This is a genomic window from [Lactobacillus] rogosae (assembly GCA_900112995.1).
In the GTDB taxonomy this organism is placed as follows: domain Bacteria; phylum Bacillota; class Clostridia; order Lachnospirales; family Lachnospiraceae; genus Lachnospira; species Lachnospira rogosae.
Genome location: FONU01000008.1, coordinates 57,672 through 115,342, shown reverse-complemented (window position 1 = coordinate 115,342; position 57,671 = coordinate 57,672). Strand labels below are relative to the sequence as shown.

Here is a 57,671-nt window from a genome sequence, read left to right as displayed (position 1 = left end):
AAGAATAATTACCTTGGACTTGGTGACAAGGGACTTGCGGCTGTTGGAACAGATATGAATACAACACTTATAGATATGCTTGATACATTTGTGAATGATGACTCAGAACTTATAAGCGTATACTATGGACAGGATATTAAGGAAGATGATGCCAACGAACTTGTATCACAGATAGAAGAGAAGTTTGACGGTGTTGATGTGGAACTTCAGTATGGTGGCCAGCCAGTATACTATTATATAGTATCTGTTGAATAATAATTAAAGATATTAGCCCTTTATTTAATTGATGATGACACGCATATAAGCTGTCAGATATGGAGTAGATGTATGGATATTACTCAATTAAAAGGAGTAGGGGCTGTAACTGCTAACAATCTAAACAGGCTTTCTGTATACACAGTAGAAGATCTCGTAAAGCTGTATCCGAGAGATTACGATGTATATGAAGAGCCTGTTTTTATTAGTTCAATTGATGATGATACAGAGATTGCTGCTATAGAGGGAACGGTAGTTGGAAGCCCTGATATATATGGTAATGGAAGGCTTAAAATGCTGTCTGTTATCATTAAGGATTCAGAAGGCGGTGCGATAAAATGTGTATGGTATAATATGCTATTTTTGAAAGCATCATTAAGAATAGGAACACACTATGTATTCAGGGGAAAAGTGAACCATAAGAAAGACAGTTATATATTAGAACAGCCGCAGATGTATACAATGGCTCAGTACAATGAGGTTAAAGGTCAGCTTATGCCTATATATCCTCTGACGAAAGGATTATCTAACAAGACTGTTGTAAAAGCAGTAACACAGGCACTTGATAAATATAAAATCGGGTTGGAAAAGGAATATATACCTGAATATATAAGGGAAAAGTATAATCTTGCAGAGCATAATTATGCGATGGTTAATATACATTTTCCGCAGAGTATGGATGATTATATTATTGCAAGGCATAGGCTTGCATTTGAGGAATTTTTTCTGTTCGTGCTTGCAACTCTTAATATGAAAGCTTCTAACGAAAGAATACCTAATAGCTATGTTATCCCTGATAATGTAAAGACAAGAGAGTTCATTAACCAGCTTCCGTTTAAGCTTACTCATGCACAGCTAAGAACATGGGAAGAGGTTAAGAATAATATGAGTGGAAAGCATCTTACAAGTCGTCTTATACAGGGAGATGTTGGTTCTGGTAAGACGATTGTCGCTGTGCTTGCGCTTATGAATACAGCATTTGCAGGGTATCAGGGGGCAATGATGGTTCCTACAGAGGTACTTGCCAGGCAGCAGTATGAGTCTATAAGAAATATGTTCGCCAATGCCGGTATAGATATTAATGTTGGACTTCTTACAGGTTCTATGACACAATCTGCCAGGAGAAAAGTGTATGATGATATAAAAAATGGTACTATTGATATAGTAGTTGGTACTCACGCACTTATTCAGGAGAAGGTTGAATATAATAATCTGGCACTTGTAATAACAGATGAACAGCACAGATTTGGTGTCAACCAGAGAAAACAGTTGTCAGATAAGGGGAACAATCCGCATATAATTGTAATGAGTGCAACACCAATTCCAAGAACTCTTGCGATTATATTATATGGCGATTTGGATATATCTATTATAGATGAAATGCCATCAGACCGACTTGCAATAAAGAATTGTGTTGTGGATGATTCATACAGGCCAAAGGCATACGCATTTATTAAAAAGCAGGTCAGCGAGGGCAGACAGTGCTATGTAATATGTCCTATGGTTGAGGATAGCGAGAATATTGAAGCGGAAAATGTAATAGATTACACGGATAAGTTAAGAGCTGAACTTAAAGGCGTGCGAATTGAGTATCTTCACGGTAAAATGCGTCCAGTCGATAAGAATGAGATTATGGAAAGATTTGCCAGCGGAATGATAGATGTGCTTGTATCTACGACAGTTATTGAGGTTGGGGTAAATGTTCCTAACAGCACGGTTATGATGGTTGAAAATGCTGAAAGATTCGGACTTGCACAGCTTCATCAGTTAAGAGGACGTGTCGGAAGAGGAAAGTACCAGTCGTATTGTATATTTGTTACTGGCAATAAATCCAAGAAGATAAAGGACAGGCTGGATATACTGCAATATTCCAATGATGGTTTTAAGATAGCAGAGGAAGATTTGAAACAGCGTGGTCCGGGAGATTTCTTTGGGGTACGACAGAGTGGTGATTTTGATTTCGGAATAGCAGACGTATTCACAGATGCCAAGACTTTAAAAGAAGCATCAGATGCGGCTAAAGAGATGATGGATAGCGGCTTTGACATAGAGGATGGTGCTAACACATATCTTAAGGAAAAGGTTGATGACTATACGAGAAAATGTCTGGAGAAAATCAATTTATAAAGGAGACTGGTTATGAGACAGATGGAATTTACAATGAGCAGGCCTAATCTTGTTAAGCAGGGTGATGAGGTTGAGATAACTGAGGGAAAGCTTCCAAGCAGTTATTATTATACTATTGAGCCAGCAGTTGCTATGTCAGGCAATTACTCAACTCCTGACAGGCTTAAGTCAAGACATGGAGTTGTTAAAGAAGTCGGAGAGACAAGCAGAGGATATTATGTGCTTGCGGAATTTGAAGATTGAAAATATATTAATAATATGTATAATTAAATATTGAATATTAAACATTAAATGATTTATAAGGAAAGGTTTGGAATAACTAATGGAAAAGAAGAAAAGGGGCAGTTTCACGGGAGAAATAGGATTTGTACTTGCGGCTGCGGGAAGTGCTGTTGGACTGGGTAATCTGTGGAGATTTCCGTATCTTGCGGCACAATATGGCGGAGGAATATTTATTCTTGTATACATTATACTTGCACTTACATTTGGCTTTACTCTTATGACAACAGAGATTGCTATAGGAAGAAAGACAAAGTTAAGTCCGACAAGGGCGTATAAAGAGGTTGATTCTAAGTTTGGATTTATTGGGCCGATTGCATTTATAATACCGGTTATCATTCTGCCATATTACTGTGTAATAGGAGGATGGGTTACAAAATATGTCACAGTATTTGCGGCAGGACAGAATATAGCTGCTGCCGAAGACTCATTTTTTGGTAACTTTATTGGAAGGGAATATGCACCACTTATATTCTTTATTATATTCCTTGGGCTTACATCACTTATTGTAATATCAGGTGTAGAAAAAGGAATTGAGAAGGTGAGCAGTTATCTTATGCCAGCACTAATTGTGCTTGCGGTTATAATATGCATATATGTAATTACAATTCCAGGTTCATCAGCAGGAATTAAATATTACCTTCTGCCGGATTTCTCTAAATTCTCATTTAAGACGGTGTGTGCAGCTATGGGACAGATGTTCTATTCAATGAGTCTTGCAATGGGAATTATGATAACTTATGGTTCATATACTAAAGATGAGGTGAGCATTGTAAAATCTGTCAACCAGATAGAGATATTTGATACAGGAATTGCCATTCTTGCAGGAATGATGGTTGTTCCGGCAGTGTATATATTCAGCGGTGAAGCTGGAACATCACAGAGTGGTGCAGGACTTATGTTTGTAACGCTTCCTAAGGTATTCACACAGATGACTGCTGGAAGATTTATAGGCGGATTGTTTTTTGTGCTTGTGTTTTTTGCGGCACTTACAAGTTCGGTATCCGTTATGGAAGCAATAGTTTCAATGCTTATAGACAGATTTCATATAAGCAGAATTAAAGCGTGCCTTGGTGTTATTATATTCTCGGTTGCCCTTGGAATACCTTGTTCACTTGGTAATGGGGTATGGTCACACATTACAATACTTGGAATGGATTTTCTTACATTCTTCGATTTTATAAGCAACAGTCTTCTGCTTCCTATAGTAGCCTTCTTTACCTGCCTTATGATAGGCTGGTCAACGGGTGCTGACTATATTATTGGAGAAGCTACCAAGAATGGAGAAGCTTTTAAGCGTGAGAAAATATACCGCGTTATGATTAAGTATATAGCACCGGTATTATTGCTTATTATTCTTGTGTTCTACACATTGGCACAGTTTAATATAATTAAATTCTAATTCGTCACAGAATATGTATTTTTAATTCGTTACAGGTTATGCGATGAATATAATTACAGGGTTATGTGATTAATATGTATGTCAGATGAAAGCTGTACATTTTCTGCCACACAGGCAGGAATGGAGGTGTTCGTCTGGCATATTTTTTTATTGAAGGGAATATACATTTATATGCGTATATATGGAGGTTAGATATATGGATGGAAAAGAGCTTGTATCAGGTGCGGCGTATGATGTATATATGGATATTAAGAAAAGAACCAATGGAGAAATATATTTTGGTGTTGTAGGACCTGTAAGAACCGGTAAGTCAACTTTTATCAAAAGATTTATGGAATTGTGTGTCCTTCCTTCTATGAAAGATGATAATAAAAGAAAGAGGGCACAGGACGAACTCCCACAGTCGTCAGGTGGAACTACAGTTATGACAGTTGAGCCTAAATTTATTCCGAGTGAAGCAGCACTTATAAGTCCATTTGAGGGAATTAATATGAAGGTAAGGCTTGTTGACTGTGTCGGTTTTATGGTTGAAGGGGCTAATGGGCATCTTGATAATGGAAAAGAGAGAATGGTTAAGACACCGTGGGATACTAAGGAAATAGCATTTTCCAAGGCGGCAGAGATAGGTACTAAGAAAGTGATAAATGACCATTCAACAATAGGTATTGTTGTGACTACAGATGGTTCTTTTACAGAAATTGACAGAACGAATTATATAGTGGCAGAGAAAAAGACTATTAACGAGTTGAAAAAAATAAATAAGCCGTTCGTTGTAATATTAAACAGTGATAAACCTTATGCCACAAAGACCAGGGAGCTTGCCGTTAGCCTGTCGGCTGATTATGAAGTTCCTGTTATTCCTGTTAATTGTGACCAGTTAAAGAATGAAGATGTTAATAATATTCTTAAAGAGGTGCTTAAGCAGTTTGCAGTGACACAGATTGACTTTTTTGCACCTGAATGGACACAGGTGCTTCCTGATGAGCATTGGCTAAAAAAAGAGCTTATGCAGGTGGCTGGAGAGGTGTTAGAAGGCATTAATACAATAAAAGATGCTGATAATTATAAATATAGTGCAGATAATGAATACATAAAGAAGCTTGATGTTACAGATGTGTCACTTTCGGAGGGAAGGGTGAGTGTGAAGATGTCTGTAGATGCTAATATTTATTATGGCATTTTAAGCGAGCTTACCGGAACTAAGATATTAAATGAATATGAGCTTATAAGTACAATAAGAGATCTGGCGTTAAGAAAGAAGGAATATGAAAGTGTATCTGATGCGGTAACTGATGTTAATATGTCTGGCTTCGGTGTTGTAACGCCTGTAAGAAGTGCAATAGAATTAGAAGAACCAGTTGTTATAAAAAATGGTAACAAATATGGCGTTAAGATTAAGGCTAAAGTTCCGTCAGTGAATATGTTAAAGACACAGATTAATGTTGAGATTGCACCTATAGTCGGAACTAAAAACCAGGCAGAGGATTTGATTAATTATATTAAAGATAATACAAAGGATAATCCGGACGGCATATGGGATACTAATATATTTGGAAAGACGATAGAACAGATTGTTAATGATGGGATATACGAAAAGACACATAATATAACTAAAGATAATATGGATAAGATTGGGGAGACTATAGAAAAGGTTATGAATGAGAATTCGGGACTTGTCTGCCTGATTGTGTAGCTGAGTGCTTGATTGTAAGAGAGAATTCTGATAAAATTAGTTGTAATTAATGTACTTTGCACAATAAAAGGCAAATAGGAGGACAATATGAAAAAGGTTGAAGATTATGTAAGAAGTATTCCAGATTTTCCAGAGAAAGGAATTATATTCAGGGATATAACAACAGTAATCCAGAGTCCAGAGGGATTAAAGCTTGCTATAGATGGAATTAATGAAAAGCTTAAAGGCGTTGATTATGATGTTGTAGTTGGACCGGAATCAAGAGGATTTATATTCGGAGTTCCAGTTGCATATGCTAATGGCAAAGGCTTTGTTCCTGTAAGAAAGAAAGGTAAGCTTCCTTGTGAAACTATTTCACAGGATTATGAGCTTGAATATGGCACAGCAACTATCGAGATGCATAAGGATGCCATAGTACCGGGACAGAAGGTTGTTATTGTAGATGACTTAATCGCAACAGGTGGAACAACAGAAGCTATTATCAAGCTTATTGAACAGCTTGGTGGTGAAGTTGTAAAGATTATATTCCTTATTGAGCTTGAGGGGCTTAAGGGCAGGGAAAAGCTTAGCGGATATGATGTTGACGCAGTTATAAAGTACGCTGGAAAGTAAAATAATAATGAGGGCTGTATGTTTGCTTCAGAGTGCCTTAGTGGGATTTTCTGACAGGATGCAGCCTTTGTTTGGATATGGAAGGGGTGATGTTATGCCAACACCACATAACACAGCGAATACAGGTGATATAGCTAAGACAGTTATAATGCCGGGTGATCCTTTAAGGGCGAAGTATATAGCTGATACTTATCTTGATAATGTAGTCAGGTTTAACAATGTAAGAAATATATATGGTTATACAGGTGTATACAGGGATGTTGATATATCCGTTATGGCTAGTGGTATGGGTATGCCTTCTATGGGCATATACAGCTACGAGTTATTTAAGTACTATGATGTCGATAATATTATAAGAATAGGGTCGGCAGGAAGTATATCTGACAAGGTTGACTTAAGGGATATTGTGTTAGCTATCGGTACAAGTACTGACTCTAACTATGCTAAGCAGTATAATCTTCCTGGAACATATGCACCTGTGGCAGATTTCGGGCTTTTAAACTGTGCATATGAGCAGTCGAAGCTTTATGGTATTGCTGCTGAGGTTGGGAATGTCGTATCAACAGATGTTTTTTATAATGATAATCCAGAATATAATAAGGCGTGGAGTAATATGGGTGTGCTTGCTGTTGAAATGGAATCAGCGGCACTTTATATGAATGCCGCCCGTCTTTCAAAGAATGCTCTTGCTATGTTTACTATAAGTGATAATCTTATGAATGGACAGTCATTATCGGTTGAGGAAAGACAGGAGGGCTTTGATGATATGATAAAGCTTTCACTTGAAACTGCAAGATTGTATAATATCGGGGGAGGCATATAATGGACAAGTCGGGTTATACAGATATGACAAGTATACAGATACTTGTATTTTTTGCACTTGTTATTATTATTGCTGTATATGTCACAGTTACGAATAATAGAAGAAAGCAGAATTTAATTATTAAAAAGCTGAAAAATGGCTGGGGAAAACCGTCACAAAGAAAGTATTCCGGTGAAGATTATGAGTGCATATCACATTACTTTAAAAGAAATGAAGATGAGAACTCTATAGATGATATAACATGGAATGATCTTGGTATGGATGCGGTATTTTGTATGATGAATAATACGAATTCATCTGCAGGACAGGAATATCTATATAAGATGTTAAGATGTCCCAATGCGGATATCCAGTCGCTTAAAAAGCTTGATAAGCTTGCCTCTGACTTTGATAAAAATGCTGCTAAAAGACTTGACATACAGAAAATATTTGTATGGATAGGACGTGCAAAGCATATATCAATAAGTGATTACTGCGATGTTGTGGTAGGACTTGAGAAAAAAAGCAACGTTCTTCATTATGCTTCAATGCTTTTTATTCTTGTAGCAGTTATATTTACCTGCACCATAAGCCCGGTGCTTGGAATATGGCTTTGTATCGCAGCTATCGCATTTTCGATAATAACGTATTATAAATATAAGGCTGCTGTTGATAGGTACTTCATATGTGTTAATCATATTGTGAAACTGCTTATGGGTGCGAAAAAGATAACAGCACTTAATATTGATTTTCTTGGTGAGTATAACGATAAGTTAAAGAATATATCAGAGGAGCTTTCAGATATAACAAAGAGGTCATGGCTTCTTGAAACGGGTAATGTTGATGGTTCTATAGCCGAGATTTTGCTTGATTACCTAAGAATGTTGACACACGTTGACCTTATAAAGTTTAATAATCTTATAAAGCTTTTTAATGATAAAGAAGATTATATATATGAGCTTATAGATACACTTGGTTTTATAGAGGCATCCATATCAGTTGCTTCATTCAGATGTATGCTTGGCAGCTGGTGCGTTCCTGAGTTCAGGAAGGATAATGATATGCAGCTTGAAGTAAGAAATGTATATCATCCGCTTATAACAAAGCCTGTAGCCAACTCTATAAATACTAAGCATAATGTACTTCTGACAGGATCTAACGCTTCTGGAAAATCGACATTTCTTAAGACAATCGCGATTAATGCACTTTTGTCACAGACAATATATACGAGTGTGTCGGAATACTACAGAGCACCTGTATACAGAATATATTCGTCAATGGCATTAAGAGATGACCTTAGCAGCTCCAACAGCTATTATATAGTGGAAATTAAGTCACTTAAGAGGATGTTGGATGCGGCTTCTAAAGAGGGACATCCTGTTCTTATGTTTGTTGATGAGGTGCTTCGTGGAACTAACACGGTTGAGCGTATTGCGGCATCATCAGAGATACTAAAGAGCATAAGGACTGATAAAGCACTTGTGTTTGCGGCAACACACGATGTAGAGCTTACATCACTTCTTAGAGGAAAATATGATAATTATCATTTTCAGGAGGAGGTTACAGATGATGAGGTTGTATTTGATTTCAAGCTGTATACAGGACCTGCAACCACAAGAAATGCAATAAAGCTGTTAAAGACTATAGGTTATGACAGCACTATTATTAATGCGGCTGAGAGAAGTGCGGGCTATTTTCTTAATAATGGAAAGTGGAATGTTGAAAATTGATATGAGCTATGGTAAAATACTATGTTGTTTATAGCTGCTGCAAAGCCGGCAGTAGCAGAAAGGAAGGCTTATGGTAGGATTAACATTAGTTTCGGAATTAATATTTGAAGCGGTAAAGTTTGTAGTTATGCTTGGACTTTTAGTTCTTGCAGTATTTGCCGGTGGTAAGATTAGAAAAGGATTAGATGCTAAAAAGGCAGCTAAACAGGAGGAAGAATAAAGTGCAGTACAGAGGCGTTAACGAATTAAGAAGATTATATCTTGACTTTTTTGAGAGCAAGGGACATTTAAAGATGAAGAGTTTCTCACTTGTTCCACATAATGATAACAGTCTGCTTATCATTAATTCAGGTATGGCTCCATTAAAGCCATATTTTACAGGTCAGGAAATCCCACCAAGAAGAAGAGTGACTACTTGTCAGAAGTGTATCCGTACAGGTGATATTGAAAATGTTGGTAAGACAGCAAGACACGGTACATTCTTTGAAATGCTTGGTAACTTCTCTTTTGGCGATTATTTTAAGACAGAAGCTATTCATTGGTCTTGGGAGTTCCTTACAGAAGTTGTAGGACTTGATGCCAATAGATTATATCCATCAATATATGAGGAGGATGATGAAGCTTTTGAAATCTGGAATAAACAGATAGGTATTGCACCTGAGAGAATATTCAGATTTGGTAAGGAAGATAATTTCTGGGAACACGGTGCTGGACCTTGCGGTCCATGTTCTGAGATTTATTATGATCGTGGCGAAAAGTATGGCTGCGGAAAGCCAGGCTGTACGGTAGGCTGTGACTGTGACAGATATATGGAAGTATGGAATAACGTATTCTCACAGTTCAATAATGATGGTAAGGGTAACTATACAGACCTTATCCAGAAGAATATTGATACAGGTATGGGTCTCGAAAGACTTGCAGTTGTTGTTCAGGACGTTGACTCTATATTTGATGTTGATACATTACAGGCACTCCGTAATAAGGTATGCGAGATGGCTGGTGTTAAGTATAAGGAAGATGAGAAGCAGGATGTATCTATCCGTGTTATCACAGATCATATACGTTCAGTAACATTTATGGTAAGTGATGGTATTATGCCATCTAATGAAGGCAGAGGCTATGTACTTAGAAGACTTTTAAGAAGAGCGGCAAGACATGGAAGACTTTTAGGGATAGAAGGAAAGTTCTTATCAAAGCTCTGCGAAACAGTTATAGAAGGTTCTAAGGACGGATATCCAGAACTTGAAGAAAAGAAGGAATTCATTACTAAAGTTATATCTGAGGAAGAGGATAAGTTCAATAAGACTATTGACCAGGGATTAAGTATTCTTTCAGATATGGAAAAGGAACTTCAGGAGAAGAACCAGAGCGTTCTTTCTGGGGAAGATGCTTTCAAGCTTTATGATACTTATGGTTTCCCTATTGATCTTACTAAGGAAATCTTAGAAGAAAAGAACATAACTATTGATGAAGACGGCTTCATTAAATGTATGAATGAGCAGCGTGAGAAAGCACGTAAGGCTCGTAAGACAACTAACTATATGGGTGCTGATGCAACTGTATATGATAAGATTGATCCAGCTATCACAAGTGAATTCGTTGGATATGACAAGCTGTCTAATGATTCCAAGGTAACAGTTCTTACAACAGAAGAAGATGTTGTAGAAGCTCTTTCAGAAGGAGATAAGGGAACAGTTATCGTTGATCAGACAGTATTCTATGCAACAATGGGTGGTCAGGAAGGTGATAAAGGTTATATCACAACTTCTGAGGGCGAATTTAAGGTTGATACAACAATCAAGCTTAAAGGCGGCAAGATTGGCCACGTTGGAACTATGACAAAGGGTATGCTCAAAGCTGGCGATACAGTTACTCTTACTGTAGATTCAGAATACAGAGCAGATACATGCAAGAATCATAGTGCAACACACCTTTTACAGAAAGCATTAAGAACTGTACTTGGTAACCATGTTGAACAGAAGGGTTCTTATGTAGATCCTGAAAGATTAAGATTTGACTTTACACATTTCCAGAGTATGACAGAAGAGGAGATTAAGAAGGTCGAAGATATTGTCAATGAAAAGATTGCTGAGGCAATTCCAGTAGAGACAAAGATTATGACAATCGAAGAAGCTAAGAACACAGGTGCTATGGCACTTTTTGGTGAAAAGTATGGTGAGAAGGTAAGAGTTGTATGTATGGGTGACTTCTCTAAGGAGTTCTGTGGTGGTACACATGTTGCCAATACAGCTAACATCAGACTTTTTAAGATTGTATCTGAGTCAGGTGTTGCTGCAGGAGTAAGAAGAATAGAAGCTCTTACAGATAAGGGAGTTCTTAAGTTCTTTAATAACCTTGAAACTCTTGTAAAAGAAGCTTCAATAGCAGCTAAGGCAGAGAGCACACAGCTTGTAAGAAGAATTCATACAATGAATGATGAGATTAAGGCACTTATATCTGAGAATGATAAGCTTAAGGCAGAGCTTGCTAATAATGCTTTAGGTGATGTGACAGATAATGTTGTTGATGTTAAGGGTGTTAAGCTTCTTGCAACTAAGGTAGATAATGTTGATATGAATGAACTTAGAAACCTTGGCGATAAGTTAAAGGGAGAGATTGGTTCAGGTGTTGTGCTTGTTGTAAGTGCACTTGCGGCTGATAAGGTTAATATGATAGCGATGGCTACAGATGATGTTGTTGCAAAGGGTGCTCATGCTGGTAATCTTATTAAGTCTGTTGCTTCACTTGTTGGTGGCGGCGGTGGCGGACGTCCTAATATGGCTCAGGCTGGTGGTAAGAATGCTTCTGGTATTGATGAGCTATTAAAGAAGGCACCAGAAGTGCTTGCAGAACAGCTTTAATTATAATAGTAATAATAACCGCTATGATATTGGTTATAATATTAATTTAACAAATTGTGCTAAAATCGCAAAATTTCTGTTGACTTAGGTGATTTCTGTGATATAATATCTGTTGTGCGATTAGGTAAAACCCTATATGTATTGCCCAGCACAATTACGCAACAGAAGGGTGGTCAGGAAAAGGTATGTCAAATGTCATCGTTAAAGAAAACGAGTCTTTAGATAGCGCATTACGCAGATTCAAGAGAAACTGCGCAAAGGCAGGCATTCAGCAGGAAATTCGTAAAAGAGAACATTACGAAAAGCCAAGCGTAAGACGCAAGAAGAAGTCAGAAGCTGCTAGAAAACGTAAGTTCAATTAATTTGATAGCGAAATATTTAATCCCGGTGTATTTTAGAATACATCGGGATTTTTTTGCATATTTTATATATAAGCGTAAGTTGTTATGCTGGGGTAAGATATGGGAAAGTTTAGGTGTGCGAAAGATGTGCGTTCGGTTGTTATGCCGCAGTCTGTTACTATGCCGATTCTTACAGTTATTGGCAATAAGGAAATGTATATAGAGAATTTTAAATCAATAATGGAGTATGAATGTGATAGTGTCAAAGTCATTACAAGGCGTGGAATTGTACACGTTAAGGGAAGTGACCTTGATATAGGATATCTGGATATGGATGAAATATCCATAAAAGGGAGGATTAAAGAGATTACATTTGAGTAATATGGTTAATGGGGTGCTGTGTATAATATGAAACTGGGTATTAAAGATGGATTGAAGCATATTTTTTATATTGAACTGGAAATAAGCGGGGATGGTATAAATACATTTTTTAATATGTGCAGAAAAAAAGATATAATATTTTTTGATGTACAGCATATTAAAGCTGGCAATAATGCTGTGCGTGCCAGGATAGCAAGAAATGATTTCTTTATGATAAAAAATCTTGTTAAGGCGGCAAGGGTGCATATTAAAGTTATCAAAAAGGCTTATCCAAGATATTACATATTTAGATACAGACAGCATTATTCGTTTGCCTACGGGGTGCTTATTGCATTTGTTATAATAAAGCTTCTGGGAATGTTCGTATGGAAAGTGAATTTTAATGGTAATTATGTATACACAGATGAGTATTTGAAAAGTTATATAAAGGATATGAAAGTTTATAATGGAAATATGCTTAAAAATATTGACTGTGCGTATATTGAAGAGTGCATAAGAAATGATCTTGATGTTACATGGGCGAGTGTTGAGATAAAAGGCTCAATGGTTAATGTATACATAAAAGAAAATTATTCTATGAATAAAGAAGCAGTGAAGTCTGTGTATAGTGACGGTGAAGATATAGTAAGCAGTTGTCAGGGTGTTGTTAAGAAGATAATTACAAGAAGTGGTACACCACTAGTAGCCTGTGGTGATGAGGTTCAGGAGGGGCAGGTGTTAGTATCTGGCAGGGTGGCTGTTACTGATGACTCAGGAACGGAGCTGTATCAGGTAGATGTATGTCCTGATGCAGACATTTTAGTTCATACAGTAATTGCTTATGATGATATACTGGAAAGAGAATACGGATACAGACAGTATACCAAGAGGAGATATTCTTCGTTAATTATAGAAAATAACAGCGGCTTAATTAAGCTGACCAAGCCGCACAGGCGGATAGAGCAGTATGATATAATAACGCAGAAATATCCATTGATTGTTGCAGGAGGGATAGATACTGGAATTGTTATTGGGGTAGAGAACAGAAAAGAATATAAAGTTATGAATGACAGGTATAATGATGTCCAGTTAGAAGATATTCTTAATGAAAGATTACAGATGTATATTTCACATATGGAACAAAAAGGAGTGCAAATAATGGATTGTCGTGTTAATATAGATACAACTGATGACAGAGGAAGCTGTACTGGAGAATTGGAAGTACTTCTTCCGGTTACTAATTGATATACATATTAATAGAAAGAGGATTAATATTAATGAGTGAAGTAGAAGTTGTTATTGATATGCCAGCAGAATACAGCAGTATGGTGTTTGGACAGTTTGATGAATATGCCAAGGCAATAGAGAGTAATCTTAATATAGAATTAATAGCAAGGGACGGAGTTGTAAAGATAATAGGAGCAGAAGCTAATGTTATAAGGGCAAGAGGCGTGCTTGATAATCTTATAGAGCTTGCAAGAAGAGGTAACCAGATAAGTAGACAGAGTGTTGATTATGCAATATCGTTATCATTTGATGATAAGCAGGATACTATGTTAGAGATAGACTCCGATACAGTATGCAGGACTATAGCAGGAAAGCCAATTAAGCCAAAGACATTAGGCCAGAAGAATTATGTAGACCAGATAAGGGATAAAATGATTGTATTTGGAATAGGCCCTGCTGGTACAGGAAAGACATATCTTGCAATGGCAATGGCTATTCAGGCATTTAAGTCTAATGAGGTTAATAAGATAATTCTTACAAGACCAGCGATAGAGGCAGGAGAAAAGCTTGGATTTCTTCCGGGTGATTTACAGAGCAAGGTAGACCCATATCTTCGCCCTTTATATGATGCACTTTTTCAGATTATGGGTGCAGAAAGCTTTAATGCTAATATGGAAAAGGGACTTATAGAGGTAGCACCGCTTGCATATATGCGAGGAAGAACTCTTGATAATGCGTTTATAATATTAGATGAAGCACAGAATACAACGCCTGCACAGATGAAAATGTTCCTTACAAGAATAGGTTTCGGTTCTAAGGTAGTAGTTACTGGAGACCAGACACAAAAGGATCTTCCAAGAGATGTAACATCTGGTCTGGACGTTGCTATGAAGGTGCTTTCAAAGGTTGATGAGATAGGTTTTGTAAAGCTTACTAACCACGATGTAGTAAGACACCCTCTTGTACAGAAGATTGTAAAAGCTTATGAGGAATATGAGAACAGACAGAACAAGAAAGAATTTGACAGGCGGAATAGGAAAGAATCTGATGGCAGGTCAAAAAAGAATTACGACAGCAGACAGGGTAAGAAAGAGAAAGGAACAAGAAAGAATGACAATTAATATAGAATATGAAACAGATAAAAAGTTAGATTTAGATTATGAGAAGATAATTAATGAGGTTGTTAATGAGGCAGCTGCATATGAGAAATGTCCATATGAGATAGAGGTTAATGTCACATTGACGGATAATGAGGCGATACATCAGATTAACAAAGAGTTCAGGGAAGTTGATGCACCTACAGATGTTCTCTCATTTCCTATGATTAATTATGAAGCACCATCTGATTTTGAGTCACTTGAAGACGAATTTGAGAATAACACAGAGGACTATTTTAATCCGGATACAGGTGAACTTATGCTTGGTGATATAGTTGTATCAGTAGAGAAGGTGGCTGAACAGGCTGAAAAATATGGACACAGTGAAGTGAGAGAACTTGCATTCTTAGTTGCACATAGTATGATGCACCTTTTTGGATATGACCATATGACAGAAGAAGAAAGCAAGGTTATGGAAGCTAAGCAGAGAGAAGTCCTTGATAATATAGGAATTACAAGATAATTATATTGGATATATTACAATTATAAGAATGATAATATTGTAGTTAACTATAAAATGACAACATTGAGGTTATATATTGCAGTTATAAGAATATAGAAATCGCGGGTGAGAGGTATAGGTATAATGGAATACACAGATAGAGAGCTTTTAGATAAAGCAAAAGAGGCAATGGTTTATTCGTATTCACCTTATTCAAGGTTTAAGGTCGGGGCTTGCGTACTTACAAAGGACGGACATATTTATACAGGCTGTAATATAGAGAATTCAAGCTTTGGTGCGACTAACTGTGCAGAAAGGACAGCAATATTCAAGGCTGTAAGTGAGGGTAGAAAAGAATTCGCTAAGATTGCCATAGTGTCATCTTCAGGTTTAAAGACGTATCCGTGTGGAATATGCAGGCAGGTTATGAGTGAATTCTTTAAGGGTAATGAGCAGATAATTCTTGAAAATGCTGGAGAGATAATTAAATATACTATTGATTATTTACTGCCTGATAGTTTTAAATTGTAATAAATAGTAAAATGAAATGTATAAAATATAACATTTTGCAAATAATTACCATATAAATTCATATTGCAAGGAAGGTGCAAAAGAATGGAAAATGGTATATTTAATAGAAGAAATGTTATATCAATATGTGTTGTGGCGGCTGTAATTGTAATATTAACAATAGTATTTCTGTCACGCAGCAATACAGGCGATGAGCATATAGATGACATACAGAAGGACAGAGTTAAGTATGAAGATATGCAGAATAAAAGAGCTGGCACAGAACAGGTGACGTCCCAGCAGACAGCAGGGGTATCACAGCAGAATAAGACATATACGGATAATTATCTGTTGCAGTTACAGGACGGACAGGCTGTAATATACAGGGGCGTATTGAAGAATTCGGACATTGAATATGAATTCTACGATTATGCCCAGATTGATATTGAATTGCTGCCAGAAAGCATAAAGGAAGAATGTGCAGACGGGCTTGGTTTAAAGGGAGAACAGCAGCTGTATGATTTTATACAGGCATACAGCATAGAATAACAGTAATAAGGATAGTGATATATGAAAAGCAAATATGTGAAAAATCACGAATGTGTCATAATCGGCGGCGGTGCGGCTGGAATGATGGCGGCAGTACAGCTTGCAGGTTATGGAATAGATAACTGCATAATAGAACACACAGGAAAGATTGGAAGCAAGATATTACAGACAGGCAATGGCAAGTGTAATTTTACTAATCTTAATATGAGCAGTGAAATGTATCAGAATAAAGATAACAGACTTGTTATGGAAGTTATTGATAAGTTTGATGTACAGCATACGCTTAAATTCTTTAAAAGTATAGGCGTATATTATACACAAAAGGATGGTTATGTATATCCACATTCTAAGACAGCCGCTTCATTACAGAATGCATTAAGATTGGCAATAAAGAACGCTGGCATTAAGGTTAATATGGATACTGTCATTAATAAGATTTATAAGAAAGAAGCTGATGGAAAGGATGTGTTCGTTCTTGAATGTGACGGTATAGACTTTATAGCAGATACAGTAATTATTGCAACAGGTTCAAAGGCTTCGCCAAAGACAGGCTCAGATGGTTCGGGTTATGAGCTTGTAAGACAGCTTGGAATTGATATTGTAAAGCCACTTCCCGCACTTGTACAGCTTGTATGCGGTGACAAAGCTGTATGTAAGCTTGGTGCAGGTGTAAGAAGCTATGGAAGCATAGAGCTTTGGGTTGACGGACAGTGCGTAGCAAATGATACAGGAGAAATCCAGTATACAGATTATGGAATATCAGGAATACCGGTATTTCAGGTAAGCAGATTTGCAGTAAAAGCTATAGATGAGAACAGGGAAGTCAAGGCTGTTATTAATATGATACCTGATATAACAGATAGTGATATAGAAGATATTTTCAACAGGCGAATTATAGCAGAAGGTTATAAGACGTTAGAGCAGTTCTTTGAAGGGCTTATTAATAAAAAGCTTGTTGCTATGATAGCGGCAAGATGCAAAATAAGCGAAAGTAAGCACATAGCAGATATTGATATTGAAAAAATGCGACATATTATTGAAACTATGACACATTTTGGATTTGTTATAACAGGTGATAAAGGATTTGATTATGGTCAGGTGTGTCAGGGCGGAGTTGCTCTTGATGACATTGACATAAGTAATATGGAATGTAAAAAGGTAAAGGGTGTGTTCTTTGCTGGTGAGGTTGTTGATGTTGACGGCAAATGCGGTGGCTATAACCTGCAATGGACGTGGAGTTCGGCATACTTAGCGGCGGCAGGAGTAAAGGAAAGGATAAATAATTGAAACAGGAAAAAGTAATAAGAATTAATAATATAAAATTAAAACCAGACCACACAGAGGCTGAGCTTTTAAAGGCAGTTAAGAAAGCACTCAGGTTAAAGAATAACTGTGATATAAAGTCCGACATTATAAAGAGATCTATAGATGCAAGACATAAGCCTGACATTATGTATGTATACAGTGTTGATGTGAAGAAGCTTGTTATCAATAATAAAGATACGGATTTGAAAGCGTTTGCAAAGAAAACAGCCAATAATAATATTACATATAATGAGAAGGTTATATATGAGTTTCCATATGGCAGAATTAATAATTATGAGGGCGCAGGAATTAAGGAAGAAGACAGGCCTGTTATAATCGGCTTTGGACCAGCGGGAATGTTTGCGGCACTTAAGCTTAGCGAGGCTGGACTTATGCCTGTTGTATATGAGCGTGGGGACAGTATTGAAGAAAGACACAGAAAGGTTGATGAGTTCTGGAATACAGGAAAGCTTGATACACAGTCAAATGTGCAGTTCGGTGAAGGCGGAGCAGGAACATTTTCAGACGGAAAGCTTAATACAGTAATAAAAGATCCTACAGGACGAATAAGAAATGTTCTTGAAATGTTCGTAAGATTTGGCGCTTCATCAGAGATATTATATTCTAACAAGCCGCATATCGGTACAGATGTGCTGATGAATGTTGTATACAATATACGAAAGTATTGTGAGAGTCTTGGCGCGCAGATTAATTTTAATCATAGAATAGATGACATTAATATAAGTGATAAGAAAGTAAGCTCAATAAAAGTGTACGATATCAAGAATGATATATATTTTGAAAGACAGTGCAGACAAGTATGCCTGTCAATCGGACACAGTGCAAGAGATACATTTAAAATGCTTGATAGCAAAGATATAATGATGGAGCCGAAGTCATTTGCAGTAGGGTTAAGAATAATGCACCCACAGGAATTCATCAATGAAAATGCGTATGGAAAGTGTGAGTACAAGCTTCCAACAGCAGATTATAAGGTTACATACAAATCAGTAAGCACAGGAAAAGAACGTGGTGTGTATTCGTTCTGTATGTGTCCTGGCGGATATGTTGTTAATGCAAGCTCAGAGGAGAATATGCTTGCAGTTAATGGTATGAGCTATTCTGGGCGTGACTCAGCTAACGCTAACAGTGCAATGATAGTAACAGTTACACCAGATGATTTCGGAAATGGAGTGCTTGACGGCGTGGAATTCCAAAGAAAGCTTGAAAGGGCTGCGTATAAAGAAGGTGTTGGAAAGATACCTGTGCAGTTATTTGCTGATTTTAAGGAAAATGTTACATCAACAGGGTTAGGCAGGGTAACACCTTGCATTAAGGGACAGTACAAGCTTTCCAATATAAGAAATGTACTTCCTGAATATATATCAGAGGCTTTGTGTGAGGGAGTTACAGGCTGTTCTAGATACATAAAAGGCTTTGATATGGACGATGCTGTATTTGCAGGCGTTGAGAGCAGGACTTCAAGTCCTGTAAGAATAACACGTAATGATGAGCTGATGTCGGTTGGCTGTGCTGGTCTTTATCCTTGTGGAGAAGGCGCAGGATATGCTGGTGGAATAACTTCTGCGGCGGTTGACGGAATTAAGATTGCAGAGAAAATTGCGGCAAATATAGACTTTTTTAAAGAGGTATAGTACAATACCTTATTAGGTATTTAACCATATAGGAATGTCAGATAAGCTTATGCTAAGTCAGGCTGGCGGGAGTGAGGAATAATAATGAATATAAGAGAAGCAGTTAAGGATAAGAAGAGAATAGTAATTAAGATAGGTTCTTCTTCGCTTATGCACAATGAAACAGGCAGGCTTAATCTTGGAAAGATAGAAAAGCTGGTGCGTACAATAGTGGATATTAAGAATTCTGGCAAGGATGTTGTTCTTGTTTCATCAGGAGCTATCGCTGTTGGAAGAATGGCAATAGGGCTTAATGAGAAGCCTGATGAACTCCCTGTAAAGCAGGCGTGTGCGGCTATTGGACAGGCAAAGCTTATGATGGTATATCAGAAGATATTTGCTGAGTACAGTACTACAGCGGCACAGGTATTAATGACTAAGGCTACAGTTATGAATGATAAGAGCAGAAGAAATGCACAGAATACATTTAATGAGCTGTTAAATCTTGGTGCAGTTCCTATTGTTAATGAGAATGATACAGTATCTACATACGAGATTAAACAGGTTCAGACTTTTGGAGATAATGACAGGCTTTCAGCAATTGTTACTTCAATTATTGATGCAGACCTCCTTATATTGTTATCAGATATAGACGGATTGTATACAGACGACCCTAATTCTAATCCGGATGCAAGATTTATTAATCAGGTAGATGTCATAGATGACAAGCTTCTTAATATGGGCAAGAGTACATCAGGAAGCGGTGTTGGAACAGGTGGTATGGCAACTAAGCTTAAGGCAGCAGGAATAGCTGTAAGCTCAGGTGCAGATATGGTTATAGCAAATGGCAATGATATTGATAATATTGCTAAGATAATGTCAGGTGCAGATGTCGGTACACTTTTTGTAAGCTGTAAAGACGAGAATTTTGACCTTGTCAAATTCATAGGCTAAGGGGAGGTGCTGATGGACATAAAGCTTATAAGGAATACAGAAGATGCCGTGTTCAAACCAATCAATAACGGGCTTGTGTTACAGATGGTGGATGATAACTATAAGTTTCTTGATTTTATTGGTAAGAAATTGTATATCCTTAATTCTATTACGAATGAGAGGTATGAAATCTCACCAGAAATCAAGAAATATAATATAGCCAGTATTATTTATGCCCATAATACGCACGATTATGTGTTCTATGTATCTGCGGAACAGATTACAGACAGCAAGGCAGATATATTGCTGTACAGATATTCATTTGATGATAACGAGAGTACACTTGTGTATAGATATGAGATTGATGAACTTGAGAAAATCAGACAAAGTCATATACATATATATGTATTGGAATATGATTTTGCAATAATTGAAGAAATCGGACAAGATAATGAAGTAACTAATGTGGTGCTTCGGGATTTTAATTCTGACAGGGAAATATCAACAGAAGGGTCACTGCTTAAAAGACTTGGACTTTATAATATTATTCCGTTAGAGGGCAATAACAGTGTGTTAAAGCTCGGCAGTAGAAAAGACTTCGATGGCACAGATATTAATGAAGAAAAGCATAATCAGGAATATATAGGTATTGTTAATACCAAGCAGTTTGTATCTGAGATGATGTTAAATCCAGCAGAGATTACTATGGATATATTAGATACAGCGGATACGGACAAGACATTTGCATATATGAAGCGTTCTGAGAACCGGGTTATATATTCAAAGTTTAATATAAGTGCGATGTCAGAAGAAGTTGTGCTTTATGATTTTGAGAATAAAGTAAAGCAGATAAGAATTAATAATGATATTAAGGAAGCATCAGACCTTAGTTATACATATGTTATTGAGGGCAATCCCTACACAATAAAGAAGGACAAAGATGTGACATATCTTATTAATCTTAATACGCAGAAAGAGGAATATCAGATTCCTTCTAATATGCAGATACAATATGTATGTAATGATGTAATTCTTGTCACCCATATAAAGCACAGAATACCATTTATCAAAAAAGGTTCAGAGTATATTGAAGCCTACAAGTTTCCGGATATACACCACGCACTTCTTAAGAAGAAAGCACAATTTAATACCTGTATGGTAAATGGAGATGACCTGCTTGTATTTACATTGTAGGAAGTTGATATAATAAGAATGGAGAAGATATGGTAACAGAGAATACAATTAAAAGAATAAATGAACTCTATCATAAGTCTAAGGGTGAAGGTCTTACAAAGGAAGAAGCCGAAGAACAGATTAGATTAAGAAAAGAATATGTTGCGGCATTCCGTAATAATTTAAGAGGCACATTAGAGACAATAAAGATACAAAATCCAGATGGTTCTATTATAGATGTAAAGCAAAGACATGATGAGAAGATGAAGAATAATGACAGTAAAGCAGAATAAGAAAGAAATCAGAACATTAATAACTAATAAGAAAAAGGCTATGTCTGTTGAAGAAATAACTGCAGGAAGCAGAATAATTACAGACAGACTTGAGTTGTCAAAGGAATATCAGGACAATGATAATATACTTATATATGTAAGCTATAATCAGGAAGTCGAAACATCGGGTATTATTAATAAAAGCCTTGAACGTGGCAAAAAAGTGTATGTTCCTAAGGTTATAATTAATAAAGAAGACAGGTCAGATAAATATATGGAATTTGTAAGAATTAATTCTTATGATGACTTGCAGGATGGATATATGGGAATTAAAGAACCTGTATCTGACGACTATGAAATTCCACAGGACGGACTTCTTGTTATGCCGGGGCTTGCTTTTGATGTTACGCTTAACAGAATAGGTTACGGCGGTGGATTTTATGACAGATATCTTGTTAAGAATGGCGACAGATATTATAAGACAGCCATATGCTTTGATTATCAGGTGCTTGATGATATACCGGCAGAGGAATTCGACATAAGACCAGATATGATTATAACTGATAAAAGAATTATAACAGCTCAGGAGCTGTAATTAATAAAGAGATATGGATATTGAGGAGTTGTAAAAATACTTATAAATGATAATTAGTTATTAAGTATTAGTGCAGTTATGCACGGAAGTGAGGATTGATATGAAGACATTAACACAGATGGGCAGTGATGCAAAGAAAGCGTCCACATATCTTGCAAAGCTTGGCATTAAGGAAAGAAATAATGCTTTATTAAAGGTTGCTGATGCCCTTGTAAAAAGAAGTGATTACATAAGAGAAGCTAATGCTATTGACCTTGCTAATGGCAAGAAGAATAATATGAGCACAGCTCTTTTAGACAGACTTATGCTTACAGAGAGCAGAATAGAAGGAATGGCTGACGGCTTAAGAGTTCTTGCAGGACTTGACGATCCAATAGGCGAGGTCAAGTCAATGAAGACACGTCCTAATGGACTTATGATTGGTAAAAAGACTGTTCCATTAGGAGTTGTTGCGATTATATATGAATCAAGACCTAATGTTACAGCAGATGCTTTCGGACTTTGCTTTAAGTCAGCTAATGCCTGCATATTAAGAGGCGGGAGCGATTCTGTTAATTCTAATATAGCAATTGTGAATGTTATAACAGATGTATTAAAAGGACTTGGAATAGACCCTGATGTCATAAGTTACATTTCTGAAACAGATAGAAAGTATGTTGATGAGCTTATGCACCTTAATGAGTATGTAGATGTAATTATACCACGAGGTGGAGCAGGTCTTATTAAAAATGTTGTCAATAACAGCACAGTCCCTGTAATAGAGACAGGAACAGGAAACTGCCATATATATGTAGATGAATATGCAGATATAGATATGGCGGTGAATATAATATACAATGCCAAGACACAAAGAATTGGCGTATGCAATGCGTGCGAATCGCTTGTTATTCATAAGAATATTGCAGGTGAAGCTATTCCGGTAATAGTAGATAAGTTAAAGACCAAGAATGTAGAGATACGTGGTGATGAGAAAGCTTTAGCTATAGATAACAGAATAATAAAGGCAGATGATACGGATTGGGGACGTGAATATCTTGATTATATTATATCTGTTAAAGTAGTAGATAATATAGATGAGGCAATTGCACATATCAACAGGTACAATACGGGTCATTCAGAGTCAATAATAACTAAAGATTATAATAATGCACAGAAGTTTCTTAATGAGATAGATGCGGCTTGTGTATATGTAAATGCTTCTACAAGATTTACTGACGGCTTTGAATTTGGATTTGGAGCAGAGATAGGTATAAGTACACAGAAGATACACGCAAGAGGACCTATGGGACTTGAGGCGTTAACAACAAGTAAATATATAATATATGGCAATGGACAGGTTAGAGAATAGGGTTTGAATATTATGGGACAAATGGGAGAAGATATAGCAGACTGGAAATATTTTTTATCTATAATATCTAAATGCACAGATGATTATCTATACATATATGACTTAAGTGATGATTATGCGATATACAGTAGTTCTATAACAAAGGATTTTGAACTTGATGTTGCGGAATTCAGTAATGCGGGAAGAAAGTTAAAGGATGTAATATATCCAGATGATTATGAAGCTGTATTTAACAATATTAGTGAACTTCAGAATGGACATATAAGCTGTCATAATATGGAATACCGCTGGAAATCAAGAAAGAACGGATATGTATTTATAAGCTGCCGCGGACAGCTGGTACGAAGAAATGGCATTAATTATATGATAGGCCGTGTATCAGAGATTGGAAAAAAGAACAGATATGATAATGTAACCGGCATATATACAGATTTAATTCTTGAAGACAGGTATGACGATATTGTAAAGAGCGATGGTCATACAGGCTGTATTATGCAGATAGGGATTGATAATTTCAAAGAGATTAATGAGAAATATGGCACTAAGACAGGCGATGAGGTGCTTGCAATATTGGCAGGCATTCTTGTCAGACAATCCAAAGAACAGACATTTTCTGTATATAGGACAAGAGGAGACGAGTTCATAATAGTATCCCTTGATATGAGCGGTGATATTAAGAAAAATGCCAAGATGTTATACAAGACTATAAGAGAAGATATAGACAGTGTTATTGATGACAGAGGATATGATGTATTCTTTAATATATCAGCAGGTGCGTATGCGTTTGATACTAATACAGATACCTATAAAGATATTATTAAGAATACCCGTTTTGCCCTGCATAAAGCAAAGCTTAACGGAAAGAACAGATTTGAATTTTTTGATAAGGCTGATTATGCTAATTATATAAAAAGGCTTGAAATTCAGGGCGAGTTAAGGTCTAGTGTTAATGATAATTTCAAAGGATTTGAATTGTTTTACCAGCCGATTGTTGATGCTGATACAGGTAGGATTGAGGGTGCAGAGGCACTTTTAAGATGGAAAAGTGACCAATATGGTTTTATGTCGCCTGTAGAGTTTATTCCACTGCTTGAAGAAAGCTCGCTTATTATACCATTGGGAAGATGGATTATAGATACAGCTGCTGCCCAATGCAACGAATGGGTAAAGATAATACCCCAGTTTGTTATGCATATTAATCTTTCGTTTGTACAGATTGCAAAGAGCAATGTTATAAAAGATGTAATTGAGAATATAAACAAATATGATGCTGGAAATGAACATTTTGTATTTGAGATTACTGAAAGCATACAGATGGATTCTAATATTGCGATAAAAAGAGTTCTTAAAGAATTCGTTGATAATGGCTTTTTACTTGCAATAGATGATTTTGGAACCGGATATTCTAATTTTGAATATATGAAGGATAAGATGTTTGGTATCTTAAAGATAGACAGGGCATTTATTACTGATATACATCTTACAGATAACAACAGAATACTTGTCAGCTTTATTATAAAAATGGCACACGAGATGGGTGTTAAAATATGCGTTGAGGGTGTTGAGACAAAAGATGAATTGATGGCTGTAACAAAGCTTGAGGCTGATTATATACAGGGGTATTATTACGGCAAACCTGTCAAAGACGTTGAATTTTGCAGAATGATTAAACAACAGGAAAGAATAAAGAGGTAATATATAAATAATGGATACAACAATTGAGAATATGATTAACAGCATAGATTTATCTGCCCCGGTTCCAGAATACGAGCCGATGAGACAGTATTACTATTTAAAGGCCTGCAGAAAGATTGTTAAGGAAAAGTCAGAAGCACTTAACAGACCACTTACTGCTGTAGTTTCAACATTTGGCTGTCAGATGAATGCAAGGGACTCAGAAAAGCTTCTTGGAATATTAAAGGATATCGGCTATCAGGAGTCAGATGATGAAGAAAATGCTGATTTTGTAATATACAATACCTGCACGGTGCGGGAGAACGCCAACTTAAGGGTATACGGACGTCTTGGACAGTTAAAAAAGGTTAAGAGAGCTAATGGCGAGATGATTATTGCAATGTGCGGTTGTATGATGCAGGAGCCGGAAGTTGTAGAAAAGATAAAGACATCTTACAAATTCGTAGATATTGTGTTTGGTACATTTAATATTTTCAAGCTTGCAGAGCTTATGTATATGTGCTTTACAGGTGATGAACAGGTTATTGATATATGGGATTCTACTAAGGAGGTTGTTGAGGAGCTTCCAACTTCAAGAAAGTATCCATTTAAGTCTGGTGTCAATATTATGTTTGGATGTAATAATTTCTGTACATATTGTATTGTTCCATATGTACGAGGCAGGGAGAAATCAAGAGAGCCAAAAGAGATAATAAGAGAGATTGAAAGACTTGTAAGTGACGGTGTAAAGGAAGTAATGCTTCTTGGACAGAATGTTAATTCTTATGGAAAGACGCTTGAGGACGATATTACATTTGCTAAGCTGCTAAGAGAGATTGCCAAGATTGACGGACTTGAAAGAATAAGATTTATGACACCTCATCCAAAGGATTTATCAGATGAGCTTATAGAGGCAATAAGAGATAACAGCAAGATATGTAACCATATACATCTTCCATTACAGTCAGGAAGCAGCCGTCTTCTTAAGCTTATGAACAGACAGTACACTAAGGAGCATTATCTTGAACTGGTAGACAAGATAAGAAATACAATCCCGGATATATCTATTACAACAGATATAATTGTAGGCTTCCCAGGTGAAACAGAGGAAGACTTTGAGGATACACTTGATGTTGTAAGAAAAGCAAAGTATGACAGTGCTTACACATTTATATATTCTAAGAGAACTGGAACACCTGCTGCCAAGATGGACGGACAGGTCAGTGAAGATATAGTAAAAGACAGATTTAACAGATTGTTAGCAACTGTATCTGAGGTGAGCCACGAACATATCAAGAGATATGAAGGTATGGATATGGATGTATTGGTTGAGGATATAGATGACCACGATAATACATTTGTAACAGGACGAATGACTAATAATATTTTAGTCCATTTCAAGGGTGACAAAGAACTTATAGGAAGTATAGTCAATGTACATCTTGATGAATGTAAAGGCTTCTATTATATGGGAACAAAGAACGATTAATATTATAAGCAGGATGACTGGAGGATAAAGATGGCTGAGTATTCACCAATGATGCAGCATTACATTGCTACAAAGAATGAATATAAGGATTGTATACTGTTTTACAGACTTGGTGATTTTTATGAAATGTTCTTTGATGATGCTGTAGTTGCATCTAAGGAATTAGAGCTTACTCTCACAGGAAAAGATTGCGGACAAAAGGAACGTGCACCTATGTGCGGCGTTCCTTTTCATGCTGCGGAGACTTATATTAACAGATTGGTATCAGCAGGCTATAAAGTTGCAATATGTGAGCAGATGGAAGACCCTAAGAAGGCAAAGGGCATAGTAAAAAGAGAAGTAATAAAGGTGGTAACACCGGGAACTAATATTAATACACTTGGACTTGATGAAACAAGGAACAACTATATGATGAGTATAGTATATCTTGGTGATAATCTTGGAGTTTCAATAGCGGATTATTCAACGGGCGATTTCTTTGTGACAGAGTTAGCCGGTGGAAGTGAGCTTATAGATGAGATTAATAAGTTCGTGCCATCGGAGATAATTGTTAATGAATACTTCGCAATGAGTGGCATTAATCTTGATACTGTCAATACAAAACTTGGAATAGCTATGTCAACGCTTGATAACTGGTATTTTAACGAGGAGACCTGTAAGAAAAGGCTTCTGGAACATTTTCATATGGAGATGTTAGATGGACTTGGTTTAAAAGATTATACAGTTGGAATAATAGCTTCGGGTGCACTCCTGACTTATCTATATGAGACACAGAAAAGCAATATGCCTCATATCACAACACTTCTTCCTTATTCGTCAGGCAAATATATGCTTATTGACAGCTCATCAAGAAGAAATCTTGAGCTTGTTGAGACAATGAGAGAAAAGCAGAAGAAGGGTTCGCTTCTGTGGGTGCTTGATAAGACTAAGACAGCTATGGGTGCAAGAATGTTACGTTCTTATATTGAACAGCCGCTTATTAACAAAGATGATATAATTAAAAGACAGGACTGTATACAAGAATTGGGCGACAGCCTTATCGACAGGGAAGAATTAAGGGAATACCTTAATCCAGTGTATGACATAGAAAGAATTATGACTAAGATAAGCTGTAAGACAGCCAATCCAAGGGATTTAATAGCTTTCAGGAATACACTTGAAATGCTTCCACATATTAAGAGGATTATAGGTAATTTCCATTCAGAGGAATTTGCAGCCTGCTATGATAAGCTTGATGACCTTGCTGATTTGTACGAGCTTATTAATTCAGCTATAGTTGAAGAACCACCAATATCAGTAAGAGATGGAGGTATTATAAAAGAGGGCTATTCAAAAGAGGCTGACGAGTTAAGAGATGCCAAGATAAAAGGAAAGGAATGGCTGTCTGAGCTTGAGATAAGAGAGAAAGAAAGAACAGGAATTAAGACATTAAAGGTTAAATATAACAAAGTGTTTGGCTATTATCTTGAGGTGACAAATTCATTTAAGGACAAAGTACCTCCTGAATGGGTAAGAAAGCAGACATTGACTAATGCAGAGCGTTATACAACAGATGAACTTAAACATCTTGAAGATGTAATTCTTGGTGCAGAGGATAAGCTTTATTCTTTGGAATATGACCTTTTCAGCGAGGTAAGGGAGCGTATTGCCTCGCAGGTAGTCCGCATACAGGGTACAGCAAAAGCGGTTGCTATGATAGATGCATATGCTTCATTATCAGTTGTTGCGACACAGAATAATTATGTAAGGCCTAAGATTAACGATAAGGGTGTAATTGATATAAAGAATGGAAGGCATCCAGTAGTTGAGAAGATGATAAGCAATGATATGTTCATAGCCAATGATACATATCTTGATAATAATTCCAACAGGGTTGCGATAATAACAGGACCTAATATGGCTGGTAAGTCAACATATATGAGGCAGACAGCTCTTATTGTCCTTATGGCACAGACAGGAAGCTTTGTCCCTGCAGACTCTGCTAATATATGTATTGTAGACAGGATATTTACAAGAGTAGGTGCATCTGATGACCTGGCTTCCGGACAGTCTACATTTATGGTTGAGATGACAGAGGTTGCTAATATTCTCCGTAATGCGACATCTAATAGCCTTATAATTCTTGATGAGATAGGACGAGGCACAAGTACATTTGACGGTCTTAGTATAGCGTGGGCGGTTGTCGAACACATTGCAAACACTAAGATATTAGGAGCAAAGACATTGTTTGCAACTCATTACCATGAATTGACAGAACTTGAAGGAACACTTGACGGCGTTAATAATTACTGTATAGCAGTTAAAGAGTGCGGGGATGACATCGTATTTTTAAGAAAGATTATAAAAGGTGGTGCAGATAAGAGCTATGGAATACAGGTGGCCAAATTAGCAGGTGTTCCAGAAAATGTATTAAACAGGGCTAAGGAACTTGTTGTAGAACTCAGTGATGCAGATATATCACAAAAGGCAAAGGATATTGCACAGTATTCAAAGAAAGTGGAGAAGATGAATGACCGTTATAAGAAAGTCAATGAACTGGAAGTAAAGCAGATGACACTTTTTGATACTGTAAAGGACGATGATATAATAAAGGATATAAAAGAGCTTGATATAAGCAATATGACACCAATTGATGCACTTAATATTCTTTATAAGCTTCAGGGCAAGGTTAAGAACAGATACTTTGTTAATGAGAATTAATGTGAAGTGAGGGTTAATATGGGAATTCAGTTACTTGATCAGAATACAATTAATAAAATAGCGGCAGGAGAAGTTATAGAAAGACCATCTTCTGTTGTAAAAGAGCTTGTTGAAAATGCAATAGATGCCGGGGCGACTGCTGTAACTGTCGAAGCAAAGGAAGGCGGAATTTCATTTATCAGGGTTACGGATAATGGTTCAGGTATTAAGAAAGATGAGATAGATATTGCATTTAAAAGACACGCCACAAGTAAGATTAAGTCAATTGAAGACCTTTTAACTGTATCCTCACTTGGTTTCAGGGGTGAGGCACTTGCGAGTATAGCGGCAGTATCGCAGATTGAATTAATAACCAAGACTAAGGATGATATAACAGGAACGAGGTATCAGTCAGAGGGCAGCGAGGTTATATCTGTTGAAGATATCGGTGCACCTGATGGAACAACATTTATTATAAGAAATTTGTTCTTTAATACACCAGTCAGAAGAAAGTTCTTAAAGTCAGCGATGACAGAGGCAGGATACATTAATGCGTTAATGCAGTATATGGCTTTATCACATCCTGAGGTTTCATTCAGATTTATTAATAATAACCAGAATAAGCTTCATACATCAGGAAATATGAAATTAAAGGATATTATATATAATGTGTATGGCCGTGATATAACTGCTAATCTGTATGATATCAATGCAAAGACACAGGATATTAAGATTGAGGGTTATATAGGGAAACCTTTTATTAACAGGGGTAACAGGACTTACGAGAATTATTACATTAACGGACGTTATATAAAGAGCAATATAATTAATAAGGCAATTGAGGAAGCTTATAAAGGTTTTATAATGCCTCATAATTATCCGTTCACTGTAATACATTTTACGATAAGTCCGGATATAATTGATGTGAATGTCCACCCTACCAAGATGGAATTGAGATTTCAGAATAACGAGTATGTATACAATTTCGTATATGATTCAATATTATCAACGCTTAAGGGGAAAGAACTTGTGGCAAAAGTTGAACCGGATGGACAGTTTATGAATAAAATTCATAATGATGAGCTGGAGCAAAAGAAGGCAGAAGAACAGAAGCAGATGGCTGGGTATAGTGCAACGGGAGTACAGCAAAATGTACCGTCAGATTCAGGTGCTACGGTCAAGCAATATGGTGTACTGGCAGGTTCAGGTGCTATAAATGAGAATAAGGTTATCGCTAATGAATCTTCGATTATGAATAAAACAAGGCTTCCAGAGCCATTTGAAACCGTGAGGTCTGATAAACTTATTAAAGAAGATATTGTACAGTATAATTCAAGAAAAGCAGAGGAGAGCAGGCAGATATCTTTATTTGAGGATAAGCTTCTAGATGAGAAGAATAAGAATAATTACAGGATAATAGGACAATTATTTGATACATACTGGCTGATAGAATTTGAGGACAGATTCTATATGATGGATCAGCACGCGGCACACGAAAAAGTTCTTTATGAGAAGACGATGAATAAATTGAGAACCCAAAAAATTGATACACAGATGCTTATGCCGCCTATTATTCTTACTCTTAATATGAATGAGGAAGAAGTACTTAAAAGGAATATGTCAATATTTAATAAGCTTGGATATGAGATAGAAGAATTTGGCGGCAATGAATATAAAGTAACAGGAATACCGGCAGGTTTTCCGAAGCTTGATTACAGGCAGATGTTAACTGACCTTATAGATGGTCTTATGCAGGATGGCAGAATGACAGATATGGATATACTTACAGAAAAGGTGGCATCTATGTCGTGCAAGGCGGCTATTAAGGGCAATAATGAAATATCATATGAAGAAGCAAAGGAACTTATGGAAGAACTTATGAAAGCTGACAATCCATATAACTGCCCACACGGCAGGCCAACGCTTATAGTTATGAGTAAATATGATATAGAAAAGAAATTTAAACGAATAGTGTAAAAGGGGAATAGTGTATGTGTAAACAACCTTTAATTATACTTACAGGGCCAACTGCTGTCGGAAAGACTTCACTTTCTATTAAACTTGCAAAAAAGATTGGGGCACAGATAATAAGTGCAGACTCTATGCAGGTATACAGGCATATGGACATAGGAACTGCTAAGATTACATCTTCTGAAATGCAAGGCGTAAAGCATTATCTTATAGACGAAATAGAACCTACAGAGGAGTTTAATGTCACAATATTTAAAGAAAAAGCACTAAAGGCTATAGAACAGATAAGAAATGACGGCTATATACCTATGATTGTAGGTGGTACAGGATTTTATATACAGGCTTTATTGTATGATATAGAATTTGAAGACAACGATGCGGATACATCGTATAGACAGGAGTTATACCAGCTTGAAAAAGAAAAAGGTGCTGTGTATCTTTATGAGATGTTAAAAAATGTGGATCCTAAATCAGCAGAGAGCATACATTACAGAAATGTAAAAAGAGTTGTAAGGGCACTGGAATATTACAAGCAGACTGGCAACAGAATATCTGAACACAACGAGGAGCAGAGAAAAAAAGATTCACCATATAATTATAAATATTTTGTTCTCAATGACATAAGGGATAATCTTTATGAGAGGATTAATAAAAGAGTTGATATTATGTTCGATGATGGTCTTATTGATGAAATGCAGTTGCTTACCCAAATAGGCATAAGCAGGGATAATACTTCTATGCAGGGCATAGGCTATAAAGAAATTCTTGATTACTGGGACAATTTGGGTAAGCCTTATGGAAGCACTATTGATGAAAATGGTATCGCCTTATTAAAGGAACAGATTAAAGGCGATACAAGACATTTTGCAAAAAGACAGCTTACGTGGTTCAGGAGAGAAAAAGTTATTGACTGGATTAATATTAACGAATATGATTATGATTGCGTTAAAATTATGGATTATATGCTTGATAAGCTTAAAGATAGTGGTATTATTAAGTAATGCAAAATTAACAATCAGGGAGAAAGATAATGAAGGAAATGTATTGCGGACAGCTTGGAATTGATGAAGCTGTATACAATTATGGCAATAATGTACTTGAAAATTTAAAGGAACGATTTGAAGCTATTGATGAAGTGGCTGAGTATAATCAGTTAAAGGTTATCGCAGCTATGCAGAAGAACAGGGTTGCAGAGATGCACCTTTCAGGTACTAGCGGATATGGATATAATGATGAGGGAAGAGATACTCTTGAGAGAGTATATGCAGATATATTCAAGACAGAGGACGCACTTGTAAGACCACAGATTATATGTGGAACACATGCTTTAAATGTAGCTATCTCATCTAATTTAAGACCAGGTGATGAGCTTTTATCGCCAGTTGGCAAGCCATATGATACTATGGATGAGATTATAGGAATAAGACCATCAAAGGGAAGTCTTGCAGAATACAATATATCATACAGACAGGTTGATCTGTTAGATGACGGAAGCTTTGATTATGATGGAATAAGAAAAGCTATTAATGAAAAGACTAAGCTTGTTACTATACAGCGTTCTAAGGGTTACGCAACGCGTCCGACATTATCTGTTGAAAGAATTGGCGAGCTTATACATTTTATTAAAGATATCAAACCAGACGTTATATGTATGGTAGATAACTGTTATGGTGAATTTGTTGAGAAGATTGAACCATCAGAAGTCGGTGCGGATATGGTTGTCGGTTCACTTATTAAAAATCCAGGTGGCGGACTTGCACCTTGTGGAGGATATATAGCAGGAAGAAAAGACTGCATTGAACAGGCAGCTTACAGATTATCTTCACCGGGTCTTGGAAAAGAGGTTGGTGCAACAATTGGTGTCAACAAAGATTTCTATCAGGGATTATTCCTTGCACCAACTGTAGTTGCCGGTGCACTTAAGGGCGCTGTATTTGCAGCAAATGTATATGAAAAGGCTGGATTTAAGTGCGTCCCTGATGCCACAGAGGAAAGATATGACATTATTCAGGCAGTTGAGTTAAAATCAGAGGAAGGTCTTATAGCTTTCTGTAAGGGTATTCAGGCAGCAGCACCAGTTGACAGCTTTGTAACACCTGAGCCTTGGGCAATGCCAGGTTATGATTCAGATGTTATTATGGCAGCAGGTGCATTTGTACAGGGGTCATCAATAGAACTTAGTGCGGATGGTCCTGTAAAAGAACCATATGCTGTATATTTCCAGGGTGGTCTTACATGGTACCACGCTAAGCTTGGAATTATGATGAGTATGCAGAAAATGTATGAAAAAGGGCTTCTTAAGATTTAGTAATTGTGTTATACTACATTAGTCAGTTTTTTAATAATATTATAATATATTGAATAGTTAATATTGTATTCTTATAAAAAAGTTGATAAAATGTTAGCGTATTATTAATATTAATACGCAAGAATGGAGTAATATGAGTAGTATTTCCAAGTACAAGAATGGCTGGTTTCTTATACTGTTCATTCTTATAGGTATTGTGCTGGGTGGGCTTATAGCTGAGATAACATCGGGCATACCAGCACTTAGCTGGCTTTCATATGGCCAGTCATTTGGGGCGGGACTTATGGAGAGTCCTGTTATTCTTAATCTGGGATTTATTGTTCTTACATTTTCAATTCAGATTAAGATAACAATTGCCAGTATTATTGGCGTTATACTCGCAATTGTTATATATAAATTTATTTAGGGTAAATCTTATCTAAGATTTTATGAATGACAATTTAATATGTGACAAAGATTGTATTAAAGACTTAAGACCATACGAGAAATGTATAGCACTTGGTGAACAGTCGCTTACTGATACGGAGCTTATCGCAGCGATAATAAAGACTGGTGTATCAGGAAAGCCTGCGGGAGAGCTTGCAAAGGATATTCTTGACAAGTCCCATAACAAAGGATTGTTAGGACTATTTGATATGTCTATTGATGAACTTATGGATATCAAGGGAATAGGGCTTGCGAAGGCGGCACAGTTAAAGTGTATCTGTGAGTTGTCAAGAAGACTTGCCAAGCAGTCAGCAGGGAAAAGACTGGATTTTTCATCGCCATATGCTATTGCTGAGTATTATATGCAGGATATGAGACATTTAACCAAAGAACGTCTTGTTCTTGTAATGCTTGACAGCAGGCTTAATCTTATTAAGGACAGTGTTATATCAATCGGAACGGTGAACAGCTCACTTGTTTCAGTTAAAGAGGTGTTTAGTGAGGCTTGTAAGAACAAAGCGGTAAGCATAGTTCTTATTCACAACCACCCAAGCGGTGATCCAGCACCAAGTCCGCAGGATATAAGTGTTACAGAGCAGATAAGAAAGGCGGGGCTTATTCTTGGAATACATCTGATAGATCATATAATTATTGGAGATAATAATTTCACAAGTCTTAATGAATGTGGTTATTTGAGACAATAGAATTGTTGCTACAGGAAAGGAAGAAAATATGTCTAACGTATATGGAATTGATATTGGTACAAGTAATTTTAAAATGTGCTGTAAAGAAAAAGATACAATATTAAATGAGAAGAACATTATAGCCATTGCTAATAAGAAAGACCTTTTAGCATTTGGTGATGAAGCATATGAAATGTATGAGAAGGCACCAGAGAATATTGATGTTTCGTTCCCGGTTAAGTTTGGTGTGATTGCAGATATTGAGAATATGCAGACTTTACTTCTTAATTTCTTTAATAAGGTTAATGGAGATAAGAAGAATACAGGCAATAATGATTTCTATATTGCAGTTCCTACTGATGTTACTGAAGTAGAAAAGAGAGCATTTTATGAACTTGTTGCTGATTCAAAGGTTAAAGCCAAGAATATATATATCGTTGATAAGCCAGTTGCAGATGCAATCGGTGCAGGTCTTGATGTAACTAAGTCAAGAGGTATTATGATGGTTAATATCGGTGCAGAGACAACAGAAATCTCTGTATTATCATTAGGTGGTATTGTAATAAGCAAGTCAATCAAGATTGGTGGTAATAAGCTTGATGACTGCATTATCAATAATGTTAAAAAGGTATACAATCTTGTAATAGGAAGCAAGACAGCAGAAAGCTTAAAGAAAGAACTTGGAAGTGCGGTAAAGGTTGAAGAAACATTTGCACTCGGCTTTGGACGTAATGTACTTTCAGGACTTCCTGTAAGCGTAGATGTATCATCAGATGTTGTCTATAATGCAATTGTTGATGCACTTCACTCAATTATGGATGCAATCAAAGTTATACTTGAGAGAACTCCACCAGAACTTGCAGCTGATATTATTAAGAATGGTGTATATGTATCAGGTGGTACATCACAGATTAACAATCTTGAACAGTTTATAAAGCAGGAGACTAATCTTAATGTTAATATCGTAGACCAGCCTTCTGAAAGTGTTGTAAGAGGTCTTATAGGAGTAGTAAATAACCCACAGTTTTCTAAGGTTGCATATACTCCACAAGATAAAAATTATGATTAAGGACAGGTAATATGAGAAAAAAATTATCTTCATATATGACATCAAGATACATTCTTATTGCAGTGACGGTTGTATGTATAATATTTGTTTCAACAAGCTTCTTTACAGATAGTCTTGTAGCACCTTTAAGAAATGCTGTTTCTATGGTTGTTGTTCCGTTGCAGAAGGGAATGAATAATCTTGGACTTTGGACCTATGATAAAGTTACTACTTTACAGGAAATCTCAGTTGTATTAGACGAGAATAATGAGTTAAAGAACCAAATAGATAATCTGACAGAAGAGAACAACCAGTTAAGACAGGATTCCTATGAACTTACACGTCTTAGAGAGCTATATAAGCTTGACGAGAAGTATCCGGGCTATACTAAAGTAGGTGCAAGAGTTATCGGTGTTACAACAGATAACTGGTCTAAGGCATTTAAAGTAGATAAAGGCCTTGATGACGGAATTAAGAAAGATATGAATGTTATTGCAAGTGGTGGTCTTGTTGGAATAGTTGCTGAGGTAGGAAAGAATTATTCCATAGTCAAGACAATTATTGAAGATAATAATTCAGTAAGTGGAATGTTAATAGATACTAATGATACCTGTATAGTTGAGGGAGATATTGAGCTTTCTGACAGTGGTCTTGTACATCTTAACCATATTAAGGCAGATATAACAGTAAGAAATGGTGATAAGATAGTTACTTCCAATATCAGCGACAAATATCTTCAGGGAATTCTTATAGGATATGCAAAGGATGTAACAGCGGACTCTAATAATCTGACACAGTCAGGTTATCTTGTCCCAGCAGTTGATTTTAATAATCTTCAAGAGGTACTTATTATAACGGAAATGAAAAATCAGTGATTTAAAGCAGGAGTGTTATGAAAAGGAAAGTTGCAGAAATAATTTTAATATTATTATTTTATCTGATACAGGTTACATTTGGCAATGCTATCGGAATAGGTGGCATTACACCTAATCTGCTTATAATACTGCCGGTGCTGTTTGGCTTTTTTAAAGGCAGGAATGAAGGAATGTTAGTAGGCTTCTTATCAGGTGTTATGTATGATCTTTTCTTTTCTTCACTGTTTGGATTTTCAGCATTGGTTTTTGTATACATAGGATATTTTTCGGGAATATTTTATAAAGAATATGAGAAGGTTGAAGTCCTTATTCCATTGGCAATGATAATGGCATCTGATTTTGTTTTTGAATTTTTATCATATATAGGCAATTTCTTATTACACAACAGGCTGAATGTAGACTTCTTTTTAAGAAGATTTATTATGCCGGAGGTTGTGTATACATTAGTTGTAGCATTGGTATTGTATTATCCTTTGATGAAGTTCGATTCAATATTAGATATTCAATGGAAGAAAAGGAAAAAAGGTATATTAGATGAAGGAAGTATTTGAGTATATATTAAGTCTTTTCAAATCAAGAATTTTTCCACTTATATTGGTATTTGCCATATTGGTAGGCGTGCTTATTAACAGGCTGTTTGGATTGCAGATAATCAATGGAGAGTCTTATGTAAAAGATTTATCAAGTTCTATACAGAAAGATATGAGCGTTGCGGCGACAAGAGGAAGAATATTCGACAAGAATGGTGTGCTTCTTGCTTATAATGACCTTGCATATGCCGTAAGAATAAGTGACAGCGGTAAATATAACAATAACGCAGAGAAGAATGAAAAGCTTAATGCTTCAATAGATAAGACACTTGATATTATTGAGGCAAAGGGAGATACATATTCTAATGATTTTCCTATTGTATATGAAGACGGACAGTATGTATTCAATATAAAGGATAATGAACTTTTAAGATTTTTAAGGGATATATATGGCAAACGTTCAATAAGTGAGCTTAGTGATGAAGAAAGAAATGTAACAGCACAGGAGCTTTTCAGACAGTTATGTGAAAAGTATGAGGTTGTTGTTGCGTCTGATAGTTCAAAAAATCAGGCAACGGTTCTTTCATCAACAGTTAGTTTCCTTAAATCACAGGGGTATATGGTAGAAGCAGCAGGTTTTTCTGTTGACCATGCACTTATGATTGTTAATTTAAGAAGATATATGTCTGCTAATTCATATAACAGATACATTTCTTTTACAATTGCCAATGAGGTATCAGATGAAACTGTTGCGGCAATACTTGAGAGTTCAGATGATCTGACAGGTGTTACAGTAGAAGAACAATATATAAGAAGATATGTGGACAGTGTATACTGCTCACAGATATTAGGATACACAGGTACAGTATCTACAAGCGAGTTAGAAACACTTGGAGATAAGTACGACAGTAACGATACTGTAGGTAAGAGTGGCATTGAGAAGAGTATGGAATCAGTGCTTTCAGGTACTAAGGGTGAACGACAGGTTTATGTAGATACAGTAGGACGAATTACAGAGGTACTTGGTGAGACAGACCCAGAGACTGGCAATGATGTGTACCTTACAATCGATATTAATCTTCAGAAAAATCTATATAATGCAATTGAGGACAGACTTGTACAGATACTTCTTACTTATATGACAAGTGGTGATACCAAGTATTCATATACTTCTAACGGAAGTGTAGATACTGTATACATTCTTGCTAAAGAAGTATATTTTGCACTTATTGATAACAATATTGTGTCAATAAAGCATATCGCTGAACAGAGTACAGACACGGAGGCACAGGTTTATTCAGCTTTTCTTTCAAAACAGGACAGTACAATGGACTGGATACGAAGTGAGTTAGCTGACGGTGATACACCTTATGGAAAGCTCAGCGAAGAACAGCAGCTTTATATATGGTATGTGTATACAAGCCTTAAAGACAGAGGGGTATTTAATACATCTAATGTCGATACAACAGATGATGTATATAAGGACTGGACACAGGCAGATGGAACAAGTCTTAAAGAACTTCTGACACACGGAATAGCTAAGAATTGGATTAATCTTAATGTTTTCTCTACTGAACAGTACACAAGTTTACAAGAATCATATGATGCACTTCTTGATTATATTGATGGATATTTAAGGGAAGATACTTCATTTTATAAGAAAATGTATAAATATATGATTAATTCTGGTTCTATATCAGGAAGACAGGTATGTATGCTTTTGTATGAACAGGGAGTGCTTGATATGAATTCTGAGAATTCAAGATATTCAGCATTAGCAGCAGGAAGCCTTGGAGCATATGATTTTATGACATATGCGATATCTAATAAAATAATAACTCCTGCCCAGCTTGCATTAGAACCTTGTTCAGCATCTGCTGTTGTAACAAATCCTAAGAATGGTGATATCATAGCAATGGTATCTTATCCAAGCTATGATAATAACAAGCTGTCAGGAAGCGTTGATGCCAAGTATTTCAACAGTCTTATTAATGATAAGGCAAGTCCTATGTTAAACAGGGCAACACAGTCATTTACTGCACCAGGTTCAACATACAAGCCATGCACAACTATAGCAGGTATGGATACAGGTATAATATCATCTGGAACTACATTTTATTGTTCTGGTTCATTTGATAAAGTAACACCATCACCAAAATGCTGGAGATTATCAGGACATGGTGGCGAAGTGGCTGCAACAGCAATAAGAGATTCCTGTAATGTATTCTTCTATAATGTAGGTTATAATCTTGCGTGCAGTAAGAATGGCAATTATAACAGTACTTACGGAACAACTATATTACAGAAATACTCAGACCTTTTGGGTTTATCGACTAAAGCAGGTGTTGAAATTGAGGAAAGTGAGCCAATGGCTTCTAATACTAACTCAGTTGCTTCAGCTATCGGTCAGGGTAACCACAAATACAGTACATTAAACCTTGCAAGATATGTAACAACTATAGCTACATCAGGAACCTGCTATAATCTTACACTAGTAGATAAGATTACAGATTCTGATGGTAATCTTATTGAAGATAATCACGCTGATGTTGATCATCAGGTTGAACTAAGCAGTAATATATGGAGTACAGTACACGAGGGTATGATGCTCGCAGGTAATTCATATTCAACAATAGCCAAGCTTGGTTTAAAGATTGCAGCTAAGTCAGGTACTGCACAGGAAAATACTAACGAACCAGACCATTCATTACTTGTAACATATTCTCCATACGATGATCCGCAGATATGTGTATCAGTATGTATCCAGCACGGATACTCATCAACAACATCTATGGATTTGACAGCAGATGTGTATAAGATATATTATGGAATGGAATAGTTATAAATAATATTAAATAAGGGGTGAAGATAGTTGGATAACTCAGTAGTAATCAAGGGAAGTAAGAATGGAATTACTGTTAAACTCGATGATAATCTTGGATTTGACGAGCTCAAAGACAGAATAAGAACCAAATTTGCGGCGTCAGCCAAATTCTTTGAAAAAGCCAATCTTGCATTATCACTTGAAGGAAGAAATCTTACTGACAACGAGGAGCAGGAAATTCTTGATATTATATCTGAGGAGTCGGATATTAACATTGTGTGTCTGATGGAACACAACAAGGATAAAGATGAAGTGTACGCAAGAGCAATCGCCAAGGTTGCCGGAGATGGCATATTGCCAGATGTACCATATGATAATACAAATGAAGAGGTTATGCACAGCCGTGTATTTTCCAGTGCCAGCATAGATGATGTATCGACAGATAATACACTTACACAGCCATTATGCCAGTTCTATAAAGGAACATTAAGATCAGGACAAGTTCTTGAAACAGAGAGTAGTGTAGTAATACTTGGAGATGTTAATCCGGGTGGCAAGGTTATAGCGTGTGGCAATGTTATCGTATTAGGAAGCTTAAGAGGCAATATATATGCAGGTGCCAATGGCAATGAGAATGCATTTGTTGTTGCTCTTGATATGGATCCTATGCAGATTAAGATTGCAGATGTTATAGCCAGAAGTTCAGATGCTCCTGTTGTTATAAAGAAGAGATTAAAGAGTAAGGTCAAAGGCGTACAGCCTAAGATAGCATATGTATTTGAAGGCAATATATATGTTGAAGATTTTGCACAGGATGTACTTGAAGATATTCATTTATAAATTTGAATGTGTAAACAGGTTTATTTTAGAATAAATGTTCATAAATTCAAAAAAAGTCTTGATTTAATGAGCAAAATTACGCATAATTATTTTATTGTGTATTTATTTACTTAGTATATTAATTTTGGAGGAAATAAAATGAGTGAAGTTATTGTTGTTACGTCAGGAAAAGGCGGCGTAGGTAAGACTACAACTACAGCTAATATAGGTACTGGTCTTGCTAAGCTTGGAAAAAAGGTTGTTATGATTGATACAGATACAGGCCTTAGAAACCTTGATGTAGTACTTGGACTTGAGAATAGAATTGTATACAATCTTGTAGATGTTGTAGAGGGTAACTGTCGTTTAAAGCAGGCTATGATTACAGATAAGAGATGTCCTTATCTGTATCTTCTTCCAACAGCACAGACAAGGGATAAGTCAGCTATTTCACCTGAACAGATGATTAAGCTTGTAGATGAGATTAAAGCAGATCCAGAGAACTTTGATTACATATTACTTGATTGCCCAGCCGGTATTGAGCAGGGCTTCCAGAATGCCATAGTTGCAGCTGACAGAGCTTTAGTTGTAACTACTCCAGAAGTCTCAGCTATCCGTGATGCTGACAGAATTGTAGGTTTATTAGATGCTAATGGCTTAAAAGACCGCGAGGATTTAATTGTCAACAGAATAAGAATGGATATGGTCAACAGAGGTGAGATGATGTCAATCGCAGATGTCAACGACATTTTACAGCTCAATGTAATAGGTGCTGTTCCAGATGATGAGAATATTGTAGTTGCTACTAACAAGGGGCAGCCTTTAGTAGGTGACAGCAGTATGGCTGGACAGGCATATATGAATATATGTCATAGAATTCTCGGTGAAGATGTACCTTTCCTTGATCTTAATGGCAAGGGTGGATTCTTTAAGAAGTTATCATCACTCTTTAAGGGTGATAAAAAGAACTAAGACCATTTCAGGCCTTAAGTATATGAGCCATATATGGCAGAATGGAAGAAGATATGAGTTTACTTGATTTATTTAAGAAGAAGGGTTCTGGTGATGTAGCAAAAGACAGACTTAAGCTTTTGCTCGTATCTGACAGGGCTAATTGCTCTCCTGAAGTTATGGAAATGATAAAGAATGACATAATTAAAGTTATTTCAAAATACATGGTAATAGATGCAGAAGGACTTGATATCCAGATAACATCTACAGAATCAGAAGGTGATAATGGTTCTGTACCTGCAATCTATGCTAATATTCCAATTAAGGATATGAGAAATAGTGACAAATAATCACGTGTAATCAAATAAGGATTATTGTGGTGGAGAATTTATGTTTAAAAAATATAAACTAAGATCGTATAATTTCAGGCTTATTGCTTTGATAACAATTACCTGTATATATGCGTTAATGGTTGTAAACAGTGCTAATTCAAGTTATACCATAAAGCAGGGTGCTGGTATGGCTGCAGCATATTTAATGATGATTTTTATATCATTTGTTGATTACAAATTTATAACTAAATATTACTGGCTTTGGTATGCAATAGGCAATATACTGCTTGTTCTTGTACTTCTTATAGGTAAATCAAGCCACGGTGCGAAAAGATGGCTTGGCATAGGTACATCTTTTCAGATACAGCCTTCAGAGTTTATGAAGCTTATTATAGCCATATTCTTAGCTAAGGTAATATCTATGTATAAGGACAGGCTTAATACGTGGAAGTTTCTTGTCATAATTGCACTTGTACTTTTAGTTCCTATACTGCTTATAGTTAAAGAACCAGATTTATCTACCACTGTTATGGTTGTTCTTATAGTAGTTACTATTATATTCTGTGCAGGGATAAGTTATAAGATAATTGGTATGGTGCTGCTTGTTGTAGTTCCACTTATAGCAGCATTTCTTGTATACATTATTGCTACACCGGATCCTATATTTATGGAACAATATCAGAGAAATCGTATTGTCGATTTCATATACGGAAGTGATTCTACTGATGGAACGGTAAGTGCTGGTGTATATCAGCAGAATTATGCGGTTCAGGCAATAGGTTCAGGACAGTTATCAGGTAAAGGCCTTAATAATGAAGATCCATCTTCACTTAAGAATGCCGGATATATAGCAGAAGCGCAGAATGACTTTATATTTGCGGTTATAGGTGAAGAACTTGGATTTGTAGGCTGCTTAATTACAATTTTTTTGTTGTTTACTATCGTAATAGAGTGTATAATTACAGCAGTAAGGGCTAAGGACTTAGAAGGGCGGCTGATATGCTGCGGTGTAGCGGCGTATATAGCATTCCAGACGTTTATTAATATAGGCGTTGTTACAAAGCTTCTGCCTAATACAGGTTTGCCACTTCCATTTTTTAGTTGTGGCGTAACATCACTTGTTAATTTATTTGCGGCAATGGGAATTGTGTTGAATATCAATCTGCAAAGAAATGTCGACAGAGATGATGAGATATTTGCAGATGATTTCCGTGGATAATAGATAAGTATTAAAGATATTGGCTGTAACAAGCCATAGCATTAAAATGCAATCTTGATAAAATAACAGCATAAGATAGGGGGTTCTTATGAACATTGGTTTAATAGCACATAATTCAAAGAAGAAATTAATGCAGAATTTCTGTATTGCATACAAAGGAATTCTAAACAAGAATCAGTTATTTGCGACGGGTACAACAGGAAGACTTGTAGAAGAAGTTACTAATCTTTCTATACACAAGTTCCTTGCAGGACATCTTGGTGGTGACCAGCAGCTTTGTGCCCAGATTGAGCATAATCAGCTTGATCTTGTCATTTTCCTAAGAGATGTGGAATCACCAAATCTTCATGAACCAGATTCTAATAATATATGTATGCTGTGTGATATGTATAATATTCCATTAGCAACTAATCTTGCCACAGCAGAATTATTGATTAAGTCGCTGGAAAGAGGCGATATGGAATGGAGAGAAATATATCAATAATCAGTGAGAATTATTAAAATATAAGCTGCCGTTTGAACAAGAACGGTAGCTTTTGATGTATTATTAATGATTAAGGGAGGAGTTATGCCAGGTAATAAAGTAGTCAGGTATAAAAGAAGACCACGGGCTGTGGCATTTATATTTGCCCTTGTACTTATTTATATAATATGTTTTTTTGTGTTGTATACAACCAAAGCAAAGGTTCAGACATATGAAGTTAACGTAGGTTCATTAACGAATAATGCTGTATTTACAGCGTTAGCAGTAAGAGAGGAAAGTGTATACAATTCGCCTTATTCTGGCAATGTCAATTATTACCAGCGGGAAGGGACGAGAGTTAAGAAGGGCGATACCATTTATACTGTCGATGAAACCGGCAGGGTATCAGAGATACTTTCTTCATATAACAAATTAGGTGAGAATTCACTTTCAGAGAAGAATTTATCAGATATTAAGACGACACTCAATAATTATAAGACTGATTATGATGGAAGTGATTTTACATATGTATATGACCTGAAATCAGACCTTAATGTGACTGTATTACAGTCTATTAATGAAAATGTTGTTGCTAACCTTGATTCTATTGTAGAGAATACAGGAAGCCAGAACCTTTTCCAGACAGTAACAGCTGAAAGCAATGGTATTGTTGTATATGCGGTTGACGGATACGAACAGATTAATGACAACAATGTAACAACTAATGATTTCAATAAAGATAACTATAATAAGAATAATTTAAAAGGTGAATCACTTATTGTATCAGGTAATCCTGCTTATAAGATAGTTACAAGTGAAGACTGGTATATGCTTATCAGGTTATCTAAAGATGATATTGATGAGTATGGACTGGCTTCTAAGAAAAGCCTTAATATTAAGATTAAGAAAGATAATATGACAGTAAAATGTGGTTTTTCTATTATAGAGAAAAGCGATGGCTATTATGGAAAGTTATCACTAGACAGCTATATGATAAGATATGCACAGGAAAGATTTCTTGATATTGAGCTTGTTACAACTGGTAAGAGTGGTATGAAGATACCTGTGTCAGCAGTTACAGAAAATGAATTCTACGAAATTCCAAGGTCTTACCTTACAAAAGGTGGTAACAGCAGTAATCAGGGATTTATATGTGAGAAATATGATAATGGTAATCTTATAACTACATTTGTTGAAGCAGATATATACAAGCTTACTGATGATTATGTGTATGTAAGCAAGTCAGACTGGGAATCAGGAATTGCGGTTGTAATGCCAGACTCTGCATCAAGGTATGTTATCGGGGCAACGAAGAAGTTAAAAGGTGTATATTGTGTTAATACCGGATATACAATATTCTGTCCGGTTGAGATTATTGATGAGAATAATGAATATTATATTGTCAAGCAAAATCTTACACACGGAATATCAGTGTATGACCGAATTATATTAGACGCATTGAAATACCAGCCAAATGAAATGATATATTAATCAGAATGGAGAATTGCTATGTTGGATAATCATAATGAAATGCTAAAATCTAATTATGAAGCTGTTAAGAAGAATATTAAAGCAGCTTGCGAGAGGAGCGGACGTGATAAGAGTGAAGTGTGCCTTATTGCAGTAAGCAAGACTAAGCCACAGGAAGATATAATGCAGATATATGAATGTGGTGAACACCAGTTTGGAGAGAATTATGTTCAGGAAATGGTAGATAAAGTTGATGCTCTTCCTAAAGATATAGTATGGCATATGATAGGACATTTACAGCGTAATAAAGTTAAATATGTTGTTGGCAGGGCTTCTATGATTCATTCGGTTGATTCATTAAGATTAGCAGAGGCTGTTAATCAGGAGGCTGTTAAAAAAGGGATTATAGCTGACATTTTAATTGAAGTAAATGTTGCAGGCGAACTTAATAAATTTGGTTTTAAACCAGAAGAAGTTGAAGCGTTTGTTAGAGCAATTAGTGGATTTAGTGGAATTAGAGTCCGTGGATTGATGACAAGTGCTCCATATGTAGAAAATCCCGAAGATAATAGGTGTTATTTCAGACAATTAAAGCAATTATGTGTTGACATTAATGCTAAAAACATTGATAATATCAATATGGATGTGCTTTCAATGGGTATGACTAATGATTATGTTATAGCTGTTGAAGAAGGTGCTACTCATATAAGAGTTGGTACTGCTATATTCGGACATAGAGATTATGGTAATGCGTAAGATAAAGACATATGTGTGTTGATACAGAAGGATAAGATTTTTAGTTACTATAATTAATGTAATATTATAATATATTAGGGAGAGATGTTATGAGTTTTGTTGATGGATTTTTGAATCTTTTCAAGGTTCAGGATGATGAATTTGATGATGATTACGATTACGATGAAGAATTTGATGATGACGAAGATGATGATAAGCCTTCAGCAAGAAAGAAGCTTTTTTCAGGTTCTAAGAAGTCAGATGATGAAGATACATCAACTTCATTTACAATGAGCGACAAGCCTAAGAACTCAAGAGGAAAGGTTGTTCCAATTAAGCAGACAGCGAGAGGTCTTGAAGTAGTTGTTATCAGACCAGAGTCTATGGAAGATGCAAGTGAGATAACAGATACGCTTTTAAGTGGTAAGGCTGTTGTACTTAATCTTGAAGGAATTCACGTTGAGATTGCACAGAGAATAATTGATTATTCGGCAGGCTCGTGTTATTCGATAAGAGGTAATTTACAGAAGATTACCAATTACATATTCCTTGTTACACCTCCTAATGTGGATATTTCAGGCGATATTCCTGAGATAGTAGCTGGTGGTATTGATCTTACATCATTTAAGAATGATACAAAGTTCTAGATAATTTATATTACTGCCACTCTTTGGTTTGCAAGGAGTGGCAGTTTAGTTATTACTAAGATTGGATTGGAGAATATTATGTCTAAGTGTATTAATGTTAAATACGAAGGAAAGCCTTTATATAATATTGTTATTGAACAGAGCTTTGATAAGTTAGCAGAAGAATTTGATAAGTTAGGAGTTACAGGAAGAAAACTCTGTATTGTGTCTGACAGCAATGTTGCACCTTTATATGCGAAGCATATAGAAGAACAGTTATTAAAGACTGGCAATAAGGTATTTACATTTGTATTTGAAGCTGGCGAGGCTAACAAGAATCTTGATACAGTTGAAGATGTATATGAGTTTCTTATTAAGAACCATTTTGATAGAAAAGATATGCTTGTAGCACTTGGTGGTGGTGTTGTTGGAGATTTAACTGGATTTACAGCAGCTACATATCTTAGAGGAATAAGCTTTATACAGGTTCCCACATCTCTTCTTGCACAGGTTGATTCAAGTATTGGTGGAAAGACAGGTGTTGATTTCAGAGCATACAAGAATATGGTAGGAGCATTTTACCAGCCTAAGCTTGTATATATGAATATATCAGTGCTTAAGAGCCTCTCAGACAGATTATTCAATTCTGGTTTTGGTGAAATAATCAAGCACGGCCTTATTAAAGATGCCGCATATTATGAATGGTTAAGAGATAATATCAGTAATATTAAGAGCAGAAATTCAGATGCCTTAGAGCAGATGATATATGTAAGCTGCAATATAAAGAGAGAAGTTGTAGAAAAAGATCCTAAAGAAAAAGGCGACAGGGCACTTCTTAATTATGGACATACATTAGGACACGCAATAGAAAAGCTTATGGATTTCAAACTCTATCACGGCGAATGTGTTACACTTGGAATGATTGCCGCATTAAGAATATCAGTCAACAGAGGCGATATTGATGAGAAGGCATATAATGATGCAATAGATATGTTCAAGTTATATGATTTCCCTCTTAATGTAACAGGAATTACAGCAGAAGATGTTGTCAAAGTGTCAAAGAGCGATAAAAAAATGGATGCAGGCAAGATTAAATTTATTCTTTTAAAAGAAATCGGTAATGCTTATATTGACTATGATGTAACAGATGAGGAGATGCTTGCAGCATTAAAAGATGTTATTTTATGTAATAGGTAATTTCAATAAAACACCATATTACATAAAAATACTATGTGACGATGATACACACTTGCACGAAGCTCTGGTTTAACGCTAACGACCGTGCTTGGCGTGTGAATGTGCAAAGCACATTCTGTTTTATAAAGAGAACATAATAATTGGAGAATAGAATATATGTCAGATACAGATATTATCAACACAGCACAACAGGATTTTAACTGCATTAGTAAGAAAAGACGAATATTAAGCCTTGTCTTATATATTGTTATAACAGCAGTGCTTACGCAGATAGACCAGATAACTAAGTATATAGCTGAACAAAGGTTGTACAATAAGCCGGATTTTGTAATTATTAAAGATGTTCTTCATCTTACATATCTTAGAAATAACGGAAGTGCATTTGGAATGTTTAGCGGGAAAATTAATGCCTTTCTGGTGCTTACAGTAATTATGATATGTTTAATTACATACGTAGTTCTTAAGACACCATTAATCAGGAAATATATACCTGTATACATAAGCTGTATTTTACTTGCTGCTGGAGCTATAGGAAACTTTATAGACAGGGTGAGATTGGGATATGTGCGTGATTTTATATATTTCAAAATAATTAATTTTCCAGTATTTAATATAGCAGATTGTTATGTTACAGTGTCAGTTATTATATTTATAATACTTATTCTTTTTGTATATAAGAATGAAGATGATTTTGCGTTCTTATCTTTAAAGAAATAAGCAGGGCAATATATTAATTATATGAATCTTGGATTATTATTAGAATTGAGGAATAGAATGCAGAATACTATGGTTGACGAAATAATAAATACGGATAAAGAAAATTTGCTGGAAGATACTACATTTATTGTAGATATTGATGATAAGAATACACGAATTGACAAGTATCTTTCTGATGAACTGGCAGATGTATCGCGTTCAAGAATACAGAAGCTGCTTGATGAGGGGATGATTACTGTCAATAATAACAAAGTCAAATCCAATTATAAGGTTGCGGCTGATGATATTATAAATGTACATATTCCTGAGCTTGTAGTTCCTGAAATTGTTCCTGAGGATATTCCGCTTGATATAGTGTATGAAGATGACGACATAATAGTTATTAATAAGCCAAAAGGTATGGTTGTACATCCAGCTGCAGGGCACTATAGTGGAACGCTTGTTAATGCCCTGATGTATCATTGCCGTGATAATCTATCGGGAATTAATGGTGTATTAAGACCGGGAATAGTTCACAGAATTGATATGAATACAACAGGTGTTATCGTTGCCTGCAAGAATGATTATGCACATAATTTTATTGCACAGCAGTTAAGTGTTCATTCTATTACAAGAAAATATTATGCCATAGTACATAATCAATTTAATAACACTGAGGGTGTTGTAGATGCTCCGATTGGCCGCAATCCATCAGACAGAAAGAAGATGGCAGTTGATAAAAAGAATGGTAAAAGGGCAGTAACGCATTATAGGGTATTAGAACAATTTGGCAAATTCAGTTACATTGAATGTCAGTTAGAAACCGGACGGACACATCAGATAAGAGTTCATATGGCAAGCATAGGACATCCGTTACTTGGAGATGATGTATATGGAAGCGGCAAATCTCCATTTAATCTGTGTGGACAGACCCTGCACGCAGGTGTTCTTGGCTTTATACATCCGACAACCAAAGAGTATGTGGAATATAGTGCAGATTTGCCAGAATATTTTCAAAAGGTTATTAGCCGGTTAAGGAACAGTTAAGTCATATTATACAGAAGCAGATAACAGTATATAATTATTTATATAGTAAATATCAAGTATTGTCTGGGCACTTCAATATGACAGATATCAGGATTTATAGCAGGTAGTAGGATTATGAGAAGGAAAGAGTTTATTGATACTATATTAAATGGTATTTCGGATACATTTGATATATATCATAATTATTGGTTTAACAATAGAAAATTTGTCATATACGCATATAATTACAAGAACAGGGATAAGTTCTCGACAACTGATTCTGCAAAATTATGGGATATGAAATGTTTTGAGCATTTATTCTTTATTAACAGTGATTCACTTGATGAAGAACAGTTAAAGGATCTTGTTAAGTTCACGATTGAGCAGATAGAACCGCATTTTGTCCGTAATGATAACAAACTTCCTTGTAAAAATCATATGTATTCGTATATTTCATTTATAATTATTACAAGAAATAAGCCTGATGATAATGTAAAGCTTATGATAGAGAAGACTAACATTGTAAAGAAATATATGTTTGGAGCAAGAGGGTACAGTAATATCCGCCTGGTCTGTGTTACCCCAAGCCAGTTCAGCGTTATTTCCAACCGATATGGCAAAGAAATATCCGATTATCTTAAGAAGATGATGTCCAGCGGTTATTAATAAATATCAAAAATATTGTGTAAAATGAATGAATTTTGCATAAAATAGCTGGATTTTATATACAATTTAATGTATAATACAACTAAATCAAAGAGCTGTTTGAAATATTTAGGTAACCGGGAGGTAATGTATTATGGATGAAAGAACAGTAATTACAATAGGTCGTGAATTTGGTAGTGGCGGACACGAGATAGGAATGAAGCTTGCTGAGAAGTTAGGAATTAAATGTTATGATAAGGAACTTCTTCAGGTTGCTGCAAAGGAAAGTGGATTGTGTGAGGAGTTATTTGCCTCTCAGGATGAAAAGCCTACTAACAGTTTCCTTTATTCTTTGGTTATGGATACATATTCACTTGGTTATTCTAATTCATATGTTGATATGCCAATTAATCACAAAGTATTCTTGGCACAGTTTGATGCAATAAAGAAGCTTGCAGCTAAAGAGTCTTGTGTGATTGTTGGACGTTGTGCAGACTATGCACTTGAAGATGATCCATTTGCAGTAAGTGTATGGATTAAAGCAAGTCTTGATGAAAGAATTAAGAGAATTAAGAAGTTATATGAACTAAATGATTCTAAGGCTGCTGATCTTATACAGAAGACAGATAAGAAGAGAGCAAGCTACTACAATTATTATTCAAGTAAGAAGTGGGGCGAAGCTAAGAGCTATGATTTATGTATAGATAGTGGTCTTGTAGGAATTGATGGAGCTATTGAGCTTATATTAAAGTTCATAGAACTTAAAGAGAAAAATCAGAATAATGGTTAATTGATATGGAAATTCGTGGTTATAAGCGCATAAAGAAGAAAGATATTAAAAGATGGTTCAAAGGCAGTAATTTAATAGTATATGTTTTAATTTTACTGTTGCTTTTATTGATATTGTTGTTTGCATTTAAGACGATAGTCAGTATGCATAATGATAATGTATCATCAGATAGTGATGAGTCTGCAGATACAACAGAGGAAGATACCGGTTCAACAACAGAGGAGTCTGCATATATAGCAAAGAACCAGTCGTATAAGATTAGAATTAATGTCAGCAGGAACATTGCTATTATATACAGTATAAATTCTAATAATGGGTTCGATAATGTTGTGAAGGCTTTTTATGTATCTGTTAACAGTAATATTAATACTGGTGACACATTTATATCAGAGAAGGCTGAGTGGCGTAAGCTTGATATTACTGGATATGGTCATTATAGTACAAGACTTAATAATTCAGAATATATATGTTCATCTGCATATTTTACCAAGACAGTTGGTAATATGAATATAGATGAATATAATAAAATGGGAACAAGTGCTTCAAGCGGTTCAATCTATATGACACCTGCCGATGCCAAATGGATATATAATAACTGCGGTGTTAATACACGGGTGCAGATAGAGAATGATTTCGATATCCCTTCTTCAGTTAATATAACAGAATTTAAAAAATATAACTATGTTGATAAACTCGAAGAATAAATATGAGTATCATATAATTTGTCTTAATATAAAGATGAATTATATGATACTTTTTTTGTGACAATTTTTGACTAAAGGTCATAATTTGTGATATACTTTATAAGTTATTATAAAAATTACATAAATTAACAAAAATTAACAAAGGGAGAAAATTATGTCACAGATTATTATTATGGCAACGATAATTATATATCTTGCCGCAGTTGTGTACATTGGTGTTCTATGTTCAAAGAAGAACAACGCTGTTGATGATTTTTATCTTGGTGGACGAAAGTTAGGACCATTTGTTACAGCTATGAGTGCAGAAGCGTCTGATATGAGTAGCTGGCTTTTAATGGGACTGCCAGGACTTGCTTATCTTACAGGTGTTGCGGATGCAGCATGGACAGCTATAGGTCTTGCAATAGGAACATATGTGAACTGGCTGATTGTAGCTAAAAGAATACGTAAATATACACAAGCATATGATTCATTTACAATTCCTGATTTCTTTTCAAAGAGATTTGGAGATGATAAGAGAATATTAACATTAATAGCTGCTATAGTTATTGTAGTATTCTTTATTCCATATACAGCTTCAGGATTTGCCGCCTGTGGTAAGCTGTTTTCAAGTCTTTTTGGATTTAATTATTTAACAGCAATGATAATAAGTGCAATTGTCATTGTTGCATATTGTACATTAGGTGGCTTCCTTGCCGCTAGTATGACAGATTTAATTCAAAGTATAGTTATGACAATAGCACTAGTTGTAGTTGTTGTATATGGTGTTAATGTTGCAGGTGGCTTTGATATGGTTATGGAAAATTCCAAAGCACTTCCAGGATATCTTGGATTATTTGATACATATTCAGCAGCGACTAATTCAGCAGAGCCTTACAGCCTGCTTAAAATTGCATCTATGTTAGCGTGGGGACTTGGATACTTTGGTATGCCACATGTATTATTGAGATTTATGGCTATAGAGGACGAAGAAAAGCTTAAATTATCAAGAAGAGTTGCTTCTATATGGGTAGTTATTTCTTTATCTGTAGCTGTATTTATTGGTATTGTTGGTCTTAGTATGACTAAGGCAGGTGCTATTGAAACACTTACAGGAAGTAACTCTGAGACGATAATTGTAAAAATAGCACATTTATTATCTACACACGGAGTTGCCACAGCCATAATTGCTGGTGTTATATTAGCAGGAATTCTTGCAGCGACAATGTCTACAGCAGATTCACAGTTACTAGCAGCAGCTTCAAGTATTTCACAGAATATACTTACAGATGTGTTCCATATTAAAATATCTAAAAAGGCATCTATGAATGTAGCTAGAATTACAGTTGTAATTATATCTGTAATTTCAATTATTCTTGCATCAAATCCGGACAGTTCTGTATTTGAAATTGTATCATTTGCATGGGCTGGATTTGGAGCTACATTTGGACCTGTTGTATTATGTGCATTATTCTGGAAAAAAGCTAATAAATATGGAATTACTGCTGGAATGATATCTGGTGGAATTATGATATTCGTATGGAAATATGGAATATCTAAGCTTGGAGGAATATTCTCAATATATGAATTGCTTCCAGCATTCATTGTTGCATTACTTGTTATACTTATTGTAAGTTATGCAACAGGCGGTCCATCAAAGGAAGTTATTGAAAAGTTTGAAGAAGTTAAAAATAAGTAATTAGATATAATAAATACAATATAACGCCGATAAACTGAGATTTATCGGCGTTATATGTTTAACTTATACTGCTCTTTTTATAGATTTTTATAGATAATAAAAGCTATTGTTAATTACTGTAGGCATTATACATTATACAACAATAAATATAACAATAGCTTTGAATTATTTATTGATTATTTAGCAACAAGCCTTCCCTGATATAGCTTTTTCTGGAGCATATTAATATGGAATTCTTTCTGGTATTTCTTTATCTTGTTAGTTTCATTCTCGGTTATAATAGATAAAGCCAGTCCCTGATTGCCGTTACGTCCACATCGTCCAACACGGTGTATGTATTCTTTTGATTCCTCAGGCAGATTTACATTAATAACAACATCAATATCATCAATCTGAAGTCCTCTTGCAGCTATATCTGTGGCCAGTAATAACTGGAGCTTTCCTGAGCGGAATTTATCAAGTGTATTACGCTTGGTTGTTGCATCTGCATTGCTTGAAAGGTAACCCACATTATAATTATGATATAAGAGCTTTTGGAGTGATTCTTCAAGGTCATATTTGGTGTTAATAAAGATTATTGCCTTGGAAGGTTTAACCGCCTTAATAAGCTTTCTAAGAGTTTCTATGCGTTCACGTCTGTCTGTTATAACATAGTTATGCTTTATTGTTGAAGGAATTACACTTTCAGAAGCTTTGATAGAATTAATATCAATGTCTATAGGTTTAAATGTAAGGCTGTTAGCTTCTTTGCGTGTCTTCTTATCTATGCTTGCAGAAAAAAGAAGAACTTGAGTATACTTCATAAGTGACTTTCTTATCGAATGAACGTGTTCAATATAAGTCTTTCCAAGAAGCTTGTCAGCTTCATCTAATACGAGTGACTTTACTTCGTGTACCTTAATCTTCTTCATATTGATAAGCTGACATATTCTTGCAGGTGTTCCAATAAGAATTGAAGGCTTAGACTTAAGATTATCAATCTGTCTGTTAATATTACCCTCTCCAGTTACAAACATAGATGTATATGGACAACCCTCATATGAGAATAACTGTTCAGCCTGATGGTTTACCTGGGAAGCAAGTTCACCATTAGGAACAAGGATTATAGCCTGAATATTCTTTGAATGAGTAGGCTTATGTCCATTATAGGTGTTCTTATTATTCACAGTGCTTCCAGCGTTGTTATTCTTAGAGCTAATATCAGCATTGTTATACTTGAAACTATTATTATTGCCTGTTATATGTGAAATTATAGGGCAAAGATAAGCTAAAGTCTTACCTGTTCCAGTTCCTGAGCATACAATTACATCTTTATTGTTAGATATATGCTTATAAGTCTTAGCCTGTACATCTGTCATATCTGTTATGCCGGACTGAGAAAGTATTGAAACAACATTAGTATCAATATTATCTATATCTTTAAATAACATATTTATATATCTCCATTCTGTATAGTATTATAATATATTATTCTATCAGATTAGATGTTAAAAGTCTAATTGTGTTCAGATGAATAATAATATAATAACAGATGATTACCAGTAATTATAGTATCAGATGTCATATTATTAAGCTGCATAATATTATTAATGTATGTATTACGGTCTTCCAGTCCATTATTATAATCAGCTTCTAATGACCATAATGTATCATCAGAAGTTACTTCTACACTTGTATAATACTTCTTTAAATATGGTCTGGTATCTGTCTCAGAGGCTTTAACCATAATAGAGCCAAGTGTTATTACAGCCAGAATAATTACTGGAATTATAAGCTTTAATAAAATATTATTACATATGCAATATCTATTATCAGAATTATTATGCCCTAAGCTGTTATGTTTAATATTGAATATGTTATCACTATTACGCTTATCAATATTGTATTGTCTATTATTAACACTTTCACTATAGTTATTACATTCATTATTATATATATTGATTAAATCTGTCTGGCTATGTACTGCTATTGAATTGTTCATAATATTACCTCCAACTGATGCATTTAAAACATATGTTCTTTATATTGGCAATTATAAATTGCGAACAGTTGTTTGTCAATATTAATCGAACATAAATTCAGAAAAAATGTTCTGAAAATACGTTTGCGTTATAGACAGATGTATGTTATTATATTGTATATAGTTATATGATTTGGAGGTAAATATATGGCATATGGCAGAATAACACAGAAACAGTCTGAGATACTTGAATATATAAAGTCACAGATATTGAATAAAGGATATCCACCATCAGTTAGAGATATATGTGCTGCTGTTAATTTAAAGTCAACATCATCAGTACACGCACATCTTGAATCTCTTGAGAAGAATGGTTACATAAGAAGAGATCCAACAAAGTCAAGAACAATAGAGATTATAGATGATAATTTTAATCTTGCCCGCAGAGAGGTAGTTAATGTACCTATTCTTGGTCGTGTAGCTGCCGGAGAGCCTTTGCTGGCAGTTGATAATATAACTGGCTACTTCCCTATTCCAGCGGAATTTATGCCTAATGAAGAGTGTTTTATGCTTACTGTTCAAGGTGAAAGTATGATTAATACAGGAATTTACAATGGCGACCACGTTATTGTTAAGAAGTGTAATACTGCTGAGAATTCAGATATTGTTGTAGCACTTATAGATGATTCTGCAACAGTAAAGAGATTTTACAAAGAAGACGGACATATAAGACTTCAGCCAGAGAATGATTTTATGGATCCTATTATAGTCGATGATTGTTCAATAGTCGGTAAGGTTATAGGTCTGATAAGATGGCAGGTTGATTAATTATCTGCACATAATATAGTACATAATACACACTGTATATAGTATCATAATTATAATGTATATAATATCATCAAGCGTAATACACCTGATGATATTATATATACTATAAAAGCTGTAAATTTATGAATGGTTATAGATAAATAATACCGATAATCATAAATTTACAGCTTTTATTATTGCTTTTTATTTTTAGAGCGTATCTACATCAACTTCTTTGCCATCTCGCCATAATCTTTCAAGATTATAGAATGAACGGCTTTCTTCATCAAATATGTGAAGTACAACATCATTATAGTCAAGGAGAATCCAAGAAGCATTGTTGTAACCCTCTACCTTAGGGTCATCAAAGCCAGCCTTGTACATCTGCTCTTCAACATTGTCAACCATAGCCTGCACCTGATTGGAATTGCTTCCGTTGGCAATTATGAAATAATCTGCAAGGATAGATATTTCACTTATATCTATTACTTTTACATCATATCCCTTTTTTTCCTTTAATGCTTCTACAGCTACTTTTGCCATCTGTTTTGAAGTATCTTTTATCATAATATTTAGTCCTTTCTGTTATCATTTTCTATTATTATTAAGGTTTATTTGCATTTATAAAATTTATAGGTATCCAGAGTAATGCTGTCAATCGGATTGCCTTTTTTGTTAAGATAATTAATTGTATCATCTAATATCTGTAAAACAGCTTTGTCAATATCAGTAAATGCAAGATATCTGATTGTATCAAGATTAGCCGCTTTGTTGCGATATGGTTCAATATAGTCAGCTACAAATACGATTTTCTCAAGCATAGTCATATCAGGATGTCCGGTCGTGTGCCATTTGATAGCACCAAGTATGTCTTCATCTTTAATACCATATTTTACATCTGCATAAAATGCACCAAGCTTTGAATGTAAAAGATAAGGGCTTTCGTATTCTGACTTAGTTATTTCTATATTATTCTGTTCACATTCGGTTATTTTTTGTTCGTCTGGAACACATTTTGCACAGTCGTGTAACAGGCCGCTTATATACGCTTTCTGCATATCTACACCATATCTTGATGCAAGACAGGCAGATGTATCTGCAACACCAATAGTGTGTCTGAAACGCATTTTATCACTCTTTAAAGCACGTTTAACATCTTTTCTAAGGCTTTCAATATATGAATTATCCATACCATTTATCTCCATTCTAGTACACTAATAAAGAAGTAAAATAATTAAATGGTTTACTATGCATTGATATATAAATATATATATATTTATATTTATAAATTACCATTTTGCGGCAAAAATCTTTTTGATATTAGTATCTTTTATTTTTAAGCCGTAAAAAATTTTTTATTATACAATCCATTGTCGGCTATATATCCAGCAACAGCATTTCCAACAAACGGCGAAATATTGTGACCTGCCGCCGCTTCA

General features: G+C 35.5%; 57 protein-coding genes (2 of these 57 cut by a window edge). 52 read left to right on the top strand and 5 right to left on the bottom strand.

Annotated features, from left to right (window positions below; translation table 11 throughout):
* The 51 genes from BM157_RS04225 to BM157_RS03980 form a co-directional block, all read left to right on the top strand.
* On the top strand, positions 1 to 255 hold the 3' portion of the coding sequence (locus BM157_RS04225; RefSeq protein WP_090140034.1) for a DAK2 domain-containing protein. Its footprint begins 1,446 nt before the window's first position; the window shows 255 of its 1,701 coding nt (coding positions 1,447–1,701); its start codon lies beyond the left edge, outside the window; its stop codon occupies positions 253 to 255.
* Positions 256 to 327: 72 nt separating this feature from the next.
* Entirely contained in the window at positions 328 to 2,382 is a 2,055-nt protein-coding gene (recG, locus tag BM157_RS04220) for an ATP-dependent DNA helicase RecG (RefSeq protein ID WP_090140032.1), read from the top strand.
* Positions 2,383 to 2,394: 12 nt separating this feature from the next.
* A complete protein-coding gene (locus tag BM157_RS04215) occupies positions 2,395 to 2,625 on the top strand; it encodes a hypothetical protein (RefSeq protein WP_022501816.1) in 231 nt (76 codons plus the stop codon).
* A 79-nt stretch (positions 2,626 to 2,704) separates the two neighbouring features.
* Positions 2,705 to 4,063 (top strand): sodium-dependent transporter, encoded by a 1,359-nt coding sequence (locus BM157_RS04210; protein ID WP_090140030.1) that lies wholly within the window; start codon positions 2,705 to 2,707, stop codon positions 4,061 to 4,063.
* A gap of 196 nt (positions 4,064 to 4,259) precedes the next feature.
* On the top strand, positions 4,260 to 5,756 hold the full coding sequence (gene spoIVA / locus BM157_RS04205; protein ID WP_090140028.1) for a stage IV sporulation protein A: 1,497 nt from the start codon (positions 4,260 to 4,262) through the stop codon (positions 5,754 to 5,756).
* 87 nt (positions 5,757 to 5,843) lie between these two features.
* Entirely contained in the window at positions 5,844 to 6,368 is a 525-nt protein-coding gene (locus tag BM157_RS04200) for an adenine phosphoribosyltransferase (protein WP_022501813.1), read from the top strand.
* A 94-nt stretch (positions 6,369 to 6,462) separates the two neighbouring features.
* Complete coding sequence (deoD, locus tag BM157_RS04195) at positions 6,463 to 7,191, top strand: purine-nucleoside phosphorylase (protein WP_055175058.1); 729 nt, start codon at positions 6,463 to 6,465, stop codon at positions 7,189 to 7,191.
* On the top strand, positions 7,191 to 8,900 hold the full coding sequence (locus BM157_RS04190) for a MutS-related protein (RefSeq protein ID WP_090140026.1): 1,710 nt from the start codon (positions 7,191 to 7,193) through the stop codon (positions 8,898 to 8,900). Before deoD ends, BM157_RS04190 begins: the two co-directional genes overlap by 1 nt.
* A 70-nt stretch (positions 8,901 to 8,970) precedes the next feature.
* Positions 8,971 to 9,120, top strand: a complete 150-nt coding sequence (locus BM157_RS12900; RefSeq protein ID WP_022501810.1) for a hypothetical protein — start codon at positions 8,971 to 8,973, stop codon at positions 9,118 to 9,120.
* Positions 9,086 to 11,761: an alanine--tRNA ligase gene (alaS, locus tag BM157_RS04185; protein ID WP_172677778.1), complete on the top strand. Its 2,676-nt coding sequence runs from the start codon at positions 9,086 to 9,088 to the stop codon at positions 11,759 to 11,761. The genes BM157_RS12900 and alaS overlap by 35 nt, the downstream gene beginning before the upstream one ends.
* Before the next feature lie 185 nt (positions 11,762 to 11,946).
* A complete protein-coding gene (gene rpsU / locus BM157_RS04180) occupies positions 11,947 to 12,123 on the top strand; it encodes a 30S ribosomal protein S21 (protein ID WP_005539624.1) in 177 nt (58 codons plus the stop codon).
* Positions 12,124 to 12,222: 99 nt separating this feature from the next.
* On the top strand, positions 12,223 to 12,483 hold the full coding sequence (locus BM157_RS04175) for a YabP/YqfC family sporulation protein (protein ID WP_022501807.1): 261 nt from the start codon (positions 12,223 to 12,225) through the stop codon (positions 12,481 to 12,483).
* Positions 12,484 to 12,510: 27 nt separating this feature from the next.
* Entirely contained in the window at positions 12,511 to 13,707 is a 1,197-nt protein-coding gene (locus BM157_RS04170; RefSeq protein ID WP_055306582.1) for a sporulation protein YqfD, read from the top strand.
* Positions 13,708 to 13,739: 32 nt separating this feature from the next.
* Positions 13,740 to 14,810: a PhoH family protein gene (locus BM157_RS04165; RefSeq protein ID WP_090140024.1), complete on the top strand. Its 1,071-nt coding sequence runs from the start codon at positions 13,740 to 13,742 to the stop codon at positions 14,808 to 14,810.
* A complete protein-coding gene (ybeY, locus tag BM157_RS04160) occupies positions 14,800 to 15,309 on the top strand; it encodes an rRNA maturation RNase YbeY (protein WP_055306584.1) in 510 nt (169 codons plus the stop codon). The genes BM157_RS04165 and ybeY overlap by 11 nt, the downstream gene beginning before the upstream one ends.
* Before the next feature lie 123 nt (positions 15,310 to 15,432).
* The gene (gene cdd / locus BM157_RS04155; RefSeq protein WP_055306585.1) at positions 15,433 to 15,819 is read left to right on the top strand and encodes a cytidine deaminase; all 387 of its coding nucleotides are present in this window, start codon (positions 15,433 to 15,435) and stop codon (positions 15,817 to 15,819) included.
* An 84-nt stretch (positions 15,820 to 15,903) separates the two neighbouring features.
* Positions 15,904 to 16,347, top strand: coding sequence for a hypothetical protein (locus tag BM157_RS04150; protein WP_055174677.1), 444 nt, complete (start codon positions 15,904 to 15,906; stop codon positions 16,345 to 16,347).
* A gap of 21 nt (positions 16,348 to 16,368) precedes the next feature.
* Positions 16,369 to 17,634, top strand: a complete 1,266-nt coding sequence (locus tag BM157_RS04145; RefSeq protein ID WP_090140022.1) for an aminoacetone oxidase family FAD-binding enzyme — start codon at positions 16,369 to 16,371, stop codon at positions 17,632 to 17,634.
* Positions 17,631 to 19,307: an NAD(P)/FAD-dependent oxidoreductase gene (locus BM157_RS04140; RefSeq protein WP_090140020.1), complete on the top strand. Its 1,677-nt coding sequence runs from the start codon at positions 17,631 to 17,633 to the stop codon at positions 19,305 to 19,307. The genes BM157_RS04145 and BM157_RS04140 overlap by 4 nt, the downstream gene beginning before the upstream one ends.
* A gap of 84 nt (positions 19,308 to 19,391) precedes the next feature.
* The gene (gene proB, locus BM157_RS04135; RefSeq protein WP_022501799.1) at positions 19,392 to 20,240 is read left to right on the top strand and encodes a glutamate 5-kinase; all 849 of its coding nucleotides are present in this window, start codon (positions 19,392 to 19,394) and stop codon (positions 20,238 to 20,240) included.
* Positions 20,241 to 20,252: 12 nt separating this feature from the next.
* Entirely contained in the window at positions 20,253 to 21,413 is a 1,161-nt protein-coding gene (locus tag BM157_RS04130; protein ID WP_022501798.1) for a hypothetical protein, read from the top strand.
* Between the two features lie 29 nt (positions 21,414 to 21,442).
* Positions 21,443 to 21,685: a DUF896 domain-containing protein gene (locus tag BM157_RS04125; protein ID WP_055174685.1), complete on the top strand. Its 243-nt coding sequence runs from the start codon at positions 21,443 to 21,445 to the stop codon at positions 21,683 to 21,685.
* Positions 21,666 to 22,259, top strand: coding sequence for a 5-formyltetrahydrofolate cyclo-ligase (locus tag BM157_RS04120; RefSeq protein ID WP_055174688.1), 594 nt, complete (start codon positions 21,666 to 21,668; stop codon positions 22,257 to 22,259). Before BM157_RS04125 ends, BM157_RS04120 begins: the two co-directional genes overlap by 20 nt.
* A 100-nt stretch (positions 22,260 to 22,359) precedes the next feature.
* Positions 22,360 to 23,607, top strand: coding sequence for a glutamate-5-semialdehyde dehydrogenase (locus tag BM157_RS04115; RefSeq protein WP_055174691.1), 1,248 nt, complete (start codon positions 22,360 to 22,362; stop codon positions 23,605 to 23,607).
* Positions 23,608 to 23,619: 12 nt separating this feature from the next.
* A complete protein-coding gene (locus tag BM157_RS04110; RefSeq protein WP_318255808.1) occupies positions 23,620 to 25,302 on the top strand; it encodes a sensor domain-containing protein in 1,683 nt (560 codons plus the stop codon).
* Between the two features lie 10 nt (positions 25,303 to 25,312).
* Positions 25,313 to 26,770, top strand: coding sequence for a tRNA (N6-isopentenyl adenosine(37)-C2)-methylthiotransferase MiaB (gene miaB / locus BM157_RS04105; RefSeq protein ID WP_055174698.1), 1,458 nt, complete (start codon positions 25,313 to 25,315; stop codon positions 26,768 to 26,770).
* Positions 26,771 to 26,800: 30 nt separating this feature from the next.
* Complete coding sequence (mutS, locus tag BM157_RS04100; protein WP_082421568.1) at positions 26,801 to 29,470, top strand: DNA mismatch repair protein MutS; 2,670 nt, start codon at positions 26,801 to 26,803, stop codon at positions 29,468 to 29,470.
* A gap of 18 nt (positions 29,471 to 29,488) precedes the next feature.
* Positions 29,489 to 31,426, top strand: a complete 1,938-nt coding sequence (gene mutL / locus BM157_RS04095) for a DNA mismatch repair endonuclease MutL (RefSeq protein WP_090140015.1) — start codon at positions 29,489 to 29,491, stop codon at positions 31,424 to 31,426.
* A 14-nt stretch (positions 31,427 to 31,440) separates the two neighbouring features.
* Positions 31,441 to 32,421 (top strand): tRNA (adenosine(37)-N6)-dimethylallyltransferase MiaA, encoded by a 981-nt coding sequence (gene miaA, locus BM157_RS04090; RefSeq protein ID WP_090140013.1) that lies wholly within the window; start codon positions 31,441 to 31,443, stop codon positions 32,419 to 32,421.
* Positions 32,422 to 32,450: 29 nt separating this feature from the next.
* Positions 32,451 to 33,728, top strand: coding sequence for a methionine gamma-lyase family protein (locus BM157_RS04085; RefSeq protein WP_022501789.1), 1,278 nt, complete (start codon positions 32,451 to 32,453; stop codon positions 33,726 to 33,728).
* A 133-nt stretch (positions 33,729 to 33,861) separates the two neighbouring features.
* Entirely contained in the window at positions 33,862 to 34,134 is a 273-nt protein-coding gene (locus tag BM157_RS04080) for a DUF4321 domain-containing protein (protein ID WP_022501788.1), read from the top strand.
* 22 nt (positions 34,135 to 34,156) lie between these two features.
* Positions 34,157 to 34,858 (top strand): RadC family protein, encoded by a 702-nt coding sequence (radC, locus tag BM157_RS04075; RefSeq protein ID WP_022501787.1) that lies wholly within the window; start codon positions 34,157 to 34,159, stop codon positions 34,856 to 34,858.
* A gap of 28 nt (positions 34,859 to 34,886) precedes the next feature.
* Positions 34,887 to 35,906, top strand: a complete 1,020-nt coding sequence (locus BM157_RS04070) for a rod shape-determining protein (RefSeq protein ID WP_055174709.1) — start codon at positions 34,887 to 34,889, stop codon at positions 35,904 to 35,906.
* Between the two features lie 11 nt (positions 35,907 to 35,917).
* Positions 35,918 to 36,760: a rod shape-determining protein MreC gene (mreC, locus tag BM157_RS04065; RefSeq protein ID WP_022501785.1), complete on the top strand. Its 843-nt coding sequence runs from the start codon at positions 35,918 to 35,920 to the stop codon at positions 36,758 to 36,760.
* Between the two features lie 17 nt (positions 36,761 to 36,777).
* The gene (gene mreD, locus BM157_RS04060) at positions 36,778 to 37,311 is read left to right on the top strand and encodes a rod shape-determining protein MreD (RefSeq protein ID WP_022501784.1); all 534 of its coding nucleotides are present in this window, start codon (positions 36,778 to 36,780) and stop codon (positions 37,309 to 37,311) included.
* The gene (locus BM157_RS04055) at positions 37,295 to 40,129 is read left to right on the top strand and encodes a penicillin-binding transpeptidase domain-containing protein (protein ID WP_022501783.1); all 2,835 of its coding nucleotides are present in this window, start codon (positions 37,295 to 37,297) and stop codon (positions 40,127 to 40,129) included. The genes mreD and BM157_RS04055 overlap by 17 nt, the downstream gene beginning before the upstream one ends.
* Positions 40,130 to 40,162: 33 nt before the next feature.
* Complete coding sequence (minC, locus tag BM157_RS04050) at positions 40,163 to 40,954, top strand: septum site-determining protein MinC (protein ID WP_022501782.1); 792 nt, start codon at positions 40,163 to 40,165, stop codon at positions 40,952 to 40,954.
* 138 nt (positions 40,955 to 41,092) lie between these two features.
* Positions 41,093 to 41,905, top strand: coding sequence for a septum site-determining protein MinD (gene minD, locus BM157_RS04045; protein ID WP_022501781.1), 813 nt, complete (start codon positions 41,093 to 41,095; stop codon positions 41,903 to 41,905).
* Positions 41,906 to 41,958: 53 nt separating this feature from the next.
* Complete coding sequence (gene minE / locus BM157_RS04040; RefSeq protein ID WP_022501780.1) at positions 41,959 to 42,234, top strand: cell division topological specificity factor MinE; 276 nt, start codon at positions 41,959 to 41,961, stop codon at positions 42,232 to 42,234.
* Positions 42,235 to 42,274: 40 nt separating this feature from the next.
* Positions 42,275 to 43,435, top strand: coding sequence for an FtsW/RodA/SpoVE family cell cycle protein (locus tag BM157_RS04035; protein ID WP_055306595.1), 1,161 nt, complete (start codon positions 42,275 to 42,277; stop codon positions 43,433 to 43,435).
* A gap of 88 nt (positions 43,436 to 43,523) precedes the next feature.
* Complete coding sequence (locus BM157_RS04030) at positions 43,524 to 43,919, top strand: methylglyoxal synthase (protein WP_022501778.1); 396 nt, start codon at positions 43,524 to 43,526, stop codon at positions 43,917 to 43,919.
* Positions 43,920 to 44,003: 84 nt separating this feature from the next.
* Entirely contained in the window at positions 44,004 to 45,389 is a 1,386-nt protein-coding gene (locus BM157_RS04025; RefSeq protein WP_022501777.1) for an HlyD family efflux transporter periplasmic adaptor subunit, read from the top strand.
* A 39-nt stretch (positions 45,390 to 45,428) separates the two neighbouring features.
* Positions 45,429 to 46,124, top strand: a complete 696-nt coding sequence (locus BM157_RS04020; RefSeq protein ID WP_090140047.1) for a YggS family pyridoxal phosphate-dependent enzyme — start codon at positions 45,429 to 45,431, stop codon at positions 46,122 to 46,124.
* An 89-nt stretch (positions 46,125 to 46,213) separates the two neighbouring features.
* Complete coding sequence (locus BM157_RS04015; protein WP_022501775.1) at positions 46,214 to 46,750, top strand: cell division protein SepF; 537 nt, start codon at positions 46,214 to 46,216, stop codon at positions 46,748 to 46,750.
* A gap of 78 nt (positions 46,751 to 46,828) precedes the next feature.
* Positions 46,829 to 47,926: a 3-dehydroquinate synthase gene (aroB, locus tag BM157_RS04010; RefSeq protein ID WP_090140011.1), complete on the top strand. Its 1,098-nt coding sequence runs from the start codon at positions 46,829 to 46,831 to the stop codon at positions 47,924 to 47,926.
* Between the two features lie 156 nt (positions 47,927 to 48,082).
* On the top strand, positions 48,083 to 48,643 hold the full coding sequence (lspA, locus tag BM157_RS04005) for a signal peptidase II (RefSeq protein ID WP_318255802.1): 561 nt from the start codon (positions 48,083 to 48,085) through the stop codon (positions 48,641 to 48,643).
* 69 nt (positions 48,644 to 48,712) lie between these two features.
* Positions 48,713 to 49,669 (top strand): RluA family pseudouridine synthase, encoded by a 957-nt coding sequence (locus BM157_RS04000; RefSeq protein ID WP_082421583.1) that lies wholly within the window; start codon positions 48,713 to 48,715, stop codon positions 49,667 to 49,669.
* A 114-nt stretch (positions 49,670 to 49,783) separates the two neighbouring features.
* Positions 49,784 to 50,314, top strand: a complete 531-nt coding sequence (locus BM157_RS03995) for a hypothetical protein (protein WP_022501771.1) — start codon at positions 49,784 to 49,786, stop codon at positions 50,312 to 50,314.
* 133 nt (positions 50,315 to 50,447) lie between these two features.
* Positions 50,448 to 51,083, top strand: a complete 636-nt coding sequence (locus tag BM157_RS03990) for a cytidylate kinase-like family protein (RefSeq protein ID WP_022501770.1) — start codon at positions 50,448 to 50,450, stop codon at positions 51,081 to 51,083.
* Positions 51,084 to 51,226: 143 nt separating this feature from the next.
* Positions 51,227 to 51,787, top strand: a complete 561-nt coding sequence (locus BM157_RS03985; RefSeq protein ID WP_318255801.1) for a L,D-transpeptidase — start codon at positions 51,227 to 51,229, stop codon at positions 51,785 to 51,787.
* Between the two features lie 154 nt (positions 51,788 to 51,941).
* Positions 51,942 to 53,465, top strand: a complete 1,524-nt coding sequence (locus tag BM157_RS03980; protein ID WP_090140005.1) for a sodium/proline symporter — start codon at positions 51,942 to 51,944, stop codon at positions 53,463 to 53,465.
* A gap of 176 nt (positions 53,466 to 53,641) precedes the next feature.
* Here BM157_RS03980 and BM157_RS03975 read toward each other — a convergent pair whose 3' ends face one another.
* Both BM157_RS03975 and BM157_RS03970 read right to left on the bottom strand, forming a co-directional pair.
* Positions 53,642 to 54,895, bottom strand: a complete 1,254-nt coding sequence (locus BM157_RS03975; RefSeq protein ID WP_090140004.1) for a DEAD/DEAH box helicase — start codon at positions 54,893 to 54,895, stop codon at positions 53,642 to 53,644.
* Between the two features lie 65 nt (positions 54,896 to 54,960).
* The gene (locus BM157_RS03970; protein ID WP_055174730.1) at positions 54,961 to 55,446 is read right to left on the bottom strand and encodes a LysM peptidoglycan-binding domain-containing protein; all 486 of its coding nucleotides are present in this window, start codon (positions 55,444 to 55,446) and stop codon (positions 54,961 to 54,963) included.
* Between the two features lie 186 nt (positions 55,447 to 55,632).
* Here BM157_RS03970 and lexA point away from each other — a divergent pair, with 186 nt between their 5' ends.
* A complete protein-coding gene (gene lexA / locus BM157_RS03965) occupies positions 55,633 to 56,253 on the top strand; it encodes a transcriptional repressor LexA (RefSeq protein ID WP_022501765.1) in 621 nt (206 codons plus the stop codon).
* Between the two features lie 189 nt (positions 56,254 to 56,442).
* Here the strand turns inward: lexA and rsfS are convergent, their stop codons facing one another.
* The 3 genes from rsfS to nadD form a co-directional block, all read right to left on the bottom strand.
* On the bottom strand, positions 56,443 to 56,799 hold the full coding sequence (gene rsfS / locus BM157_RS03960; RefSeq protein ID WP_090140002.1) for a ribosome silencing factor: 357 nt from the start codon (positions 56,797 to 56,799) through the stop codon (positions 56,443 to 56,445).
* A gap of 44 nt (positions 56,800 to 56,843) precedes the next feature.
* Positions 56,844 to 57,422, bottom strand: a complete 579-nt coding sequence (gene yqeK / locus BM157_RS03955; protein WP_055174732.1) for a bis(5'-nucleosyl)-tetraphosphatase (symmetrical) YqeK — start codon at positions 57,420 to 57,422, stop codon at positions 56,844 to 56,846.
* Positions 57,423 to 57,568: 146 nt separating this feature from the next.
* Positions 57,569 to 57,671: the end of a nicotinate (nicotinamide) nucleotide adenylyltransferase gene (gene nadD / locus BM157_RS03950; protein ID WP_090139999.1), read on the bottom strand. Its footprint extends 515 nt past the window's final position; only the last 103 of its 618 coding nucleotides appear in the window; the start codon falls outside the window, past its right edge; its stop codon occupies positions 57,569 to 57,571.

Bases quoted from the DNA above. Each gene is read 5' to 3' on its own strand.
- recG (WP_090140032.1), top strand. From the start codon at position 328: ATGGATATTACTCAATTAAAAGGAGTAGGGGCTGTAACTGCTAACAAT.
- BM157_RS04215 (WP_022501816.1), top strand. From the start codon at position 2,395: ATGAGACAGATGGAATTTACAATGAGCAGGCCTAATCTTGTTAAGCAG.
- BM157_RS04210 (WP_090140030.1), top strand. From the start codon at position 2,705: ATGGAAAAGAAGAAAAGGGGCAGTTTCACGGGAGAAATAGGATTTGTA.
- spoIVA (WP_090140028.1), top strand. From the start codon at position 4,260: ATGGATGGAAAAGAGCTTGTATCAGGTGCGGCGTATGATGTATATATG.
- BM157_RS04200 (WP_022501813.1), top strand. From the start codon at position 5,844: ATGAAAAAGGTTGAAGATTATGTAAGAAGTATTCCAGATTTTCCAGAG.
- deoD (WP_055175058.1), top strand. From the start codon at position 6,463: ATGCCAACACCACATAACACAGCGAATACAGGTGATATAGCTAAGACA.
- BM157_RS04190 (WP_090140026.1), top strand. From the start codon at position 7,191: ATGGACAAGTCGGGTTATACAGATATGACAAGTATACAGATACTTGTA.
- BM157_RS12900 (WP_022501810.1), top strand. From the start codon at position 8,971: ATGGTAGGATTAACATTAGTTTCGGAATTAATATTTGAAGCGGTAAAG.
- alaS (WP_172677778.1), top strand. From the start codon at position 9,086: ATGCTAAAAAGGCAGCTAAACAGGAGGAAGAATAAAGTGCAGTACAGA.
- rpsU (WP_005539624.1), top strand. From the start codon at position 11,947: ATGTCAAATGTCATCGTTAAAGAAAACGAGTCTTTAGATAGCGCATTA.
- BM157_RS04175 (WP_022501807.1), top strand. From the start codon at position 12,223: ATGGGAAAGTTTAGGTGTGCGAAAGATGTGCGTTCGGTTGTTATGCCG.
- BM157_RS04170 (WP_055306582.1), top strand. From the start codon at position 12,511: ATGAAACTGGGTATTAAAGATGGATTGAAGCATATTTTTTATATTGAA.
- BM157_RS04165 (WP_090140024.1), top strand. From the start codon at position 13,740: ATGAGTGAAGTAGAAGTTGTTATTGATATGCCAGCAGAATACAGCAGT.
- ybeY (WP_055306584.1), top strand. From the start codon at position 14,800: ATGACAATTAATATAGAATATGAAACAGATAAAAAGTTAGATTTAGAT.
- cdd (WP_055306585.1), top strand. From the start codon at position 15,433: ATGGAATACACAGATAGAGAGCTTTTAGATAAAGCAAAAGAGGCAATG.
- BM157_RS04150 (WP_055174677.1), top strand. From the start codon at position 15,904: ATGGAAAATGGTATATTTAATAGAAGAAATGTTATATCAATATGTGTT.
- BM157_RS04145 (WP_090140022.1), top strand. From the start codon at position 16,369: ATGAAAAGCAAATATGTGAAAAATCACGAATGTGTCATAATCGGCGGC.
- proB (WP_022501799.1), top strand. From the start codon at position 19,392: ATGAATATAAGAGAAGCAGTTAAGGATAAGAAGAGAATAGTAATTAAG.
- BM157_RS04130 (WP_022501798.1), top strand. From the start codon at position 20,253: ATGGACATAAAGCTTATAAGGAATACAGAAGATGCCGTGTTCAAACCA.
- BM157_RS04125 (WP_055174685.1), top strand. From the start codon at position 21,443: ATGGTAACAGAGAATACAATTAAAAGAATAAATGAACTCTATCATAAG.
- BM157_RS04120 (WP_055174688.1), top strand. From the start codon at position 21,666: ATGACAGTAAAGCAGAATAAGAAAGAAATCAGAACATTAATAACTAAT.
- BM157_RS04115 (WP_055174691.1), top strand. From the start codon at position 22,360: ATGAAGACATTAACACAGATGGGCAGTGATGCAAAGAAAGCGTCCACA.
- BM157_RS04110 (WP_318255808.1), top strand. From the start codon at position 23,620: ATGGGACAAATGGGAGAAGATATAGCAGACTGGAAATATTTTTTATCT.
- miaB (WP_055174698.1), top strand. From the start codon at position 25,313: ATGGATACAACAATTGAGAATATGATTAACAGCATAGATTTATCTGCC.
- mutS (WP_082421568.1), top strand. From the start codon at position 26,801: ATGGCTGAGTATTCACCAATGATGCAGCATTACATTGCTACAAAGAAT.
- mutL (WP_090140015.1), top strand. From the start codon at position 29,489: ATGGGAATTCAGTTACTTGATCAGAATACAATTAATAAAATAGCGGCA.
- miaA (WP_090140013.1), top strand. From the start codon at position 31,441: ATGTGTAAACAACCTTTAATTATACTTACAGGGCCAACTGCTGTCGGA.
- BM157_RS04085 (WP_022501789.1), top strand. From the start codon at position 32,451: ATGAAGGAAATGTATTGCGGACAGCTTGGAATTGATGAAGCTGTATAC.
- BM157_RS04080 (WP_022501788.1), top strand. From the start codon at position 33,862: ATGAGTAGTATTTCCAAGTACAAGAATGGCTGGTTTCTTATACTGTTC.
- radC (WP_022501787.1), top strand. From the start codon at position 34,157: ATGAATGACAATTTAATATGTGACAAAGATTGTATTAAAGACTTAAGA.
- BM157_RS04070 (WP_055174709.1), top strand. From the start codon at position 34,887: ATGTCTAACGTATATGGAATTGATATTGGTACAAGTAATTTTAAAATG.
- mreC (WP_022501785.1), top strand. From the start codon at position 35,918: ATGAGAAAAAAATTATCTTCATATATGACATCAAGATACATTCTTATT.
- mreD (WP_022501784.1), top strand. From the start codon at position 36,778: ATGAAAAGGAAAGTTGCAGAAATAATTTTAATATTATTATTTTATCTG.
- BM157_RS04055 (WP_022501783.1), top strand. From the start codon at position 37,295: ATGAAGGAAGTATTTGAGTATATATTAAGTCTTTTCAAATCAAGAATT.
- minD (WP_022501781.1), top strand. From the start codon at position 41,093: ATGAGTGAAGTTATTGTTGTTACGTCAGGAAAAGGCGGCGTAGGTAAG.
- minE (WP_022501780.1), top strand. From the start codon at position 41,959: ATGAGTTTACTTGATTTATTTAAGAAGAAGGGTTCTGGTGATGTAGCA.
- BM157_RS04035 (WP_055306595.1), top strand. From the start codon at position 42,275: ATGTTTAAAAAATATAAACTAAGATCGTATAATTTCAGGCTTATTGCT.
- BM157_RS04030 (WP_022501778.1), top strand. From the start codon at position 43,524: ATGAACATTGGTTTAATAGCACATAATTCAAAGAAGAAATTAATGCAG.
- BM157_RS04025 (WP_022501777.1), top strand. From the start codon at position 44,004: ATGCCAGGTAATAAAGTAGTCAGGTATAAAAGAAGACCACGGGCTGTG.
- BM157_RS04020 (WP_090140047.1), top strand. From the start codon at position 45,429: ATGCTAAAATCTAATTATGAAGCTGTTAAGAAGAATATTAAAGCAGCT.
- BM157_RS04015 (WP_022501775.1), top strand. From the start codon at position 46,214: ATGAGTTTTGTTGATGGATTTTTGAATCTTTTCAAGGTTCAGGATGAT.
- aroB (WP_090140011.1), top strand. From the start codon at position 46,829: ATGTCTAAGTGTATTAATGTTAAATACGAAGGAAAGCCTTTATATAAT.
- lspA (WP_318255802.1), top strand. From the start codon at position 48,083: ATGTCAGATACAGATATTATCAACACAGCACAACAGGATTTTAACTGC.
- BM157_RS04000 (WP_082421583.1), top strand. From the start codon at position 48,713: ATGGTTGACGAAATAATAAATACGGATAAAGAAAATTTGCTGGAAGAT.
- BM157_RS03995 (WP_022501771.1), top strand. From the start codon at position 49,784: ATGAGAAGGAAAGAGTTTATTGATACTATATTAAATGGTATTTCGGAT.
- BM157_RS03990 (WP_022501770.1), top strand. From the start codon at position 50,448: ATGGATGAAAGAACAGTAATTACAATAGGTCGTGAATTTGGTAGTGGC.
- BM157_RS03985 (WP_318255801.1), top strand. From the start codon at position 51,227: ATGCATAATGATAATGTATCATCAGATAGTGATGAGTCTGCAGATACA.
- BM157_RS03980 (WP_090140005.1), top strand. From the start codon at position 51,942: ATGTCACAGATTATTATTATGGCAACGATAATTATATATCTTGCCGCA.
- BM157_RS03975 (WP_090140004.1), bottom strand. From the start codon at position 54,895: ATGTTATTTAAAGATATAGATAATATTGATACTAATGTTGTTTCAATA.
- BM157_RS03970 (WP_055174730.1), bottom strand. From the start codon at position 55,446: ATGAACAATTCAATAGCAGTACATAGCCAGACAGATTTAATCAATATA.
- lexA (WP_022501765.1), top strand. From the start codon at position 55,633: ATGGCATATGGCAGAATAACACAGAAACAGTCTGAGATACTTGAATAT.
- rsfS (WP_090140002.1), bottom strand. From the start codon at position 56,799: ATGATAAAAGATACTTCAAAACAGATGGCAAAAGTAGCTGTAGAAGCA.
- yqeK (WP_055174732.1), bottom strand. From the start codon at position 57,422: ATGGATAATTCATATATTGAAAGCCTTAGAAAAGATGTTAAACGTGCT.